Annotated in this window: 54 protein-coding genes and 2 tRNA genes (1 of these 56 running past the window's edge); 21 read left to right on the top strand and 35 right to left on the bottom strand. The window is 72.5% G+C overall.

Going from position 1 to position 55,382, the window contains the following annotated elements; genetic code table 11:
• Positions 1-913: the 5' portion of an aa3-type cytochrome oxidase subunit I gene (ctaD, locus tag WDV06_RS01175; protein WP_395507777.1), read on the bottom strand. The gene continues 752 nt to the left of window position 1, outside the view; only the first 913 of its 1,665 coding nucleotides appear in the window; it begins with the start codon at positions 911-913; its stop codon lies off the left edge, out of view.
• Between the two features lie 186 nt (positions 914-1,099).
• A complete protein-coding gene (locus WDV06_RS01170) occupies positions 1,100-1,693 on the bottom strand; it encodes a TetR/AcrR family transcriptional regulator (protein WP_395507668.1) in 594 nt (197 codons plus the stop codon).
• 128 nt (positions 1,694-1,821) lie between these two features.
• Here WDV06_RS01170 and WDV06_RS01165 point away from each other — a divergent pair, with 128 nt between their 5' ends.
• The 3 genes from WDV06_RS01165 to WDV06_RS01155 all read left to right on the top strand — a co-directional run bounded on the left by WDV06_RS01165 (position 1,822) and on the right by WDV06_RS01155 (position 4,877).
• A complete protein-coding gene (locus WDV06_RS01165; RefSeq protein ID WP_395507667.1) occupies positions 1,822-3,402 on the top strand; it encodes an MDR family MFS transporter in 1,581 nt (526 codons plus the stop codon).
• Positions 3,403-3,588: 186 nt separating this feature from the next.
• On the top strand, positions 3,589-4,416 hold the full coding sequence (locus tag WDV06_RS01160; protein WP_395507666.1) for a polysaccharide deacetylase family protein: 828 nt from the start codon (positions 3,589-3,591) through the stop codon (positions 4,414-4,416).
• Between the two features lie 140 nt (positions 4,417-4,556).
• Positions 4,557-4,877, top strand: a complete 321-nt coding sequence (locus WDV06_RS01155) for a nuclear transport factor 2 family protein (RefSeq protein WP_395507665.1) — start codon at positions 4,557-4,559, stop codon at positions 4,875-4,877.
• 13 nt (positions 4,878-4,890) lie between these two features.
• On the opposite strand, the gene WDV06_RS01150 is transcribed toward WDV06_RS01155, so the two are convergent.
• Positions 4,891-6,033, bottom strand: a complete 1,143-nt coding sequence (locus WDV06_RS01150; RefSeq protein ID WP_395507664.1) for a serine hydrolase domain-containing protein — start codon at positions 6,031-6,033, stop codon at positions 4,891-4,893.
• A gap of 162 nt (positions 6,034-6,195) precedes the next feature.
• Between WDV06_RS01150 and WDV06_RS01145 the strand changes: the two genes are divergently transcribed.
• The gene (locus WDV06_RS01145) at positions 6,196-6,810 is read left to right on the top strand and encodes a hypothetical protein (RefSeq protein ID WP_395507663.1); all 615 of its coding nucleotides are present in this window, start codon (positions 6,196-6,198) and stop codon (positions 6,808-6,810) included.
• Positions 6,811-7,010: 200 nt separating this feature from the next.
• Here the strand turns inward: WDV06_RS01145 and WDV06_RS01140 are convergent, their stop codons facing one another.
• From WDV06_RS01140 to WDV06_RS01130, 3 genes are all read right to left on the bottom strand, one after another.
• Complete coding sequence (locus WDV06_RS01140; protein ID WP_463668203.1) at positions 7,011-8,300, bottom strand: extracellular solute-binding protein; 1,290 nt, start codon at positions 8,298-8,300, stop codon at positions 7,011-7,013.
• Positions 8,301-8,573: 273 nt separating this feature from the next.
• Positions 8,574-9,191, bottom strand: coding sequence for an SMI1/KNR4 family protein (locus WDV06_RS01135; protein ID WP_395507662.1), 618 nt, complete (start codon positions 9,189-9,191; stop codon positions 8,574-8,576).
• Positions 9,192-9,258: 67 nt separating this feature from the next.
• Entirely contained in the window at positions 9,259-9,615 is a 357-nt protein-coding gene (locus WDV06_RS01130; RefSeq protein ID WP_395507661.1) for a DUF192 domain-containing protein, read from the bottom strand.
• A gap of 78 nt (positions 9,616-9,693) precedes the next feature.
• Between WDV06_RS01130 and WDV06_RS01125 the strand changes: the two genes are divergently transcribed.
• On the top strand, positions 9,694-10,401 hold the full coding sequence (locus tag WDV06_RS01125) for a prepilin peptidase (RefSeq protein ID WP_395507660.1): 708 nt from the start codon (positions 9,694-9,696) through the stop codon (positions 10,399-10,401).
• Positions 10,402-10,532: 131 nt separating this feature from the next.
• Here WDV06_RS01125 and mgrA read toward each other — a convergent pair whose 3' ends face one another.
• The gene (mgrA, locus tag WDV06_RS01120; RefSeq protein ID WP_395507659.1) at positions 10,533-11,570 is read right to left on the bottom strand and encodes an L-glyceraldehyde 3-phosphate reductase; all 1,038 of its coding nucleotides are present in this window, start codon (positions 11,568-11,570) and stop codon (positions 10,533-10,535) included.
• A 129-nt stretch (positions 11,571-11,699) separates the two neighbouring features.
• Here mgrA and WDV06_RS01115 point away from each other — a divergent pair, with 129 nt between their 5' ends.
• The 5 genes from WDV06_RS01115 (at position 11,700) to WDV06_RS01095 (ending at position 17,374) form a co-directional block, all read left to right on the top strand.
• Positions 11,700-12,461: an isoprenyl transferase gene (locus WDV06_RS01115; RefSeq protein ID WP_395507775.1), complete on the top strand. Its 762-nt coding sequence runs from the start codon at positions 11,700-11,702 to the stop codon at positions 12,459-12,461.
• A 328-nt stretch (positions 12,462-12,789) separates the two neighbouring features.
• Complete coding sequence (locus WDV06_RS01110; RefSeq protein WP_395507658.1) at positions 12,790-14,106, top strand: PhoH family protein; 1,317 nt, start codon at positions 12,790-12,792, stop codon at positions 14,104-14,106.
• A 438-nt stretch (positions 14,107-14,544) separates the two neighbouring features.
• Positions 14,545-15,267 carry an aggregation-promoting factor C-terminal-like domain-containing protein gene (locus tag WDV06_RS01105; RefSeq protein ID WP_395507657.1) on the top strand — a complete coding sequence of 241 codons (723 nt, stop codon included), beginning with the start codon at positions 14,545-14,547 and terminating at the stop codon, positions 15,265-15,267.
• Positions 15,268-15,386: 119 nt separating this feature from the next.
• Positions 15,387-16,697, top strand: coding sequence for an AI-2E family transporter (locus tag WDV06_RS01100; RefSeq protein WP_395507656.1), 1,311 nt, complete (start codon positions 15,387-15,389; stop codon positions 16,695-16,697).
• On the top strand, positions 16,694-17,374 hold the full coding sequence (locus WDV06_RS01095; protein WP_395507655.1) for a hypothetical protein: 681 nt from the start codon (positions 16,694-16,696) through the stop codon (positions 17,372-17,374). Before WDV06_RS01100 ends, WDV06_RS01095 begins: the two co-directional genes overlap by 4 nt.
• Before the next feature lie 80 nt (positions 17,375-17,454).
• Here the strand turns inward: WDV06_RS01095 and WDV06_RS01090 are convergent, their stop codons facing one another.
• Both WDV06_RS01090 and WDV06_RS01085 read right to left on the bottom strand, forming a co-directional pair.
• On the bottom strand, positions 17,455-17,994 hold the full coding sequence (locus tag WDV06_RS01090; RefSeq protein WP_125601103.1) for an alkyl hydroperoxide reductase: 540 nt from the start codon (positions 17,992-17,994) through the stop codon (positions 17,455-17,457).
• Between the two features lie 3 nt (positions 17,995-17,997).
• A complete protein-coding gene (locus tag WDV06_RS01085; protein WP_395507654.1) occupies positions 17,998-18,552 on the bottom strand; it encodes a peroxiredoxin in 555 nt (184 codons plus the stop codon).
• A 135-nt stretch (positions 18,553-18,687) separates the two neighbouring features.
• Between WDV06_RS01085 and WDV06_RS01080 the strand changes: the two genes are divergently transcribed.
• Positions 18,688-19,635: a hydrogen peroxide-inducible genes activator gene (locus WDV06_RS01080; protein ID WP_395507653.1), complete on the top strand. Its 948-nt coding sequence runs from the start codon at positions 18,688-18,690 to the stop codon at positions 19,633-19,635.
• Positions 19,636-19,663: 28 nt separating this feature from the next.
• On the opposite strand, the gene WDV06_RS01075 is transcribed toward WDV06_RS01080, so the two are convergent.
• The 5 genes from WDV06_RS01075 to WDV06_RS01055 all read right to left on the bottom strand — a co-directional run bounded on the left by WDV06_RS01075 (position 19,664) and on the right by WDV06_RS01055 (position 24,515).
• Positions 19,664-21,997: an ABC transporter permease gene (locus WDV06_RS01075; protein WP_395507652.1), complete on the bottom strand. Its 2,334-nt coding sequence runs from the start codon at positions 21,995-21,997 to the stop codon at positions 19,664-19,666.
• A complete protein-coding gene (locus WDV06_RS01070; RefSeq protein WP_395507651.1) occupies positions 21,994-22,680 on the bottom strand; it encodes an ABC transporter ATP-binding protein in 687 nt (228 codons plus the stop codon). Before WDV06_RS01070 ends, WDV06_RS01075 begins: the two co-directional genes overlap by 4 nt.
• Entirely contained in the window at positions 22,677-23,201 is a 525-nt protein-coding gene (locus tag WDV06_RS01065) for a PadR family transcriptional regulator (RefSeq protein ID WP_395507650.1), read from the bottom strand. The genes WDV06_RS01070 and WDV06_RS01065 overlap by 4 nt, the downstream gene beginning before the upstream one ends.
• Before the next feature lie 145 nt (positions 23,202-23,346).
• Positions 23,347-23,604, bottom strand: coding sequence for a type II toxin-antitoxin system antitoxin (locus WDV06_RS01060; RefSeq protein ID WP_395507649.1), 258 nt, complete (start codon positions 23,602-23,604; stop codon positions 23,347-23,349).
• Positions 23,601-24,515 (bottom strand): SPFH domain-containing protein, encoded by a 915-nt coding sequence (locus WDV06_RS01055; protein WP_395507648.1) that lies wholly within the window; start codon positions 24,513-24,515, stop codon positions 23,601-23,603. Before WDV06_RS01055 ends, WDV06_RS01060 begins: the two co-directional genes overlap by 4 nt.
• A 243-nt stretch (positions 24,516-24,758) precedes the next feature.
• Here WDV06_RS01055 and WDV06_RS01050 point away from each other — a divergent pair, with 243 nt between their 5' ends.
• On the top strand, positions 24,759-27,053 hold the full coding sequence (locus tag WDV06_RS01050) for a transglycosylase domain-containing protein (RefSeq protein ID WP_395507647.1): 2,295 nt from the start codon (positions 24,759-24,761) through the stop codon (positions 27,051-27,053).
• Between the two features lie 76 nt (positions 27,054-27,129).
• Here WDV06_RS01050 and WDV06_RS01045 read toward each other — a convergent pair whose 3' ends face one another.
• The 3 genes from WDV06_RS01045 to WDV06_RS01035 form a co-directional block, all read right to left on the bottom strand.
• Complete coding sequence (locus WDV06_RS01045; protein ID WP_395507646.1) at positions 27,130-29,304, bottom strand: SpoIIE family protein phosphatase; 2,175 nt, start codon at positions 29,302-29,304, stop codon at positions 27,130-27,132.
• A 251-nt stretch (positions 29,305-29,555) separates the two neighbouring features.
• Positions 29,556-30,239: a cytidylyl-2-hydroxypropylphosphonate hydrolase gene (gene fomD, locus WDV06_RS01040; protein ID WP_395507645.1), complete on the bottom strand. Its 684-nt coding sequence runs from the start codon at positions 30,237-30,239 to the stop codon at positions 29,556-29,558.
• 122 nt (positions 30,240-30,361) lie between these two features.
• Positions 30,362-31,765 (bottom strand): class II fumarate hydratase, encoded by a 1,404-nt coding sequence (locus WDV06_RS01035; protein ID WP_395507644.1) that lies wholly within the window; start codon positions 31,763-31,765, stop codon positions 30,362-30,364.
• A 108-nt stretch (positions 31,766-31,873) separates the two neighbouring features.
• Between WDV06_RS01035 and WDV06_RS01030 the strand changes: the two genes are divergently transcribed.
• Entirely contained in the window at positions 31,874-33,403 is a 1,530-nt protein-coding gene (locus WDV06_RS01030) for a ricin-type beta-trefoil lectin domain protein (protein WP_395507643.1), read from the top strand.
• 103 nt (positions 33,404-33,506) lie between these two features.
• Here WDV06_RS01030 and WDV06_RS01025 read toward each other — a convergent pair whose 3' ends face one another.
• The 3 genes from WDV06_RS01025 to WDV06_RS01015 all read right to left on the bottom strand — a co-directional run bounded on the left by WDV06_RS01025 (position 33,507) and on the right by WDV06_RS01015 (position 36,817).
• The gene (locus tag WDV06_RS01025) at positions 33,507-34,310 is read right to left on the bottom strand and encodes a glycerophosphodiester phosphodiesterase (RefSeq protein WP_395507642.1); all 804 of its coding nucleotides are present in this window, start codon (positions 34,308-34,310) and stop codon (positions 33,507-33,509) included.
• Positions 34,311-34,404: 94 nt separating this feature from the next.
• Positions 34,405-35,013: a hypothetical protein gene (locus WDV06_RS01020; protein ID WP_395507641.1), complete on the bottom strand. Its 609-nt coding sequence runs from the start codon at positions 35,011-35,013 to the stop codon at positions 34,405-34,407.
• A 139-nt stretch (positions 35,014-35,152) separates the two neighbouring features.
• The gene (locus WDV06_RS01015) at positions 35,153-36,817 is read right to left on the bottom strand and encodes a fumarate hydratase (RefSeq protein WP_395507640.1); all 1,665 of its coding nucleotides are present in this window, start codon (positions 36,815-36,817) and stop codon (positions 35,153-35,155) included.
• 148 nt (positions 36,818-36,965) lie between these two features.
• On the opposite strand from WDV06_RS01015, the gene WDV06_RS01010 reads away from it, so the two are divergent.
• Both WDV06_RS01010 and WDV06_RS01005 read left to right on the top strand, forming a co-directional pair.
• The gene (locus WDV06_RS01010; protein WP_395507639.1) at positions 36,966-37,661 is read left to right on the top strand and encodes a DUF1707 SHOCT-like domain-containing protein; all 696 of its coding nucleotides are present in this window, start codon (positions 36,966-36,968) and stop codon (positions 37,659-37,661) included.
• A gap of 130 nt (positions 37,662-37,791) precedes the next feature.
• Positions 37,792-38,190: a WhiB family transcriptional regulator gene (locus WDV06_RS01005; protein WP_388944796.1), complete on the top strand. Its 399-nt coding sequence runs from the start codon at positions 37,792-37,794 to the stop codon at positions 38,188-38,190.
• Between the two features lie 94 nt (positions 38,191-38,284).
• Here the strand turns inward: WDV06_RS01005 and glpX are convergent, their stop codons facing one another.
• Positions 38,285-39,316 carry a class II fructose-bisphosphatase gene (gene glpX / locus WDV06_RS01000; protein ID WP_395507638.1) on the bottom strand — a complete coding sequence of 344 codons (1,032 nt, stop codon included), beginning with the start codon at positions 39,314-39,316 and terminating at the stop codon, positions 38,285-38,287.
• A 225-nt stretch (positions 39,317-39,541) separates the two neighbouring features.
• On the opposite strand from glpX, the gene WDV06_RS00995 reads away from it, so the two are divergent.
• Entirely contained in the window at positions 39,542-40,060 is a 519-nt protein-coding gene (locus WDV06_RS00995) for a DUF4245 domain-containing protein (RefSeq protein ID WP_395507774.1), read from the top strand.
• Positions 40,061-40,132: 72 nt separating this feature from the next.
• Here the strand turns inward: WDV06_RS00995 and WDV06_RS00990 are convergent, their stop codons facing one another.
• The 4 genes from WDV06_RS00990 to WDV06_RS00975 form a co-directional block, all read right to left on the bottom strand.
• A complete protein-coding gene (locus tag WDV06_RS00990) occupies positions 40,133-40,720 on the bottom strand; it encodes a malonic semialdehyde reductase (protein ID WP_395507637.1) in 588 nt (195 codons plus the stop codon).
• Positions 40,721-40,813: 93 nt separating this feature from the next.
• Positions 40,814-41,053: an exodeoxyribonuclease VII small subunit gene (locus tag WDV06_RS00985; RefSeq protein ID WP_395507636.1), complete on the bottom strand. Its 240-nt coding sequence runs from the start codon at positions 41,051-41,053 to the stop codon at positions 40,814-40,816.
• Between the two features lie 25 nt (positions 41,054-41,078).
• Positions 41,079-42,338 carry an exodeoxyribonuclease VII large subunit gene (gene xseA, locus WDV06_RS00980; RefSeq protein WP_395507635.1) on the bottom strand — a complete coding sequence of 420 codons (1,260 nt, stop codon included), beginning with the start codon at positions 42,336-42,338 and terminating at the stop codon, positions 41,079-41,081.
• 35 nt (positions 42,339-42,373) lie between these two features.
• A complete protein-coding gene (locus tag WDV06_RS00975; RefSeq protein ID WP_395507634.1) occupies positions 42,374-43,786 on the bottom strand; it encodes an APC family permease in 1,413 nt (470 codons plus the stop codon).
• Positions 43,787-43,875: 89 nt separating this feature from the next.
• On the opposite strand from WDV06_RS00975, the gene WDV06_RS00970 reads away from it, so the two are divergent.
• The 3 genes from WDV06_RS00970 (at position 43,876) to WDV06_RS00960 (ending at position 46,906) form a co-directional block, all read left to right on the top strand.
• Positions 43,876-44,883 (top strand): 4-hydroxy-3-methylbut-2-enyl diphosphate reductase, encoded by a 1,008-nt coding sequence (locus WDV06_RS00970; RefSeq protein WP_395507633.1) that lies wholly within the window; start codon positions 43,876-43,878, stop codon positions 44,881-44,883.
• 32 nt (positions 44,884-44,915) lie between these two features.
• Positions 44,916-45,665, top strand: a complete 750-nt coding sequence (ppgK, locus tag WDV06_RS00965; RefSeq protein WP_395507632.1) for a polyphosphate--glucose phosphotransferase — start codon at positions 44,916-44,918, stop codon at positions 45,663-45,665.
• A gap of 221 nt (positions 45,666-45,886) precedes the next feature.
• On the top strand, positions 45,887-46,906 hold the full coding sequence (locus tag WDV06_RS00960) for an adenosine deaminase (RefSeq protein ID WP_395507631.1): 1,020 nt from the start codon (positions 45,887-45,889) through the stop codon (positions 46,904-46,906).
• Here WDV06_RS00960 and WDV06_RS00955 read toward each other — a convergent pair.
• The 10 genes from WDV06_RS00955 to WDV06_RS00910 form a co-directional block, all read right to left on the bottom strand.
• Complete coding sequence (locus tag WDV06_RS00955) at positions 46,896-47,267, bottom strand: hypothetical protein (protein ID WP_395507630.1); 372 nt, start codon at positions 47,265-47,267, stop codon at positions 46,896-46,898. The two genes, WDV06_RS00960 and WDV06_RS00955, sit on opposite strands and share 11 nt — an antisense overlap.
• Before the next feature lie 46 nt (positions 47,268-47,313).
• Positions 47,314-48,369: a UDP-N-acetylmuramate dehydrogenase gene (locus WDV06_RS00950; RefSeq protein WP_395507629.1), complete on the bottom strand. Its 1,056-nt coding sequence runs from the start codon at positions 48,367-48,369 to the stop codon at positions 47,314-47,316.
• A gap of 45 nt (positions 48,370-48,414) precedes the next feature.
• Positions 48,415-48,834 (bottom strand): DUF3291 domain-containing protein, encoded by a 420-nt coding sequence (locus tag WDV06_RS00945; protein ID WP_395507628.1) that lies wholly within the window; start codon positions 48,832-48,834, stop codon positions 48,415-48,417.
• Between the two features lie 172 nt (positions 48,835-49,006).
• Positions 49,007-50,440, bottom strand: coding sequence for an MFS transporter (locus tag WDV06_RS00940; protein ID WP_395507627.1), 1,434 nt, complete (start codon positions 50,438-50,440; stop codon positions 49,007-49,009).
• 98 nt (positions 50,441-50,538) lie between these two features.
• On the bottom strand, positions 50,539-51,132 hold the full coding sequence (locus WDV06_RS00935; protein ID WP_395507626.1) for a TetR/AcrR family transcriptional regulator: 594 nt from the start codon (positions 51,130-51,132) through the stop codon (positions 50,539-50,541).
• Positions 51,133-51,237: 105 nt separating this feature from the next.
• The gene (locus WDV06_RS00930) at positions 51,238-51,666 is read right to left on the bottom strand and encodes a MaoC family dehydratase (protein ID WP_395507625.1); all 429 of its coding nucleotides are present in this window, start codon (positions 51,664-51,666) and stop codon (positions 51,238-51,240) included.
• Between the two features lies 1 nt (position 51,667).
• A complete protein-coding gene (locus WDV06_RS00925) occupies positions 51,668-52,120 on the bottom strand; it encodes a MaoC family dehydratase N-terminal domain-containing protein (protein WP_042818570.1) in 453 nt (150 codons plus the stop codon).
• 120 nt (positions 52,121-52,240) lie between these two features.
• On the bottom strand, positions 52,241-52,405 hold the full coding sequence (rpmG, locus tag WDV06_RS00920) for a 50S ribosomal protein L33 (protein ID WP_007265873.1): 165 nt from the start codon (positions 52,403-52,405) through the stop codon (positions 52,241-52,243).
• Positions 52,406-52,493: 88 nt separating this feature from the next.
• A tRNA-Met gene (locus tag WDV06_RS00915) sits at positions 52,494-52,569 on the bottom strand.
• A 48-nt stretch (positions 52,570-52,617) separates the two neighbouring features.
• Positions 52,618-52,690: transfer RNA gene (locus WDV06_RS00910), tRNA-Thr, on the bottom strand.
• 349 nt (positions 52,691-53,039) lie between these two features.
• Here WDV06_RS00910 and WDV06_RS00905 point away from each other — a divergent pair.
• Both WDV06_RS00905 and WDV06_RS00900 read left to right on the top strand, forming a co-directional pair.
• Positions 53,040-54,527: an amidohydrolase family protein gene (locus WDV06_RS00905; RefSeq protein ID WP_395507624.1), complete on the top strand. Its 1,488-nt coding sequence runs from the start codon at positions 53,040-53,042 to the stop codon at positions 54,525-54,527.
• Between the two features lie 54 nt (positions 54,528-54,581).
• The gene (locus WDV06_RS00900) at positions 54,582-55,238 is read left to right on the top strand and encodes an SDR family oxidoreductase (protein WP_395507623.1); all 657 of its coding nucleotides are present in this window, start codon (positions 54,582-54,584) and stop codon (positions 55,236-55,238) included.
• The last annotated feature ends 144 nt before the right edge of the window (positions 55,239-55,382 follow it).

Genomic DNA, 55,382 nt, shown 5'->3' with positions numbered 1-55,382 from the left:
CGGTGATGGCGATGGTCGCCCCCACCAGGGACACGTAGCCGAACATGGGCTTGCGGCTGAAGACGGGCACGATCTCGCTGACCACGCCGAAGAACGGCAGGGCCACGATGTAGACCTCCGGATGCCCGAAGAACCAGAACAGGTGCTGCCACAGCAGCGCGCCCCCGTTCGCCGCGTCGAAGACGTGCGCGCCGAACTTGCGGTCCGCCTCCAGGGCCAGCAGCGCGGCCGTGAACACGGGGAACGCCAGCAGCGCCAGGAGGGACGTGAACAGCACGTTCCAGGTGAAGATCGGCATCCGGAACAGGGTCATGCCCGGGGCGCGCAGGCAGATGATCGTGGTGATGAAGTTGACCGCGCCGAGGATGGTGCTCAGGCCCGCCACGGCCAGCCCCATCGCCCACAGGTCGGGTCCGGTACCGGGGGAGTAGACGGCCCCGTTGAGCGGGGCGTACGCGAACCAGCCGAAGGCCGCCGCCCCGTCGGAGGTGAGGAACCCGGAGACCACCATCAGGCCGCCGAAGAGGTAGACCCAGTAGGTGAAGGCGTTCATCCGGGGGAAGGCGACGTCCGGCGCCCCGATCTGGAGCGGCATCACGGCGTTGGCGAAGCCGGTGAAGGTCGGCGTCGCGAACAGCAGCATCATGATCGTGGCGTGGACGGTGAACAGCTCGTTGTACTGCTGGTTCGAGACGATCTGGAGCCCCGGCCGGGCCAGCTCCGCCCGCATCACCAGCGCCAGTACCCCGGCGAAGAGGAAGAAGCAGAAGGCCGTCACCAGGTAGAGGTTGCCGATCACCTTGTGGTCGGTGGTCGACAGCCAGCGCAGTACCGCCGAGCCCTGCCGGACCCGCCGCACGGTCCGCGCCTCCGCCCGCGCCCCGGGCGGGGGTGAGGGGTCCAACGCCGTCATCGGGTCCTCCAGGGAGCCTCGCAGCTTCACGGCGCCGCGGCCTCGGAGCCCCGCCGCCGACCGTGCACTCCCTTCGACTACCGGCCCCCCGCCCCGCCGTCCGCCCGACGCGCCGGTGCCCGCCCGGCCCCGGCGCCGGGATCCCCCACCCGGGGGAGCCGTGGTCCGCCCGGTGGGCGGGGGCGGCTACGTGCCGCCGTGGGCGCGGGTGATGAGGTCCGTCGCGACCTCCAGCGCGGCCAGCCGGGTGGCCTCCGGGTCCTGCTCGTCCACGTGCTGGAGGAACATCATCCCGGCGTGCAGCGTGAACAGGGCGCTCGCGCAGCGCACCTGGTCGGCCAGGGGGGCGTCCTCCGTGCGCAGCAGTTCGATCAGGGTGAAGATCCGCCGCTTGACGATCTCCCCGATGCTCAGCTCCCGCATCGTCGCCTGGTTCTCGTGCATGAAGCGGTACAGCTGTCTGCCCGAGATCATGGCCTCGCTGTAGCGGCGCAGCACCTCGCGCTTGGTCTCCAGCGTCCGGGGCTGTTCCTTCGCCCACTCGATCAGCTCGTCGATGGGCCGGGTGCGGTCCTCGAAGACGCTGATGATGATGTCTTCCTTGGTCTTGAAGTGGTAGTAGAGCGCCGCCTTCGTGACGTCGAGCCGCTCCGCGATCTCGCGCAGCGAGGTCTTCTCGTACCCCTGCTCGGCGAAGAGCTCCAGCGCGACGTCCTGGATGCGCTGGCGCGTGTTCCCGCGCTTGACCTGCGGTCCGGTGCCGCTGGAGCTGCTGGACATGTGTCTCCCCACGAACTTACTTGACGCCCGGCTAGTTACGGGTCTACCTTCCCCAGTGTAGTGAACTAGCCGGGCGGCAAGTAAGTGCCCGCGCGGGATGGAAGAGACCGGTGTCACGGGGAGTGGACATGAGCGACGCAGTGCAGCAGGCCGGGAGCGCGGAGGAGGTGAAGCCGCGCAGCGTCCGCGTCGTCCTGATGGCGTTGATGATCGCCATGTTGCTCGCCATGCTCGACAACATGATCATCGGGACCGCGATGCCGACCATCGTCGGCGAGCTCGGCGGCCTCGAACACCTCTCCTGGGTGGTCACCGCCTACACCCTGGCCACCGCCGCCTCCACCCCCATCTGGGGCAAGGTCGGCGACATGTACGGGCGCAAGGGGTCCTTCCTCACCTCCATCGTCATCTTCCTCATCGGCTCCGCGCTCAGCGGCATGGCCCAGGACATGGGTCAGCTCATCGGCTTCCGCGCCATCCAGGGCCTGGGCGCCGGCGGTCTGATGGTCGGCGTCATGGCGATCATCGGCGACCTCATCCCGCCCCGCGAGCGCGGCAAGTACCAGGGCATGATGGCCGGTGTGATGGCCCTCGCCATGATCGGCGGCCCGCTCGTCGGCGGCACCATCACCGACCACATGGGCTGGCGCTGGTCCTTCTACATCAACCTCCCGCTCGGCGCCGTCGCCCTCGCGATGGTCAGCGCCGTGCTGCACCTGCCCAAGAAGAAGGCGCAGGGCAAGATCGACTACCTGGGTGCCGCCCTGCTGACCGTGGCCATCACCTCGACCGTCCTCGTGACGACCTGGGGCGGGACCGAGTACGCCTGGGGCTCCGGCCAGATCATCGGCCTGATCGTGGCGGGTGTGCTCGCCGTCGCCGCCTTCCTCTACGTCGAGACCAAGGCCGCCGAGCCGGTCATGCCGCTGCACATCTTCCGCAGCCGCAACTTCACCCTGATGTCGGTCATCGGCTTCCTCGTCGGCTTCGCCATGTTCGGCGGCGTGCTCTACCTCCCGCTCTTCCAGCAGGCGGTGCAGGGCGCCTCCGCCACCAACTCCGGGCTGCTGCTCCTGCCGATGCTGCTCTCGATGATGGTCGTCTCGCTCATCGCGGGCCGCATCACCACCAGCACCGGCAAGTACAAGGTCTTCCCGATCGTCGGCGGCGCGCTCATGGTCGTCGGACTGTTCCTGCTGGCGACCATGGACACCGGCACCACGCGTCTGGTCTCCGGTGTCTACATGGCCGTCCTCGGCGCCGGCCTCGGCTTCCTGATGCAGATCACCATGCTGGTCGCCCAGAACAGCGTGGAGATGAGGGACATGGGCGTCGCCTCCTCCTCCGCCACCCTCTTCCGCACCCTCGGCGGCTCCTTCGGTGTGGCCCTGATGGGTTCGCTGTTCACCTCCCGCGTCACGGACACCATGTCGGAGCGGCTCGGGCCGCAGGCCGCCCGGGCCGCCGGTTCCGCGCAGCTCGACGCGGCCAGCCTGGCCAAGCTGCCCGAGGCCGTCCGCGACGCCTACCAGCACGCGGTCTCCGCCGGTACGCACTCGGCGTTCCTGCTCGGCGCGGCCATCGCCGTCCTCGGCTTCGCGCTCGCCTGGTTCGTCAAGGAGGTCCCGCTGCGGGGCGCGGGCCCGGCCCAGGCCGGCGGCGCGGGCGCCCCTGCCGCGTCCTCCCCGGCGGACTCGTTCGCCCACTGACGCGCACGGCCCAGGAGGCGGGCGGGGTCCGGGACTTCCCGGGCCCCGCCCGCTTCTTCGTGTTCCTCCTGCGGCGTGGGGGACCCCCGTGCCCACCGTGGCCATAAAGGACTAAAGTCCTCATTACCTGGAATTTATGGGGCAATTGCGGGGAACCTTCTCAGGTTCGAAGGCGTCCTGATCCACATGACGCGCACGCAGAAGCACAGCCTCCGCGCCCGGACAGCCGTCGCGGCCTCGGCCGTCGCCGTCGCCGCCACCGTGTGGGGGGCCACCGCCCTGCTCCCCGCCGGGGAAGACCACCGCACCCCCCGCCATGAGAACGCGTCACCTCGGGGCGACGCGCCGGCGGACGGCAAGCGGGGCGGGCCGGGCCCGACGCCCTCCCCCTCCTCGGGTGTGCCCGACACCATCGCCCACGCCTCGGAGGCCGGCGGGAACGCCGTCAACATCACCATCGACGACGGCCCCGACCCCCGCTGGACCCCCCAGGTGCTCGACGTCCTGGCCAAGTACGACGCCAAGGCCGTCTTCTGCATGATCGGCCCGCAGGCCAAGGCCCACCCCGACCTGGTCAAGGCGGTCGTCGCGGCCGGACACCGCCTCTGCGACCACACCATGGACCACGACACGACCATGGCCGCCAAGCCCCTCGACTACCAGCGGGCGCAGATCCTCGACGCGAAGAAGCTGATCGAGGAGGCCGCCGGCGGCAGCGCGGAGGTCGCGTACTACCGCGCCCCGGGCGGGGCCTTCACCCCCGACAGTCGCCGCGTCGCCGCGGCCGCCGGGATGCGCCCGCTCGGCTGGAACGTCGACACGAAGGACTTCGGCCGGCCCGGCACCGCCGCCATCGTCGCCGCCGTCAAGCGCGAGATCGGCAACGGCCCCACGATCCTCTTCCACGACGGGGGCGGCGACCGCGGCCAGACCGTCGCCGCCCTCGACCAGGTGCTGGCCTGGCTCGCGCAGCAGGGGCGGCCGACCGGCTTCCCGGTCCGCACCGCCCCCTGACACGCCGCCGCGCGCCGAACGGGTGACGGTCTGCCGCCAGGCCCGGCCCACGGTGTTCCCTGGTCGCGCACGCAGCCCCGTACGCACACAGCCCCCCCCCGCGGGCAGCCGCGTACGCACGCATCCGTCAGGAGGCCACCGTGATCCCCGTGAACCAGCTCGGCGACCCCGCCGTCCGCGCCTTCGTCACCGCCGTCAACGCGGGCGACCGGGAGGCCTTCGGCGCGGCGCTGACGCCCGGCGCGACCATGTCCGACGACGGCACCGACCGCGACGTGGACGACTGGGCCGAGCGGGAGATCTTCTCCTCCCACGGCCACATGGACGTCGAGGCCGAGTCCGACGGGGGCCGCTCCCTGGTCGCCGACTACCGCAACGACACCTGGGGCGCGATGCGCACCGCCTGGCGGTTCACCGTCGACGACGGACGCGTCAGCCGCTTCGAGACCGGCCAGGCCTGACCGCCCCCGGCCCCTACAGCCCCCGCGCCACCCGGAGCACCGCCGCCGTCAGCGGTCCGTTCTCCGGCGCCAGCCCGCCCGGGAAGCCGAACCGGCGGCGCGTGTACCCGTACGCGATCCCCGTCACCGGGTCGGCGAAGCCGTTGGCCCCCGCCGCGCCGCAGTGCCCGAAGGCCTCCGGGCCCACCGCGTGCTGCTTCTCGAAGCCCAGACCGAAGTGGTCCGCCTCCGGCACGACCGCGTCCCGGCCCGGCGTGTGCAGCCGTGCGACCTCGGCCGCGGTCTCCGGGGTCAGCAGCGCCGGCAGCCCCTCCAGCCCGCTGATCGCGGCCGCGTACAGGGCCGCGACACCGCGCGCCGTGCCGACGCCGCCCGCCGAGGCCGGGCCGAGGGCCTTCACCTCGGGGTGGTTGGCGTACGTGACCGGGTCCATCCCGTGGTGCATGTTGAAGGCCACCCGCATCAGCTCGGGCATCGGCCCGCCCGAGGCCAGCAGTTCCAGCTGCGCGGGCGTCGGCAGCATCTCCAGCACCGGCTTCCAGCGGTCCTCCAGCGCGGCCGGCAGCCCCATGTACAGGTCCAGCCCGTACGGCGCCCGCACCCGCTCCTCGTAGACCTCCTGGATCGAACGCCCCGTCACCCGGCGCACCACCTCACCGGTCAGCGCGCCGATCACGAAGGCGTGGTAGCCGTACGCCGTCCCCGGCTCCCAGTGCGGCTTCTGCCGGGCCAGCGCGGCCGCCACGCGGGCGTCGTCCGCCATCAGCTCGTACGAGAACTCGTCCACCGCGATCAGGCCGGAGCCGTGCGCGACCAGCTGGCGCAGCGTCAGCCGCTCCTTGCCGTCACCCGAGAACTCGGGCCAGTACTCCACCACCGGGGCGTCCAGGTCCAGAACGCCCTCCTGCGCCAGCAGCGCGACCACCAGGTGGGCGGCGCCCTTGGTGATCGAGAAGACCCCGCTCAGGGTGTCCCCGTCGGTCTCCTCGCCGCCCCACAGGTCGACCACGGTCCGGCCGTGGTGACGTACCGCCAGCTGGGCCTCCGGGGAGTGCGGCTCCGCCGCCACGAAGGCCTCGAACGCCTCCCGGACCGGCTCCCAGCCCGCCTCCACCGCACCGTTCACCGTCACGCCCATGACATCCCCCGTAACCATCCGTAGATCATTTCCGTCGTTCGCGCACAGACAACCAGACCCGGTCGGCTCATATGCCCGCCGTGGCCGGAATCTGTCACCTGTGCCCGCGCGCCGCTCCCGTACGGGTGAACGCGCTTGCGTCCACGTTCCGGCCCCGCCGCGGGTGCCGTTGGACCGGGCATGAAGCGCACCCGCACCGCCGCCGTCACCGTCGCCGCCGCCGTCGCGGCCCTCACCCCGGCCCTCGGCCAGGCGGCCGCCACCGCCGCCGACGGCAAGGGGAACCTGCCCCAGGACCCGGTCGGGAGCGGGAAGGCGTGGAGCAAGGACCAGAAGCACAAGGTGGAGGGGCAGGTCCGCTTCCACCCCGGCGTGCAGTACAAGACCGTCACCCGGCCCGGCTCGGCCGCCGCCCCCGAGTGGGAGCGCAAGACCGGGGACCCGAACACGCTGGCCTGGATGCCCTCGTACGAGTTCTCCTGGACGGTCTCCGACGTCCTGGTGAACAAGGGCCTGACCACGAAGAACGGCAAGCACGCCCTCACGCTGCACGCCGTGCTGCGCGACGCGCGGAACACCGCGGTCGGGGAGGTGCACAAGGAGCTGACCGGACAGGCGGCGACGGGGAGCCAGAAGGTCGCGGGGAACAAGCGGATCGCGTGCGACACCGGGGACTACACGGTGGAGTGGACGCTGGAACGCCCCGGCTACGCCACCGTCGGCGGCACCCTGCGCTGGAACTCCGGCTGCGAGCAGTACCGGACGGCCTTCGCGGCGGAACACACCGGGAACTAGCCGCGGGCTGGAGGCGCGGGAGGGGCGGGAGGGGGCGGGGGGAACGGAGGAAGGCCTGCCGCCCTGCGCACCTTGTGGGCGCTCGTCGGGCGACGGGGCCACGGCTCTTGGATCAAGTGCCGACGGCCATTCTGCCGTAGGGGAAGGGGTGCGACGGGAGGCGAAGGTCCCGTCTCAGCCGTCTTTCAGCCGTTCGTCGTTCAGTCCTTCTTCCTGCCCGCCTCGGCCGCCTTCGCGGCGATGCCCTCCAGCACCGTCTTGGCGTCACCGTTGGCGTCGACGGCGTGACCGATGCCGCGCTTGATGGTGTCGCTGACGGTCACCCAGGACGGGTCGTTGACGGGGTAGAGCTGAGCCCCGCGCAGGGCGGTCAGGAACTGCTCGTCGTTGCGCTCAAGGCCGCCGCCCGAGGGGGTGCGGGAGGCCGAGACCGTCGAGGGCAGCAGGTGGTAGCGGCCGGCGAAGTCCGACAGGTTCTTGTCCTGGTAGACGTAGTCCAGGAACTTGCCGATCTCCTCGCCCTTCCCGTTCTGCTTGAACGCCATCATCCAGTCGGCCACGCCCACCGTCGGCGGGGACTCGCCCGAGCCGAGGGTGTCCGAGATCGGCATGGGGACGGCGTTGACGGTCATCCCCTTGGCCCGGGCCTCGTGCAGCAGCGAGGGGTAGCCGTTGACCATGCCGACCTCGCCGCGCAGGAACGCCGCGAAGGCGTCGGCGCGGTTGAGCTGGGAGGGCGGGGTCGGGCCGGTGAGGCCGGGCGCGACCAGCTTCTCCTTGAGCCAGCGGAAGGTCGCGATGTTCTGGTCGGAGGCCAGGCTGTAGTTGCCGCTGCTGTCGGCGTACCCGCCGCCGTTGCTCAGCTCCCAGATCATCGCCTCGGCGTGCGCCTCCTCGGGACCCAGCGGCAGGGCGATCGGGTACTTCACCCCCTTGTCCTTGAGCGCCTTGGCGTCGGCCGTGAGGTCGGACCAGGTCTTCGGCGCGGAGGAGATCCCCGCCTGCCGGAACAGGGTGTCGTTGTAGAAGAGCAGACGGCTCGACGCCACGAAGGGGAGGCCGTAGAGGGTGTTGCCGACCGAGCCGGCCTCGGCGAGCGGCTGGAGGAAGTTCGCCTCGGCGCTGATCGAGAGGAGCTCTTCCGCGGAATACAGCTTTCCCTGCGCCGCGAAGTCCGAGTAGGACCCCATGAGGGCCATGTCCGGCGCATTGCCGGCCTTGACCATACGGGAGACCTCGCGGTCGATGTCGGCCCAGGGGAGCAGTTGCACCTGCACCTTGATGCCGGGATTGGCGGCGGTGAAATCCTTCGTCACCTTGTCCCAGAAAGCCTTCGAGCTGGTGGCCGCAGAGTCGCCGTATTCGGCGGCCACCAGGCGCAGCGTGGTGTCGCCGCCGGCGCCGCTGCCGGAAGCTCCGCAGCCCGACAGCGGTACGAGCAGGCCGAATACGGTCGCCGCGGCGGCCGAACCGAACATTCTTCGTTGCACGGGTGGATACCCCTGATTTTCTTTTGAGTCCCGTTATTACTTGTGAGTTTCTCCGGGCTGGGGTGTCCCGCCGTGGCCCGTCCTGGCCGGAATTCTCTCCCGAGGGCGGCGGAGTTGTTTCCATGGGGGCGGGCTTTGTGTCCAATGCTCCAAAGCCGCTTTTCCGCGTTTGTGTTTTCGGATATGGCCGGCCGAAAGGGGACGCGCGTAGACATACCGAAAAGCCCGTTTCCTTCCGGAAAACGGGCTGTGGGGGGCGGGGCGGGTGCCGGGCTAGTCGGCGAACTCGCCGGCGTACGGGTCGGGCTCGCCCGTCTCGGGGTTGCGGCCCTCCTGCCAGCGGCGCTGGGCCTTGCGCCAGTGCACGAAGCTGAGGTGTCCGCCGTCCCAGAAGGTGATGCTGACGGGGGTCACGTCGAACTCGTCGGAGCACATCCGCAGCAGGAACTCGGCCATGCCGTACGGGTACACGGCGAAGGCGTCGGCGGTATGCCGGCCGACGACGAGCACGGGCCACAGGTCCGGATCGGGGCCGGAGGTCAGCCAGCACAGGATGTCGGCGCCGGCGGTGGCCCCCCAGGCGATGATCGACTCCGGGTCCACGTCGAACGCGGCCCGCCCGCCCCCGGCCTCCCAGACCGCCCGGGCGTTGGCGGTCTCCTCCGCCATCCCGGCCGGGTCCCACTGGAGTCCGGGCTTCGGCAGGGGCAGCAGGATCTCGGCCTCGCCGTTGATGGACCCGGCGCCGAAGCGGCCCATGAACGCGACGAAGTCGGAGGGGAAACGGGTGCCCCAGACGGCCTCGGCCGCCTGCCAGTCGATGTCCTCGTCGGCGCCGTGCGTCGCCGGCATGATCTGCTCCAGCGCCTTGACCCGCGCGTTCTCCGTCATGCCCGCCCGCCGCTCCCCTGGCACCCCACGTCAACCGCCCCAACCTACCGCCCGGCGGCGCCGTGACCTAGGGGCGGTCGAGACCCTCCACCGCGACCGTGGCGCCGACCCGCAGCCCCCAGCCGGCCATGGCCCCCGCCTCCGCCTCCAGGACGTGGCGGGCGCGGGGGCGGGGGAGACCGAGACGGCCCGGAGCCATGGTGGTGAGGGCGATGACGCGCAGGCGGCGGTCGAGGTAGGCGACGTCGATGGGGAACCGCATGCGGAAGGTGTGCACGCCGGCGGCGGGGGTGAGGAGCATCGCCCCCTCGATCCCGTCCCGGCCGAGGAGGCCGCGGGTGCGGGCGCGGTAGGAGGCGGCGATCTCCAGGGGGAGGGCGGTGCGGGGCGTACGGAGGGTTGCGGTGCCGTCCTGATAGGCCATGCGGCCCACCCTAGGGCGTGCCGTCGGAATCCTCCGCCGGCCGGGCGCGGGGCCCGCTGCGGGGGCTACCGTCGGCGGATGGGCGCAGTCGTGATCGTTCTCGCCGTCGCGTACGGCGCAGCCGTCGGGGCCGGGTTGCCGCGGGCCGCCTACCGGCTCTCCGTCGAGCCCGGAGAGCCCTGGCGCGCGCACCACCCCGACGGACGGCCCGTCGCCGGGTGGTTCGGGGCGGCCGGGGAAGGGGGCGGGAGCGGGCGGTGGCCGCCCGCGGCGGTCTGCGCGGCCGTCTGCGGGGCGCTGGCGGGCGCCGCCGGGGCCCGGCCCGAGGCGGCGGTGTTCGTCGCCGTGACGCCCCTGGTGGTGCTGCTCGGCATCGTCGACCTCGCCGTGCACCGGCTGCCCGACGTCCTGACCCTGCCCCTGGCGGCGGCCACCGCCGCCCTGCTCGGCGTGGCCGCCCTCCTGCCCCGGGCCGCCGGCAGCTGGCGCGGGGCGCTGCTCGGCGGGGCCGCGCTCGGGGCGGCGTACCTCCTGCTGTTCCTGATCAACCCCGCCGGCCTGGGCCTCGGCGACGTCAAGCTCGCGCTTCCCCTCGGGGTCGCTCTTGGGTGGTACGGGTGGGGGGTATGGGTGGCCGGGGCCTTCCTCGGGCTGCTCTACGGGGCCCTCTACGGCCTCGGACTGCTCCTGACCGGCCGCGCTACGCGGAAGACGGGCTTCGCCCTGGGGCCCTTCATGGCCGCCGGGGCCCTCACCGGAGTGCTCCTGGGCGGATTCGGAGCGTAATCATTTCGCGCCGATGCACGCAGGACGCTTTACGAAGGGTTATGGTGGAACCCCCCCCTCGGGCCGGTCCGTATCCCCCCCACGGACCGGCCCGTTTTTCTTTTCCACCGCCCGGCGGGCAAAAGCGCAGGTCAGTCGCGCTGGGCCCAGATGTTGGTGCCAGGGGTGGAGACGGCGAAGGAGTCGATCTCCTTCAGCTCCTGCTCCGACAGCGGAGCCCCGGCCAGCGCCGCCACGTTCTCCTCCAGCTGCTTCACGCTCGACGCGCCGATCAGGGCCGACGTCATGCGCTCGTCCCGCAGCACCCAGTTCAGCGCCAGCTGGGCCAGCGACTGCCCGCGGCGGGCCGCGATGTCGTTGAGCCCGCTCAGCCGCCGCACCACGTCCTGCGAGAGCAGCGCCGGGTTCAGCGACTTGCCCGCGGCGGCCCGGGAGTCCTCCGGGATGCCCTGCAGGTACTTGCCGGTCAGCAGGCCCTGCGCGAGCGGAGCGAAGGCGATGCAGCCCATGCCGGCCGCCTCCAGGGTGTCCAGCAGCCCGTCCTCCTCCGTCCAGCGGTTGATCATGGAGTACGAGGGCTGGTGGATGAGCGGGCGCACGCCCATGTCCCGCAGGATCCGCACGGCCTCCGCGGTCTGCTCGGCCGTGTACGAGGAGACGCCGACGTACAGCGCCTTGCCCTGCTGGACCGCGGACGCGAGCGCGCCCATGGTCTCCTCCAGCGGGGTGTGCGGGTCGAAGCGGTGCGAGTAGAAGATGTCGACGTAGTCGACGCCCATCCGCTTCAGCGAGGCGTCCAGCGACCCGAGCAGGTACTTGCGGCTGCCCCACTCGCCGTACGGGCCGGGGTGCATCAGGTAGCCGGCCTTCGTGGAGAGGACCAGCTCCTCGCGGTAGCGGGCGAAGTCCTGGGCGAAGATCTTGCCGAAGTTCAGCTCGGCGGAGCCGGGCGGTGGGCCGTAGTTGTTGGCCAGGTCGAAGTGGGTCACGCCGAGGTCGAACGCGCGGCGCAGGATCGACCGCTGGGACTCCAGGGACTTGTCGTCACCGAAGTTGTGCCAGAGGCCGAGGGAGATGGCGGGGAGCTTGAGGCCGCTGTGGCCCGTGCGCCGGTAGGGCATGGACTCGTAGCGGGAGTGCTCCGCCCGATAGGGATTGGTATCAGTCACGATGTCCTCCCTATCACGGACTTGTGACCTACCGAGTTGGGTACCCGATCCCGCCGCGCAGTAATGTGGCGGGGACTCGGGGGAGACCGCAATTCGCACGGGGGCATGGCACGGAGGGGCTGGAAGATCGTGAAGCTGCGCGACCTGGTGTACAAGCTGTATGCGCGCCGGGTGGAAGGTCGCCTCGACCATGACGCGTCGCCCAAGCACATCGGCGTCATCCTGGACGGGAACAGGCGCTGGGCCAAGGCGTCCGGAGGGACCACGGAGCAGGGCCACCAGGCCGGCGCCGACAAGATCTCCGAGCTGCTGGGCTGGTGCACCGAGACGGACGTCGAGGTCGTCACGCTGTGGATGCTCTCCACCGACAACCTGGACCGGCCCGAGTCCGAGCTCCGCCCGCTGCTCAACATCATCGAGAACACCGTCAGGGGCCTGGCCGAGGACGGCCGCTGGCGCGTCCACCACGTCGGCAACCTGGACATCCTGCCGTCCCGCACGCAGACCGTGCTGAAGGAGGCCGAGGAGGCCACGCACGACATCGCCGGGATAACGGTCAACGTCGCCGTGGGCTACGGCGGCCGCCAGGAGATCGCGGACGCGGTCCGCTCGCTGCTCCTGGAGCACGCCGAGAAGGGCACCTCCTTCGAGGAGCTCGCCGAGGTCCTGGACATCGACCACATCGCGGAGCACCTCTACACGCGCGGCCAGCCCGACCCCGACCTGGTGATCCGCACCAGCGGCGAGCAGCGGCTGTCCGGTTTCATGCTGTGGCAGAGCGCGCACTCCGAGTACTACTTCTGCGAGGTGTTCTGGCCGGCCTTCCGCAAGGTCGACTTCCTGCGCGCGCTGCGGGACTACGCGGCCCGGCACCGCCGCTACGGGACCTGAGGCCCGGCGGCCGAAACCCCCTGGGCACCCCTCCGGTCCCGCCCGTCCCCTTCGTCGAGCCTTCACCCGGGCTTCACCGAGCGTCCGTCATATGCCATGGCATGGGCGCCCTCGTTCAAGGGCATAAGCCTTGCAGGTCGATGCCCGATCCACGGGTGTCGAGTCTCAGCGGACGGCACAGGGCCGTCCGCCCGGGAGGCCCTTTGCACCAGGACGAGCGTGCGGTTCGCACGGACGGATTGGAGGGCCGGAAAGCGGCCCTGGCACAGGTGCCGTTGACCGGTCCGGTCTTCATGGCCCGACCTCTTCCGAGGGGGTACGTCCTTCCGTGGTGACCAGCACAAAGCGCCGCCTGTCCGACAGGCGGACCTACGTCCTCGACACCAGCGTCCTGCTGGCAGACCCCAACGCGATCACCCGCTTCGACGAGCACGAGGTCGTGCTCCCGATCGTGGTGATCACCGAGCTGGAGGCGAAGAGGCACCATCCCGAGCTCGGCTACTTCGCCCGTCAGGCCCTGCGCCTGCTCGACGACTTCCGGGTCCGCCACGGCCGCCTCGACGCCCCCATCCCCCTGGGCGATCTGGGCGGGACCCTGCGCGTCGAGCTCAACCACTCCGACCCCGGTGTCCTGCCGGCGGGATTCCGGCAGGGGGACAACGACTCGCGCATCCTGGCGGTCGCCCGCAACCTCCAGGCCGAGGGCTACGACGTCACGGTGGTCTCCAAGGACCTGCCGCTGCGCATCAAGGCCTCGTCCGTGGGCCTGCTGGCCGAGGAGTACCGGGCGGAACTCGCCATCACCGACGCCGGCTGGACCGGCATGAGCGAGCTCGCCCTCTCCGGCGAGCAGGTGGACCTCCTCTACTCCGAGGAGCGGCTCTACGTGCCGGAGGCGGCCGAACTGCCCGTGCACACGGGCCTGATCCTCCAGTCGGAGCGCGGCAAGGCCCTGGGCCGGGTCACCGCCGACGGCAACGTCAGGCTCGTACGGGGCGACCGCGACGCCTTCGGGCTGCACGGCCGCAGCGCCGAACAGCGCATCGCCCTGGACCTGCTGCTCGACCCGGAGGTCGGGATCATCTCGATGGGCGGCCGGGCCGGCACCGGAAAGTCGGCGCTGGCGCTGTGCGCGGGTCTGGAGGCGGTCCTGGAGCGCCGGCAGCACCAGAAGGTGATGGTCTTCCGGCCGCTGTACGCGGTGGGCGGGCAGGACCTCGGCTACCTGCCCGGCGACGCCAACGAGAAGATGAGCCCCTGGGCGCAGGCGGTCTTCGACACCCTCTCGGCGGTCGCCGGCCGCGAGGTCATCGAGGAGGTGCTGAACCGCGGGATGCTGGAGGTCCTGCCGCTCACGCACATCCGCGGCCGTTCCCTCCACGACGCGTTCGTCATCGTGGACGAGGCGCAGTCCCTGGAGCGCAACGTCCTGCTGACCGTTCTGTCCCGTATCGGGGCCAATTCGCGGGTTGTTCTGACCCATGACGTGGCCCAGCGGGACAATCTCCGCGTCGGCCGGTACGACGGGGTGGTCGCCGTCGTTGAGAAGCTGAAGGGGCATCCGCTCTTCGCCCACGTCACGCTGACCCGCTCCGAGCGCTCTCCGATCGCCGCGCTCGTCACGGAGATGCTCGAATCGCTCTGATCGCCCACGGGGTGCGAGGAAGGACCGCACGGGTCAAATCACCCATAGTGGGACGGTGAGTTGGCGCCGTCCGGCAAAGGCCCAGGAGCCTAGCCGGACGGCGTCCTTCCGCACAGCTCTTTGCCGAAAACAGCGGCCCCTTGCCTGATGTGACCTTTAACACGCAACGCAGAATTGCCTTGCGGCGTCGAGGTCCGGCAGAGTCTGTTTTCCGTCAGGCCCCGCATACGGCACATCTGTATCTCCGGTTGGGGATACGCGCAGCACCACAACTCCACAGCCGTTGACCGTATGCCGCCCGGTTTCATGGGGCAGCCCCCGCAAGGGAGTTGCCCTTCGGGCCCGTGTCTCCAGTGACCAGAACACCACGGAGTCCAGTGTCGAAGGGGCACTCTCGCGCCCGCGCGGTCACTGCGGACGCTGCTGGAAGGACACCGTGTGAGCCGGATCTCGGTCCGGGGGTTCGCAGTGGCTTCGGCCACCGCGGTCACCACCGTCGGCGCAGTCGTGGGCGTCGCCACTGGCGATGCCGCCACCTCGAACGACCTTGAGACGACCGCGTCCGGAGCGACTCTTCTCACTGACATCCCGGTCGGCGAACAGGCGCAGGTCCAGAGCGGGTCCCTGGCCCAGCAGGCCGACGCCATCGCCCACGCCGCCGACGCCGACGCCAAGCGCTCGGCGGAGGAGGCCGCTCGCATCCAGGCCGCCGAGGACGCCAAGTCCAAGAAGGCCGAGGCCGAGAAGGCGGAGCAGGAAAAGAAGGACGCGGACGCCAAGAAGCTCAAGGACGAGCGCGACGCCGCCGAGGGCATCGCCAGCCGTTCGGCCACGCGCGACGCCGGCGACTTCCCGGTCCAGGGCTCCTACACGGTCGCCCAGGTCAAGGACATCGCCCGGCAGCTGGTCCCCTCAGGCCAGTTCCAGTGCTTCTCCAACATCATCAACGAGGAGTCGACCTGGAACTACCAGGCCGTGAACTCCTCTTCGGGCGCCTACGGCCTGGTCCAGGCGCTCCCCGGCTCGAAGATGGCCTCGGCCGGCTCCGACTGGCGCACCAACCCGGCCACCCAGATCAAGTGGGGCCTGGGCTACATGAACGAGCGCTACGGCAGCCCCTGCAGCGCCTGGAGCTTCCACCAGGCCAACGGCTGGTACTAGAGGCCCGGCGGACCTCGCCCGCGCACAACCCCGGGGAACCCCGCACCGTCCTACGGTGTGGGGTTCCTCGCGTGTACGGTCGGGCGAGGTGTGACCGCAGGGCGGGGGAAGGGAACGACATGGCGAAGAGGACGGGCTGGCTCGGCCGGCTCGGCAGAGGGCTGAGCCGGATGGAGGCGCGCCTGGACGAGCGGCGGGCGGAAGTCGAGGCGGAGGCCGAGGCCGACGAGCCGCTGACGGCCGCCACCCCGCCCCAGGGCCCCGCCGCGTACGAGGAGCCCCCGCCGCCCGTGCGGCCCGACCCGGCGGCCGTCATCCCCTGGGGGGTGCGCGTCGCAGCCGAGGCCAGCTGGCGGCTGCTGCTGCTCGCCGGGATGGTCTGGGTGCTGATGAAGGTGATCAGCGAGGTCCGCCTGGTCGTCCTCGCCTTCGCCGCCGCCCTGCTCGTCACCGCCCTGCTCCAGCCGTTCGTGGTCCGCCTGCGCCGGATCGGGCTGCCGCGGGGCCTCGCCACCGCCGTCACCGCGGTCCTCGGCTTCGTCGTCATCGGGCTGGTGGGCTGGTTCGTGGTCTGGCAGGTCATGGAGAACCTCGACGACCTCTCCAACCGGCTGCGCGAGGGCATCAACGAGCTCAAGAGCTGGGCACTGGACAGTCCGTTCCACGTGACCGAGAAGCAGATCAACGACATCGCCAAGAACCTCAGCGAGACCATCGGCACCAACACCGAGGAGATCACCTCCGCCGGCCTCCAGGGCGTGACGGTGCTCGTCGAGGTGCTCACGGGGATGCTCCTCTCGATGTTCTCGACGCTGTTCCTGCTCTACGACGGCCAGAAGATCTGGAACTGGGTGCTCGGGCTGGTGCCCTCTGCCGCCCGCCCCGGCGTCGCCGGAGCCGGTCCGCGCGCCTGGCGCACCCTCACCGCGTACGTGCGCGGCACGGTCCTCGTCGCCCTCATCGACGCCGTCTTCATCGGCCTCGGCCTCTACTTCCTCAAGGTGCCGATGGCGGTGCCGCTCGCCGTGTTCATCTTCCTGTTCGCCTTCATCCCGCTCGTCGGTGCGGTGGTCTCCGGCGCCCTCGCGGTGGTCGTGGCCCTGGTGACCCAGGGGCCCTTCACCGCCCTGATGGTGCTGCTCGTGGTCCTGGCCGTCCAGCAGATCGAGGGGCACGTGCTCCAGCCCTTCATCCTGGGCCGGGCCGTACGGGTCCACCCGCTCGCGGTGGTGCTGTCGGTCGCGGCCGGCGGGATGATCGCGGGGATCGGGGGCGCGGTCGTGGCCGTCCCGCTGGTCGCCGTCACCAACACCGTGGTCGTCTACCTGCGCGCCTACTCCCGCGAGCGCCGCCTGACCCCCGCCTCGACCGGTCCCGGACCGCACGGCGCCACCGCCGTGCAGGCCGTCGAGCCGGAGGCCCGTGGATGATCAGTGAGCCCGAGCTCGAAGGGGAGTGGGCCGCGGACGTGCCGGCCGGGCCCCCCGACACCGCCGGACCGGCCGGGCGGAGCCGGTCCTCACAGGCGGCGCCCTGGCGGTGGGCGCTGGGCGGGGCGGTCCTGGCCTCCGCGGTGTTCGCCGCGGCCCTGGTTGTGCAGGAACGTTTCGGCGAAACCGGGCCCCCGATCCGCTACCGGCACAGCGAGCAACTGTGCACCGAGACCCCGCTGAAGGCGGTCGGCACGGTCCTCGGGGGCCTGGGCGGGGGCGCTCCGAGCCACGGCGAGGGGCCCGCGGTCGACTGGTCGAGCTGCTTCGCCGGCGGCAACCGGGAGGACCAGGCGTTCATGTCGGACGCCCGGGTCCTGGTCGAGCTGCACAAGAAGACCGACCCGGGGCCGGAGTTCGGCGCGGTCCCCGAACAGGAGGAGTACGCGCTGCCGGTGGCCGCCGAGCGGGTGCCCGGGCTGGGTGAGCGGGCGCTGTTCTCCGGGGTGGCGCAGGCGCCCCGGCTCCAGGTGCTCGACGGCGGGACGGTGGTCACGCTCACCGTCCGCTGGTGGACCAGGGGCGCCGCGGACGCCGGCGACCGGGTCGACCCGGACGCGGTCAAGGCGGCGATGGTCGAGGACATGCGCGCCCTGCTGACCCGGCTGCGGACGTAGCGGCGGAACGCGCCGTGCCCCCGCGGCCGGAGGGGCCGAGGGGGCACGGAGGGGCGTACGAGGTCCACTCGTACGGGCGACTACTCGGCGGCCAGGGCCGCTTCGGCGTCGAGGGTGACGGCGACGGCCTGGATCACCGAGGCGATCTTGAAGGCCTCCTGGACCGTCTCGCGGTCCACGCCCGCCTTGCGCAGGACCTGCTCGTGCGAGTCCAGGCACTGGCCGCAGCCGTTGATGGCGGAGACCGCGAGCGACCACAGCTCGAAGTCCACCTTCTCCACGCCCGGGTTGCCGATGACGTTCATCCGCAGGCCCGCGCGCAGCGTGCCGTACTCCGGGTCGGAGAGCAGGTGCCGGGTCCGGTAGAAGACGTTGTTCATCGCCATGACCGCGGCGGCCGACTTGGCGGCGTTGTACGCCTCCGGGGACAGCGCGGCCTTCGCCTCGGGCTCCAGCTCACGCAGGACGCGCGGGGAGCGGGCGGCGATCGCGCAGGACAGGACGGTGCCCCACAGCTGCTGCTGGGTGAGGGTGTCCTGGTTGCCGATGACCGAACCGAGGTTCAGCTTCAGGTCCTTGGCGAAGTCCGGTATGGCGGACTTGAGGGTGTCGAGGGACATCCGTCACTCACCGGCCAGCAGGGCGCCAGCGTTCAGGGTGTCGTCGCCCTTGTTCCAGTTGCAGGGGCACAGCTCGTCCGTCTGGAGGGCGTCGAGGACCCGCAGGACCTCCTTGGGGTTACGGCCCACGGAACCGGCGGTCACCATCGAGAACTGGATCTCGTTGTTCGGGTCCACGATGAAGACGGCGCGCTGGGCGAAGCCGTCCTCGCCCTGGATGCCGCAGGCCTGCATCAGCTCGTGCTTGGAGTCGGCCAGCATCGGGAAGGGCAGGTCACGCAGGTCGGCGTGGTCCTTGCGCCAGGCGTGGTGGACGTACTCGGAGTCGCCGGAGACACCGAGGATCTGCGCGTCGCGGTCGAGGAACTCGTCGTTCAGCTTGCCGAACGCGGCGATCTCGGTGGGGCACACGAAGGTGAAGTCGGCGGGCCAGAAGAAGACGACGCGCCACTTGCCCTCGTAACTCTTCTGGTCGATCTGCGCGAACTCCTTGCCGGCTTCGAGCGAGACGCAGGCGGTCAGGTCGTAGCTGGGGAACTTGTCACCGACAGTGAGCACGAACTCTCCTTGCGGAATGGAAAGTGACCCTTTTGGGGGCTTTCCGAGAGGGTTGGACGGATCTCACATGCTGACACAGCTGCATTGATTACGGAAATAGCTAGTCTTGTGGTGGGTGATCGGAGGTACCTATCAGTGGCTGTGAGTAGTAGGGGACAGAAACAGCCGACGCTGGCGCAGCTGCGCGCCTTCGCGGCGGTCGCGGAACACCTGCACTTCCGGGACGCCGCCGCCGCGATCGGCATGAGCCAGCCCGCGCTCTCGGGGGCGGTCTCCGCGCTGGAGGAGGCCCTCGGCGTGCAGTTGCTGGAGCGCACCACCCGCAAGGTGCTGCTCTCCCCGGCGGGCGAGCGGATCGCCGAACGAGCGCGGGGGGTCCTCGACGCGGTGGGCGGACTGCTGGAGGAGGCCGAGGCGGTCCGGGCGCCCTTCACCGGGGTGCTGCGCCTCGGGGTGATCCCCACCGTGGCCCCGTACCTGCTGCCCACCGTCCTCGGACTCTTCCACCGGCGCTTCCCCCGCATGGACCTCCAGGTCCACGAGGAGCAGACGGCCTCCCTGCTGGAGGGCCTGGCCGCCGGACGCCTCGACCTGCTGCTGCTCGCGGTGCCGCTGGGCGTCCCCGGGGTGTGCGAACTGCCGCTCTTCGACGAGGACTTCGTCCTGCTGGCCCCCCGCGACCATCCGCTGGCCGGGCGCCGGGACATCCCCCGCGAGGAACTGCGCGGTCTGCAACTGCTGTTGCTCGACGAGGGCCACTGCCTGCGCGACCAGGCCCTGGACATCTGCCGCGAGGCCGGGCGCACCGCCGGGGCGGACGTCACCACCACCGCCGCGGGACTCTCCACACTGGTGCAGCTGGTCGCCGGAGGACTCGGGGTGACCCTGCTGCCGCGCACCGCGCTGCGGCTGGAGACGGCCCGCAACGAGGCCCTGGCCACCGGGTACTTCGCCGAGCCGGCCCCCTCGCGGCGGATCGCCCTGGCCATGCGGACCGGGACCGCCCGGCAGGAGGAGTTCCGGGCCATCGCGGGCGCCCTGCGCGAAGCGGTGCGCCCGCTCCCGGTGTGGCCCACCGACTGACGTGGCCACACCGCGGCGGGACGCGGGGCTACTCCGTACGCAGGCCGTCCGGGCGCATCATGCGCAGCAGGGGCGGCAGGGTCAGCAGGGTGACCGCGGCGACCAGCCCCGCGCCGGCGCCGGTCAGCGCGAGCACCGCCGTCCAGTCGACCCGTACCGGTACCCGGGCCATGGCCATCAGCACCGCGCCCAGCCCGATCCCCGACCCGGCCGCCAGGACCAGCCCGAGGGCGACCGGCAGGGCCGTCTGCCAGAGCACCGACAGGCTCAGCGTGGAGCGCCGGGTACCGAAGGCGACCAGCGCGGACAGCAGCCGCCTGCGCTCGCGCAGCTGCTCCAGCTGCGTGACCAGCAGGCTGGTGCCGATCAGGACCAGCACCGCCGCCGCGCCGAGGAACAGCCCGGCCCGGATCCCGGCGAAGGCGGGGTCCTGCCGGGTGGCCCGCAGCGAGGACACCGTGGCCAAGGGGTCCCCCGCGAAGGCGGCGGTGCGCACCCGCTCCAGCGCGTCCGGCGCCGACTCGTCGGTCTGGACGTAGATCCGGGCGCTCTGCGCGCGCCCTGTGTCCTTCGGGGCGACGGAGGGGGTGACCAGCACCCCGCTGGGGATGAGGCCCGTGGGGTCCTCGCGGGCGGGGACGGTGCGGGCGGCGGCGGGGACGGTCCACTCGACCGTCTTCCCGCCGAGGGCGGCGGAGGACTCCGGGGACAGCCGGACGTCGCCGGCGAAGACGTGCTCACCCGGCGCCAGGGCGGTGCCCGGCGGGCCGCCGCCGAGGAGGAAGGAATCGCCCTCGCGGCAGGAGCCGAGCTCCGCGACCTCGGCCAGCGCCTCGCAGGTGCCGATGGTCACGTCGGTCGAATCCAGGGTCGGGAACTGCCGCGCGGCGCTGACGCGGGCCAGCGCGACGGCCCGGGTGACGCCCGGGGCCCCGCCGATCCGGCGGGCGACGTCCTCCAGGCGGCCCGGGGTACCGTCGTGCAGCATGACCTGGGCCGAGGCCCGGGCCGGGTCCTGCCCGGTCTCGCGGGTCACCTCGCCCTCGACGCCCGAGAAGAGCATCTGCAGGGCGATGGCCCCGGCGACCGCCACCGCGATGCCGTTGACCAGGCGGGCGGAGGGGCCGCTGGAGACCTGGAGGCGGCGCACGGCCAGCTGCCAGGAGACGGGCCCGCCGCTCATCCGGCCGACGGAGCGCTCCAGCAGCCAGGGGAGCAGGGCGGTGATCCCGACGAGCAGCAGCACCACCCCGCCGCCGACCTGCCACTGGTTGAACCGGCCGCCGTCGATGCCGCGGCCCGCCAGTGGCGCGAGCAGCCCGGCTCCGCCGAGCGGCAGCAGCAGCCGCCACCAGACGCGGCGCCGGCGCGGAGCCTCCGTCCGCAGGACGCCCAGCGGTTCGATGACCACCCGGCGCAGCGCCAACAGGGTCACGGCCACGGCCGCGACGGGCACGGCGAGGGCGACCAGCAGCACCAGCCCCGGAGCGGGGGTGAGGTCGGCCGGGAAGACACTGCGCTGCCCGACGGAGAGCGAGCCGGCCAGCGCCCGGCCGGCCGCGAAGAAGACGGAGCCCAGCACCAGCCCGGCCACGGCTCCGGCCAGCGCCTCGCCGGCCGCGGTCCGGCGGACCGTCCGGGCGTCGGCGCCGACCAGGCGCAGCGCCGCGAGCCGCTGGTCGCGCCGCTCCCCGCCGGAGCGGACGGCGGCGGCGATGAACACGGTGACCGGCAGCAGCAGGGCGACGAAGGCCAGCAGGACCGTCAGCATCAGCACCGGGCTGAGCTCCGGGCGGTCGGGTTCGCCGAACCCGGTGATCCGCTTGACGCGGAACTCGCCCGGCCCGGGCTCCGGGAGGCTGTCGACGCCCTGGTAGAAGACGAGTTCGGCCGGACCGGTGAGGCCTTCGGCGCCGATCACCGCGCCGATCCGGTCGCCGAGGCGGTCGCGCAGCAGCGCGCCGTCGTCCGACCGAAGCAGCGCCGCGAGCGCGGGGGAGACGGCCGGCTCGCCGGGGGCCGGGAAGGCCTTCAGGCCCGGCGGCAGCGGAGCCGCGGGGCCCTCCGGCCGCAGCAGCCGGCCCTCGATGTCCCGGCCGTGGTACGTCATGTCGGCCGAGGCGACCAGCAGGGTGTCGCGGCCGGGCCGGGCGGCCGTGGTGGCGCCCAGGACGGAGCGGGCGTCGTCGCGCTCCGCGCGGGCGGCGAGCGCGCCCGGGATGGCCGTGCTGATCAGCAGCAGGGCGACACCGAGGCCGACGCCGACCCCGGTGAAGAGGGTGCGGGTGCGCCCCTCGCGGCCGCCGAGGGCGAACCGGACGCCCAGGGCCAGGTCGCGGAGCCAGGTCCGGAGCACGCTCATATCGCCGGCTCCATGTCGCGGGTGCGGCCGTCGCGGACGACGACCTCGCGGTCGGAGTAGGCGGCCACCCGGGTCTCGTGCGTGACCAGGACGACGGCGGCGCTCGCGGCCCGGGCGGCCTCGGTCAGCAGCTGCATCACCAGTTCGCCGTTGAGGGAGTCCAGGGCGCCGGTGGGCTCGTCGGCGAAGACCACCCGCGGGCGGGTGACCAGGGCGCGGGCCACGGCCACGCGCTGGCCCTGTCCGCCGCTGACCTCGCCGGGACGCTTGGCGCCGATGTCCTCGACCTGGAGCCGCTCCATCCAGCCCAGGGCGGTCGCCTCGGCCTCCTTGCGCCGGACCCCGGCGAGCCGCAGCGGCAGCGCGACGTTCTCCACGCAGCTCAGCTCGGGGACGAGCTGCCCGAACTGGAAGACGAAGCCGAACTGGCCGCGGCGCAGGGCGCTGCGCTCGGCGTCGCCCATGGCGGTGAGGTCGCGGCCGTCGTAGGTGACGGTGCCGGAGTCGGGCGGGACGATCCCGGCGAGGCAGTGCAGGAGAGTGGACTTGCCGGAGCCGGAGGGGCCCATGACGGCGACGACCTCGCCGGGGTGGATGGAGAACCCGGCGTCGTCGAGGGCCTTGGTGGTGCCGTACGCCTTGCACAGGCCGGTGGCCGCGAGGAGGGAGCCGGCGGGGGTCATCGGCGCACCTCCCGGGCGAGCTGGTCCAGGCGGGCGGAGGTGAGTTCGAGCCATCGCAGGTCGGCCTCCAGGTGGAACAGGGCATGGTCGCAGACCAGCTGGTCGGCGAGGTCGCCCTTGCGCTTGCGCTGGGTCAGGATGCGCATCAGGCGCAGGTGCTCGGCGCGCTGGGTGTCCAGCAGCGCGCTCGCACTGCGGCCGGTGAGCAGGGCGAGGACCACCTTCGTGTAGAGGGTGGAGTGGAGGTAGGGCTCGGGCTTCTCGGGTTCGGAGAGCCAGTGCGCGACATCGGTGATCCCGGCGTCGGTGATGGCGTACCGCTTGCGGTCGGGGCCGCCGCCGCTCTCGATCCCGTCGACCTCGACGAGGCCGTTCTTCAGGAGGCGGGACATGGTCGAGTAGACCTGCCCGTAGGCGAGGGGCCGGTCGTGGCCGAAGTTCTCGTCGAAGGCGCGCTTGAGGTCGTAGCCGTGGCGCGGGCCGGCCTCCAGGAGGCCGAGCAGGGTGTGGCCGATGGACATGGCGGCGACTATACACGGGGTGTATACGCGCAGTGTATAGATCGAGGGGATTGGGTTTTGCCAGGTGGGAGGGGTGGCGGACGGAAAGCGCCCGGGCGCGGTGGTCGCGCCCGGGCGGAGGGCCGGGGGTGTCGAACGGTGGCGGTCAGCCGTCCCGAGGGGTGCGGGGGCGGCCGCGGGGCGGGATCGGGGCGGCGCCGCCCGGGAGCCGGCCCGCCTCGGACAGGGCCCGGCGCAGCAGGAACTCGATCTGCGCGTTCGCGCTGCGCAGCTCCTCGCCGGCCCAGCGCGCGAGGGCGTCGTACACCTGCGGGTCGAGCCGCAGCAGCACCTGCTTGCGCGGGTCCCGCCCGGCCCGGGCGGGCCTGGGCTCCTTCGGCTCCTGGTCGCCCCCGGAGGTCACTGGTAGAGGGTGCCCGTGTTGATGACCGGGGTGGCCGCGCGGTCGCCGCACAGGACCACCATCAGGTTGGAGACCATGGAGGCCTTCCGCTCCGGGTCCAGGTCCACGATCTCCTCCTCGGCCAGCCGGGTCAGCGCGAGCTCCACCATGCCCACCGCGCCCTCGACGATCTGCTTGCGCGCCGCCACGACCGCGCCGGCCTGCTGGCGCTGGAGCATCGCGGAGGCGATCTCAGGAGCGTACGCGAGGTGCGTGAAGCGGGACTCGATGATCTCGACGCCCGCCGCCTCGACCCGGGTGGCCAGCTCGGCCGCCAGCTTCTCGGTGATCTCCTCGGCGTTGCCGCGCAGCGACAGGCCGCCCTCCTCGTGGGAGTCGTAGGGGTACTCGATCGCGATGTGCCGGACGGCGGCCTCGGTCTGCGTCTCGACGAACTCGGTGAAGTCGTCGACCTCGAAGACCGCCCGCGCGGTGTCGGCCACCCGCCACACCACGACCGATGCCAGCTCGATGGGGTTGCCGTAGGCGTCGTTGACCTTCAGGACGGCCGTCTCGTGGTTGCGGACGCGGGTGGAGATCTTCTCGCGCGAGGTGAACGGGTTGACCCAGCGCAGCCCGTCCGTGCGGATCGTCCCGCGGTAGCGGCCGAAGAGCTGGACCACCCGGGCCTCGCCCGGGGCCACCGTGTTCAGCCCGCTCATGGCCATCACCGAGCCCAGCACCACCAGGATCCCGGGCAGGATCAGAGCCGTCTTCGTGGCCGACGCGGCCGCCGCCGCCCCGAGTGCGATCAGCCCGGCCCCGGCTGCCAGTCCCACCAGCCCCGACAGCAGCGCGAGGCCGCCGCCGACGCTGTGCGCCGCGAACTCCCGTACGCCGGCCGGTCGTTCGTCCGTCAACGACGCTGTCATGGAATACCCCCGTTTGGTCCGTCGCGTCCGGTCACGGCCGACTGGAACGCCTAGCAAAGTGATATCACTTTTTGCGGTGACCGCAACCCATCCGGCATCGTGAGCGTCGGTTCCATTGGAGTGGGTGCTGATTCTCACGTCCGAATTGACCGGTATTGATCAGGGTTAGCCAACCTTTGTCACAGCCTGCGGTGTTAGTTTTCTGAGCTGACGTCGGGGGGGTAATCGAGCGGAGCGGGAGCGATGGGCCGAGCAGATGCGCGACGGGCGCAGCAGCAGCGCGGTGGGCGGAAGGCGCCGACCGGGCGCGACGCCGGGCGCGCGGGCAAGCCGACCGGGAAGAAGCGCAGCGGCATACGTCGTTTCTTCACCTGGAAGACGATCCTCGGGACCTTCCTCGGCGGGATCCTGCTCCTCATAGCCGGAGCCGTCGCGCTCTACTTCTCCGTGGACGAGCCGACCGACCCGAACAAGACGGCGGTCCTGCAGAGCAACACGTTCAAGTGGGCCGACGGATCGGTCATGACCCGCACCGGCGACATGAACCGCGAGATCGTCTCGATCGACAAGATCCCGGAGGACGTCCGCACGGCCTTCATCGCGATCGAGAACAAGACCTTCTACAAGGACCGGGGCGTCGACTTCGTGGGCATCGCCCGCGGTGCCTTCAACACCCTGCGCGGCAAGGGCACGGCCGGCGGTTCGACGATCACCCAGCAGTACGTCAAGAACTACTACCTGACCCAGGACCAGTCGGCGACCCGCAAGCTCCGCGAAATGGTGATCTCCCTCAAGGTCGACCAGCGCATGGAGAAGGACGACATCCTCGTCGGCTACCTGAACACCAACTTCTACGGCCGAGGCGCCTACGGCATCCAGGCCGCGGCCCAGGCCTACTACGGAGTCGACTCCGACAAGCTGACCCTGGAGCAGGGCGCCTACCTGGCCGCCGTCATCCAGGCCCCCAGCCAGTACGACCTCGCCACCGCCGGCCCCAACGGCCGCCGCCTGGTCACCATCCGCTTCAACGCCGTCCTCGACAACATGGTCGAGATGGGCAAGCTGGACAAGGCCAAGCGCGACACCCTCCACCTCCCGGAGCCCATCAAGCCCAAGCCGCGTCCCGGCATGGACGGCCAGAAGGGCTACCTGATCCAGGCCGCCAAGGCGGAGCTGAGCCGCCAGGGCATCAAGGAAGCCGACATCGAGGCCGGCGGCTGGACGATCACCCTCAACATCGACAAGAAGAAGCAGGCGGCGCTGGAGAAGGCCGTCCAGGACGAGCTGGAGTCCAAGCTCGACCGCAAGGACACCAAGGAACGCCCGGTCGACCAGAACGTCCAGGCCGGTGCCACCTCCGTCGACGCCAAGACCGGCAACATCGTCGCCATGTACGGCGGCGTCGGCCTGACCGAGAAGTCGGCGTCCAACGCCCTGCGCACCGACTACCAGCCGGGCTCCACCTTCAAGCCGGTCGTGCTGGCCACCGCCCTGGAGACCGGGGCGAAGACCCAGGACGGCCGCCCGATCACCCCGAACACGCTCTACGACGGCACGAGCAAGCGCCCCGTGGTCGGCAGCGACACCCCCTTCGCCCCGCAGAACCAGGACGACGTCAACTACGGCGACCCGATGCTCACGGTCCAGGAGGCCACCAACTCCTCCGTGAACTCCGTCTACGCCCAGATGTTCGTGGACGCCAAGCCGGAGGTCGTGAAGAAGACCGCGCTCTCCCTCGGCATGAAGGACCGCGAGGGCTGGCCCGCCGACAAGCCCGCCATGTCCCTGGGCACGATGAGCGCCAACACCGTGGAGATGGCCGGGGTCTACGCCACCTTCGGCAACCACGGCAAGAAGATCACCCCGACCATCGTCAAGAGCGCCGAGCACGTGGACGCCGACTACAAGCCGGTCAACCCCATCGGCGCCCAGGTCATCAAGCGCGAGACCGCCGACACCGTCACCAAGGTGCTGACCGGCGTGGTCCAGGACGGCTCCGGCAAGGCCGTCCGCTCCGACGCCTACCAGGCCGCCGGCAAGACCGGCACCACCGAGTCCAACGTGGCCGCCTGGTTCACCGGCTACACCCCGGAGCTGGTCACCGTCGTCGCGATGTTCGGCGAGGACCCGAACACGCACAAGCAGGTCACCCTGACCGGTACGGCCGGCAAGGGCCGCGCGGGCGGTTCCAGCTTCCCCGCGCAGATCTGGCAGGCGTACACCACGGCCGCGCTCAAGGGCGTGAGCACCGGCGAGTTCGACCTGTCGGACGCCAAGATGGGCACCCCGGTCGGCCCGACCCGCACCGCGGTCCCCTCCAGCGGCCCCTCGGGCTCCGCCAACCCGACGCCGTCGAGCTCCGGCACCCGCCCGACGGGCAGCCCGGACCCGTCGGGCAGCGGCAGCGGCAAGCCGGACCCGTCGCCGACCAAGAACCCGACGCCGCCGACGAAGAACCCGACCCCGCCGACGCAGGACCCGACGCCGACGAAGAAGCCGACGCCGCCGCCCCCGCTGAACCCGGACCCCCTGCAGTAACCCCGTACGACACCGCCGCCCCGCAGCGTTCGCGCTGCGGGGCGGCGGTGTGTTCCCCGGCCGGGGCCGGACTGGCTCATCGCCGGTCGTGCACCGGCGGCAGGGGCAGCTCGAACCAGACCACCTTGCCGCTGCTCAGCCGGGTCGCGCCCCAGCGCCGCGCCAGACGGTTGACCAGGAACAGGCCGCGCCCGCCCTCGTCGGTCTCCCGGGCCCGGCGCTGGCGCGGCAGTTGCGGGGAGTCGTCGCCGACCTCGCAGCGCAGCACGTCCGTCCGCAGCAGGCGCAGGGTCACGGGCCGCTCGGCGTACCGGACGGCGTTGGTGACCACCTCGCTGACCAGCAGTTCCAGCGAATCGCTCAGCTCCTCCAGGCCCCAGCGGGCCAGGGCGCGGCGGGCGAACCGGCGGGCCCGGCCCGGAGCGGTCTCCTCCGGGTCCAGGAACCAGTACGCCACGTCACTGGGCGCGATCCCCTCGAAGCGGGCCGCGAGCAGCGCGATGTCGTCGTCCCGGTCGCCCGGGCCGAGCATGTCCAGCACGTCGTCGCAGAGGGCCTCCAGCGGCGGCGAGTGGTCCAGCCCGGTCAGCTGGGCGGTGGTGGCCAGCCGTTCGCGCAGCTGGTCGATGCCCGTCCACACGTCCCGCAGCCGGGACTCCACCAGACCGTCGGTGTACAGCAGCAGCGTGGCCCCGGCCGGGGCGTCCAGCTCCACGGCCTCGAAGTCCACCCCGCCGACCCCGATCGGGGCGCCCGGCGGGACGCGCAGCACCTCGGCGCGGCCGCCCAGGTGCAGCAGGACCGGTGGCGGGTGACCGGCGTTGGCGATGGTGATCCGGTGCGAGACGGGGTCGTAGACCGCGTACAGGCACGTGGCCATCCGGTCGGAGCCGAGCCGCTGGGCCTGCTCGTCCAGGTGGTGCAGCACCTCGGCCGGGGGCAGGTCGAGCTGGGCCAGGGTCTGCGCGGTCGTGCGCAGCTGCCCCATGATCGCGGCGGAGGTCATGGAGTGGCCCATGACGTCGCCGACGACCAGCGCCACCCGGCTGCCGGGCAGCGGTATGGCGTCGTACCAGTCGCCGCCGACCCGGGCCGTCTCGGCGGCGGGCAGGTAGCGCGAGGCCAGCCGCACCCCGGTGGGCTGGGGCAGGCCGTCGGGCAGCATGGTGCGCTGGAGCTCGTCGGCGATGTAGGCCTCGCGCCCGTAGAGCACGGCCTTGTCGATGCCGAGCGCGGTGTGCGTGGCCAGTTGCGCGGCGACCAGCAGGTCGTTGGTCTCGAAGGCGTCCCGGTCCGGGGTACGCAGGAACACGGCCGCGCCGATCACCCGCCGGCGGCCCCGCAGCGGCGCCAGGATGGCCCGCTGCCCGCGCGGCACCGGATGCTCGGAACCCAGCAGCTCGGGCAGCGCGTCGCGGGCGCCGGGGGCCGACCCGAACACGGGCCGGACGCCGCGCAGCACCTCGGCGAGGGCCCCGCCGGGCCGGATCTCGCACAGCTCCGCCGCGGGCAGGTCGCCCTGCGGGCCGACCAGCGGCAGCTGGCTGAAGTCGAGTTCGCCGGCGCCCCCCGCGGCTCCGGCGGCCTCGCCGCCGTCGGCCAGGCCCAGGTCGTCGATCGGCCGGAGCCGGTCGGTGCGGCGCAGCCTTAAAACGACCGGGCCGACGGGCCGCTCGTCCCCGACGGGCAGCGGGTCGCGCAGGTAGACCAGGATGGCGTCGGAGAAGGTGGGGACGGTCGCCCGGCACAGGCCGAGCACGATCTCGTCGAGGTCGATGCCGCGGGCGATCCGGCGCGTGGCCGCGCCGACGAACCGCAGCCGGTCGCCCTCGCGCCGGGCCACGCCGGTCCCGTCGGAACCGGGGCCGCCGCCGCTGCCCGGAGCGCCGGGACCGGCGGAGGGCGCGCCGTCGCCGCCGGGGGCCGCCGCGGCGCCGGTGCCCTCGCCGGGCGGGGCGCTGGGAGCGCCGTCCGCGGCCGGGCTCCGGCCCGCGTTGCGGGCGGCTCCGCCGTCACGGGCCCGTGCGCCGTCGGCGCCGGCCTCCGCGACGTCGTGCCCCGCGCCCCGGGCGCCCTCCGCCGGCCGGCCGCCGCTCTCGCCCGCGGTGCCGCGCGGGCGCGGGAAGTCGGCATGCGTGCGTACGGCCTCGGCGGCCGCGATGGGGGCCTTGCCGTGGCCGAGCTCGTCCGTACCTCCGCCGGGGGCGACGGTGGGCTGCGGGCCCTCCTGGGAGGTGGGGTACTCCGTCACGCGTGGAATTCCGTCCGTTTGCGCTCGATGTGCGCTGCACTCAACTCGGTCAGTCGCGGTATACCCGCTCAGCGGCGGGGGCACCACCACCCCCGGGTTCCGCGTCCCGCTCGTTACCTTTCTCTCCGCGTCGACCTCCGGTCAAGTCCCGGTCCCCGCAGGTCATTTACGGGTGCGGGACCGGGAAGGCCCCCACGTGCGACCGGCGGAGGACGATCCTACGTTTGACCCCCGGGGGCGCATCAAGGGTCTCATGAGGTCATGTGCGCCGGGGTGCGGTCCCACTCCTCGGGCAGAACCGGAACTTCCCAGGCCGGATCCGGTCTCCAGTCCTCCCAGCCGTCGCGGAACGGCGGCCCCCAGGCCTTGACGACCTCCAGCGCGGAGCGGCCCGCCTCCTCGACGCGCCGGGCCTGCTCGGCGTCGATCAGGCCGATCCGCCGGGCCTGCGCGAACTCGTCCTCGTCCCGCCACTTCCAGCTGCGGTCGGGGTAGACCGAGATGTCGAGGAAGTGGTCCACCGAGTCGACCCCGCCCGACCAGCGGGTCCGCGGCGCCTCCAGGTTGACGTACCAGTTCTTGAACAGCCAGCCGTGGTCCCAGAACAGCCAGACCGACCACGGGTCGGCGGGCCGGGCCAGCTTGAGCACCCCGGCGCCGAACCAGCGGGCCCGTTCGGTGGTGCGCGGCGCGGTGTAGCGGGTGGCGAGGGGTTCCTCGTGCACCGGAGTGCCGTCGGCGAGCACCGGCTTGACGCATTCGGTGCCGGGGGCCATCCACACCGCGAGCAGTTCGTCGGTGTCCTGGACGACGGTGACCGGGCGGGCGATGTGGACCCGGCCCCCGGGCCCGGGGGCGTGGTCGCGGTAGCGCCAGAGGATCTGCTCCCCGGGCGCCCAGTGCGCGCCGGTGCCGGACCTGGAAGTACCTGTCATGCGCAGATCTTAGGGCGGCGGCCCTCCCGGATGCTGCGGTGCAGGTCACCGAGGGGGACGGGGGCCATAAACGACCGGATTCGGCCCCTGTCCGGGAGGGCCCGGGCGGGCCCGGGGAGATTTCAGGGGCGGGTCATCCGCAGGACGTCCAGCGCCTCGTCCAGCTGCTGGAGCGTCAGCGCGCCCCGGTCGACGTAGCCGGACTCCAGCACCACCTCGCGGATGGTCTTGCGTTCGGCGAGCGAGCGCTTGGCGACCTTGGCGGCCTCCTCGTAGCCGATGTAGCGGTTGAGCGGGGTCACCACCGAGGGGGAGGACTCGGCGTACTCCCTGGCCCGCTCGGCGTTGGCGGTGATCCCCTCCACGGTGCGGTCGGCCAGCAGGCGGCTTCCGTTCGCCAGGAGGCGGACCGATTCGAGGAGGTTGCGGGCCATCACCGGGAGCATCACGTTGAGCTCGAAGTTGCCGGCCGCGCCCGCCACGGTGACCGCGGTGTCGTTGCCCGTCACCTGTGCCGCGATCATCAGCAGGGCCTCCGGGACGACCGGATTGACCTTTCCGGGCATGATCGAGGACCCCGGCTGGAGATCCGGCAGATTGATTTCGGCCAATCCGGTGCGCGGTCCCGAGGCCATCCAGCGCAGATCGTTGCAGATCTTGGTGAGCGAGACGGCGATCGTCCGGAGCATCCCCGACGTCTCCACCAGCGCGTCCCGCGCCCCCTGGGCCTCGAAGTGGTCGCGCGCCTCGGTCAGCGGCAGCCCGGTGGCCCGCGCCACCTCGGCGATCACGGCCGCCGAGAACCCGGGCGGGGTGTTGATCCCGGTGCCCACGGCCGTACCGCCGAGCGGCAGCTCGGCCAGCCGGGGCAGGGCGGCGCGCAGGCGCTCGATGCCGTAGCGGATCTGGGCGGCGTACCCGCCGAACTCCTGGCCCAGGGTGACGGGGGTGGCGTCCATCAGGTGCGTGCGCCCGGACTTGACCACCTCGGCGAACTCGGCGGCCTTGCGCTCCAGGGCCAGTTCCAGATGGCGCAGGGCGGGGACCAGGTCGTGGGTGACGGCGGCGGTGGCGGCGATGTGGATGGACGAGGGGAAGACGTCGTTGGAGCTCTGCGAGGCGTTGACGTGGTCGTTGGGGTGGACCTCGCGCCCGAGCCGCTCGGTGGCCAGGGTGGCGATCACCTCGTTGGTGTTCATGTTGGACGAGGTGCCCGAGCCGGTCTGGAAGACGTCGACGGGGAAGTGCTCGTCCCAGCGGCCCTCGGCGACCTCGGCCGCGGCCGACCGGATGGCGTCGGCGGTCTCCTCGTCCAGCACCCCCAGCTCCGCGTTGACCAGGGCGGCGGCCGCCTTGATCCGGGCCAGGGCCTCGATGTGGGCCCGCTCGATGCGCTGCCCGGAGAGCGGGAAGTTCTCCACGGCCCGCTGGGTCTGGGCCCGCCATTTGGCGTTCGCGGGCACCTGTACCTCGCCCATGGAGTCGTGCTCGGTGCGGAACGCCGTGGACTTCTGATCGTCGGTCATTTTCACATCCTCCTCAGGAAGTTGAGCAATTGTCTTGTTCGGACTGTTCCCATCTCCCCTACCGGCCAGTAAATACCGGGGGTAACACCGCTATCGGGGAGGCAGTACATGGCTCGTTCGCGTACGAATTCCAGGCTCAGATGTACATTCGCCGCGGTCGCGGCGGCCCTGGCCGCCCTCGGGGGCGTCACCGCAGTCACTCCCGTGGCCGAAGCGGCCCCCGCCACATCCGGCGCGATCACGCCCCTCTCGCCGGAACTCGAAGCCATCCGCGCCGCGGAGGCCACCAGGATCTACGGCGACCCGGCGATCCGCCCGCTCGCCGAACGCAGGACCGGGCTCATCTCCCTCGGCGACAGCGAGATCTCCGGCGAGGGCGTCGGAAACTACGACCCCGCCACCAACACCCCCACCAACCAGTGCCACCGCTCGCCGGACTCCGCGATCCACCGCACCGGCATCCCGGCCGACCTGACCTTCAACGTCGCCTGCTCCGGCGGCTACACCGGCAACATCCGCATCGGCGGCAGCAAGCAGTACGCCGACGAGCTGGTGCAGAGCGACAACCTGGCCATCAAGGCCCGCAACACGAGGATCAAGATGGTGCTGCTGGTCGCCGGCGCCAACGACGACCTCCAGTTCGGACCGGTCATGACCGACTGCGTCACCCGCTGGGTCCTCAGCCAGGGCACCTGCGAACCCAAGTACGGTCCCGGCTGGCAGTCCCGCGTCGACGGACTGGTGCCCAAGGTCGAGGCCACCATCGGCGACCTCAAGACCGTCATGCGCGACGCCGGCTACGCCGACTCCGACTACAAGCTCGTCGTGATGGGCTACCCCAGCCCCATCGGCCCCGACTTCAACGACAACCCCAACTTCCCCGGCAAGCTCCCCGGAGGCTGCGCCGGCTACGACTCCGACGCCGCCTGGGGCCGCAACCAGGCCGTCCCCGCCTTCGAGAAGGGCATGCGCACCGCCGCCCTCGCCGCCGGCGCCACCTACCTGGACAACTCACGGCTCTTCCACGGCCACGAGGTCTGCATGGAGGACACCTGGGCCCGCGGCCTCTACCTCGACCTCGGGGACCACTTCCCCTGGGACGAGAACACCGCCCGCCAGTCCTTCCACCCCAACTACCGCGGCCACGGCGCCTTCGCCGCCTGCCTCACCCGGTTCTACGCCTCCGGCCTGCGCGAGGCCTCCTGCGCCGACCCCGCGAGCACCGGCACCCCCGTCCTCCAGGCGGGCGCCTGGGACGACCTCTACAAGCCCCTGAGGAACGAGGCCACGGGCAACTGCCTCGACGCCTCCGGCGGCTCCAGCGCCAACGGCACCAAGGTGGTCGGCTGGGACTGCCACGGCGGCCGCAACCAGGGCTGGTGGTACGACGCAGCGAACAGGTCCGTCCACGTCGAACTCACCCAGGACCGCTGCGTCGACGTCCCCGGAGCGGACTACGGGGCCGGAGCCGGCCTCATCCTCTGGAACTGCCACGGCGGCGCCAACCAGCAGTTCGTCCGCGACGGCGCCGCCCTGCACCCCGCCTCCGCCCCCGGCATGTGCCTGACCGTCGCCGCCGCCCACGACCAGCTGCGCCTGCAGCCCTGCAACGGCTCCGCCGCCCAGCGCTTCGCCTGAGCCCGCGCCCCGGGCGCGTTCGGGCGCGCCCGGTCTTCGGGGCGAAGGGGCGCCCCGCGCACTGCGCGGGCGCCCCCACCGCTCCGGAGCGGTCACCCGGCGGCTACCGGGCGCCGGCCGCCCCCGTGCCCGCCCCCTGGGCCCCGAGCTGCTCGCGCACCGCACGGGGCCGGTTGGTGATGATCGTCTCCACCCCGAGCCGTACGCACAGCTCCACGTCCTCGGGCTCGTCCACGGTCCACACCCGCACCCGCAGCCCCTTGGCCCTCAGCCGCCCCACCAGCCCGGGATCCCGGCGCACCAGGTCGATCCCCGGCCCGGCGTGGCCCGCGAACGGCGGGCGCGGGGCGCGCAGCCGCCGCTCCATCAGGTACACGGCGGGCAGCCCGGGCGCCAGGCGGTGCAGCCGGGTCAGCGCGTTGCGCGAGAAGCTCATCACCTCGACGCGGCCGTCCGACCCGTCCGCGAGCCCGTACTCCTTCAGGACCCGCACCAGCTCCGCCTCCAGCCGGCCGCCGGACCGGGTCGGGTGCTTGGTCTCCACGGCCAGCCCCACCGGCCGGTCCGCCGCCAGGGCCTCCTTCAGCAGGTCCTCGAAGAGCAGCACCCGCGCCCCCCGGTGCTCCGCGCCCTTCCAGCCGCCGAAATCGAACGCGGCCAGCTCCTCGTACGTCAGCTCGGAGACCACCCCGCGCCCGTCGGAGGTCCGCTCCACCGTCCGGTCGTGCACGCACACCAGCCGGCCGTCGGCACTCAGCCGCACGTCGCACTCCAGGGCGTCGGCCCCGTCGGCGATGGCCTGCCGGTAGGCCCCGATGGTGTGCTCGGGATGCTCGTGCGAGGCCCCCCGGTGCGCGACGACGCGGACGGCGCGGGCGGTGCGGGGGGACGAGGTCGTCGGTGCCATGCGGGAATCCTTGCGAACCGGGGTGAACGGCCGGGTGCGGGCCTGTGGCCCCGACGTTAACCCGGCCGACGCCCGCCCACCCCCCGACGGCCGCTCACGGCTTGGCGGGGCGCGGGGCCAGCGGGGCCGGGGTGACCTTGAAGCCGCCCTTGACCACCTCCGTGAAGGGCGCCGGGGCCATGCAGGTGCCCACGCGGGGCTCCGCCACCGTGCCGTCCGGCTTCACGTCCACGTTGGCGATGCCCCAGGAGAAGCCGACCCGGTCGGGAGCGCCGTGCTCGCCGTCCTGGACGCTGATGCCGATCCGCCTGCCCTCCCAGCCGACGTTCGACGAGGTCACCACCGCCGTGACCACCGCCGTTTTCCCGCCGGTGACCACGCAGTCCACCCGCGCCTCGGCCACGGCGGTGAAGTGCTGCTCCGGCATGGCGTGGTACACGGTCACCCTGCCGCGCGCGTCGACGGGCATGCCCTGCTCCCCGCCCGGCGCCTGGAACGGCCGGCTCCACGGGACCTGTTCCGCGTCGACCGTGAAGCGGATGTCGTGCTCCGCGGGCACGTACGGGTAGGAGACCGTCCCGCCCCCGCGCACCGAGGCGACCCTCGGAGCGGCGGGCGCGGCCGGGGCGGGGGCGGCGCCGACCAGGGTGGCGACCAGGGCGCCCGAGCCGGCCAGGGCGAGGGCGCGCGTACGGTTCTTCATGGTGGACTCCCTTGAGGGACGGGCTGTTCCCGCGACGGGAACAGCCTCGCCGGGCCCCCGCCGCCGGGGCGTCCGCCGCTGGGCCGGCATGCGCGAGGGCCCCTCCCCCGGACGGGGGAGGGGCCCTCGGCGCCAGGGGCTACAGGCCCGGACCGCGCACCGGGATGTGCGTGAACGTCGGCTCCGGGGCCGGGTTCTGGAAGAAGTCGTTGCCCTTGTCGTCCACCACGATGAAGGCCGGGAAGTCCTCGACCTCGATCTTCCAGACCGCCTCCATGCCGAGCTCCTCGTACTCCAGGACCTCGACCTTCTTGATGCAGTCCTGCGCCAGGCGCGCCGCGGGGCCGCCGATGGAGCCGAGGTAGAAGCCGCCGTGCGCGCCGCACGCGTCGGTCACCTGCTGCGAGCGGTTGCCCTTGGCCAGCATCACCTTGGAGCCGCCCGCCGCCTGGAACTGCTCGACGTAGGAGTCCATGCGGCCGGCCGTGGTCGGGCCGAAGGAACCGGAGGCGTAGCCCTCGGGGGTCTTGGCCGGGCCGGCGTAGTACACCGGGTGGTCCTTGAGGTACTGCGGCATGCCCTCGCCCGCGTCCAGCCGCTCCTTGATCTTGGCGTGCGCGATGTCGCGGGCCACGACCAGGGGTCCGGTCAGGCTGAGGCGGGTCTTGACCGGGTGCTTGGTCAGCGTCGCCAGGATCTCGTCCATCGGCTGGTTCAGGTCGATGCGGACCACGTCGGCCGTCTCGTCGAGGTGCGCGTCCGTGGTCTCCGGCAGGAAGCGCGCCGGGTCGGTCTCCAGCTGCTCCAGGAAGACGCCCTCGGCGGTGATCTTCGCGACGGCCTGGCGGTCGGCGGAGCAGGACACCGCGATGGCGACCGGGAGGGAGGCGCCGTGGCGGGGCAGGCGCACCACGCGGACGTCGTGGCAGAAGTACTTGCCGCCGAACTGCGCCCCGATGCCGATCTTCTGGGTCAGCTCGAAGACCTGCTGCTCCAGGGCCTCGTCGCGGAAGCCGTGGCCCAGCGCGGAGCCCTCGCGCGGGAGCTCGTCCAGGTAGTGGGCGGAGGCGTACTTGGCGGTCTTGAGCGCGTGCTCGGCGGAGGTGCCGCCGACGACGATCGCGAGGTGGTACGGCGGGCAGGCCGCCGTGCCGAGCGAACGGATCTTCTCCTCCAGGAACTTCATCATGGAGGCCTCGTTGAGGACCGCCTTGGTCTCCTGGTAGAGGAAGGACTTGTTGGCCGAGCCGCCGCCCTTGGCCATGAAGAGGAACTTGTACGCGCCGCCGTCGGTCGCGTAGAGCTCGATCTGCGCGGGCAGGTTCGAGCCGGTGTTCTTCTCCTCCCACATGGTCAGGGGGGCCATCTGCGAGTAGCGCAGGTTCAGCTTGGTGTAGGCGTCGTAGATGCCGCGCGAGAGGGCTTCCTCGTCGCCGCCCTCGGTCAGCACGTTCTGGCCGCGCTTGCCCATGACGATCGCCGTGCCCGTGTCCTGGCACATGGGCAGGACGCCGGCCGCCGCGATGTTCGCGTTCTTCAGGAGGTCGAGGGCGACGAACTTGTCGTTCGCGCTCGCCTCCGGGTCGTCGATGATGCGGCGCAGCTGCGCGAGGTGCGCGGGGCGCAGGAAGTGCTGGATGTCGTGGATGGCCTCCTCGGCGAGCTTGCGCAGCGCCTCCGGCTCGACCTTGAGGAACGTACGCCCGTCGGCCTCGAACGTCGAGACGCCCTCGGAGGTCACCAGCCGGTAGGGGGTGGTGTCCTCGCCCAAGGGCAGCAGGTCGGTGTACGCGAACTCCGGCATGGTGGCCAATCCTCACTCGGCAGACAGCGCTGACGCCCGATTTGGCAGCGCGACTGTCCAGCGTAGAACCTCCCGGCGCGGCGGTGTCTGTGAGGTAGGGCTCACCGGACAGTATCGCGATCTATCGTGTCTCGCTATGCTGGCCGACGTGGACATGGAAAAGCATCCCGCGGACGCCGCCGCCGACCCCGCTCCGGCCCCGGTTCCCGCCGCGCCCGCGGCCCCGGCCGCCGGTGGCCTGCGCGCCTCCGACGCCGACCGGGACCGGATCGCGCAGATCCTCTCCGACGCCCTCGCGGAGGGACGGCTGACCGCCGAAGAGCACTCCGAGCGTCTGGACACCCTCTACGCGGTCAAGACGGTGGGGGAGCTGGAGGTGCTCGTACGGGACCTCCCGGCCGGCGCCGCCGCCCACGCCCCGGGGCGCGCCGCGGCCCCCGCCCCCGCGGGCGTCGGCCCGGTGGAGTCCGTGGTGGCCGTGTGCAGCAGCTCCGCCCGCAAGGGCCGCTGGCGCCCGGGCCCGCACACCCGCGCGGTCTCCGTCCTCGGCGACATCACCATCGACCTCACCGAGGCCGTCTTCGAACAGCAGGTCACCGAGTTCAACGTGGTCTCGGTGCTCGGCAACGTCGAGATCCTGGTCCCGGAGAACGTCACCCTGCGCGGCTACGGCAGCGGGGTCCTCGGCAACTTCGAGGTGCGCGGCGAGGCGGCGACCGCCGACCCCCGGGCGCCGGTCGTGATCGTCCGCGGCTTCTCCCTGCTCGGCAACATCGAGGCCCGCCCCCGGCTCGGCGCCCGCCTGGTCGACCTCGCCGACAAGCTGCGCAAGCGGCTCGGCTGAGCCGCGCGCCGGTGGGCGGGTTTCGGACGAACCGCGTCCGGCCCGCCGCGCCCGGTGCATAGGGGCACGCGCAGCGGGTAGGGACAGGTGCATCGTCTCTCGCTCGCGTATACGTCGTCAGGAGTAGACCGTGCCGCATCCGCCGCATCAGTCCCTGCAGGCAGCCGCCGTCCAGAGCCTTCAGACGCGTCCGGCCGCCGTGCCGAAGCCGCGGGTGGCGGCGAGGGAAGAGGAGGACGGGCCCTGGCACACGGAGGCGGTGTGCCGCAGGGACGAGGCGGGGCTGTTCTTCGCGCCGTCCAAGGAACCGACCGCGGCCCGGCTGGCACGCGAGGAGGCCGCCAAGCGGGTCTGCGCCCGCTGCCCCGTGATGGTCGCCTGCCGGGAGCACGCCCTGCTCCAGCCCGAGCCGTACGGGGTGTGGGGCGGGCTGACCGCCGCCGAGCGGCGGGTGGTGCTCGGCCGCCGCCGGCGCCGCGCCGCAGAACTGCTGCCGGGCGCGCCCGGGCCCGTCGCCGCCGCGGGCTGACCCGCGGGCCGCGCAGGCCCCAGGAGACGACTGAGGGGCGGTCCCCCCGCACGGGGACCGCCCCTCGGGCGTGCCGTCACCGGCCCGGCCGCTCCTACTGGGCGCGGTCGAAGTCGATGTCGCTGTAGGCGCGCAGCTTCGACAGGCGGTGCGTGGAGTCGATCTGCCGGATCGTGCCCGACTTCGAGCGCATGACCAGCGAGGAGGTGGTCGCGGTCTCCGAGCGGTAGTGGACGCCGCGCAGCAGCTCGCCGTCCGTGATGCCGGTGGCGACGAAGAAGACGTTCTCGCCGGACACCAGGTCGTTGGTGGTCAGGACGCGGTCGAGGTCGTGGCCCGCGTCGATGGCCTTCTGCCGCTCGGCCTCGTCCTTGGGCCAGAGCTTGCCCTGGATGGTGCCGCCGAGGCACTTTATGGCGCAGGCCGAGATGATGCCCTCGGGGGTGCCGCCGATGCCCATGAGCAGGTCGACGCCGGTGCCCTCGCGGACCGCCATGACGGAGCCGGCGACGTCGCCGTCGGAGATGAACTTGATCCGGGCGCCGGTCTCGCGGATCTCCTTGACGATGCCCTCGTGGCGCGGGCGGTCGAGGATGACGACCGTGACGTCCTCGGGGGCGATGCTCTTGGCCTTGGCGACCCGGCGGATGTTGACCGAGACGGGGGCGTTGATGTCGACGAAGTCGGCGGCCTGGGGGCCGGTGACCAGCTTGTCCATGTAGAACACGGCGGACGGGTCGAACATGGTGCCGCGGTCGGCGGCGGCCAGGACGGCGATGGCGTTCGGCATGCCCTTGGCGTTCAGGGTCGTGCCGTCGATCGGGTCCACGGCGATGTCGACCTCGGCGCCGGTGCCGTCACCGACGCGCTCGCCGTTGTAGAGCATGGGGGCTTCGTCCTTCTCCCCCTCGCCGATGACGACGACGCCGTTCATCGAGACGGTGGAGATCAGGGTCCGCATCGCGTTGACCGCGGCACCGTCGGCGCCGATCTTGTCGCCACGGCCGACCCACCGGCCCGCGGCGAGTGCCGCAGCCTCGGTGACCCGTACGAGTTCGAGGGCGAGGTTGCGGTCAGGCGAGTCGGGGGCGACTTCGAGCTGGGGCGGCAGGTTGTGCTCGGTCATCGGAGCGCACCTTTCTGTACGACGACGGCCGGGAGTGTGAGGGTGCTGAAACTCTATCGGTTCGTCGACATATTGAGCAGGGCGGGTCACTTATGAGCGCATTATCGGTCAGCCGGTGCTGCTGAGCGGACACCGTCCGCCCCTCGCGCGCCGTCCGCCCGGCCGCCACGCCGACCCCGGCGGTGATCGCCGCGGGCCATGCGGGACGATGGTGGGGTGGCAGGTATGAAAGGCAAGCAGACGGTCTGGGACATGGTCCGGTCGCTGGCGGTGATCGGCGTCGTGGTCGCGGGTATCTACATCTTCATCCCGCACGACGACAAAGCCGACCCGACGCGCACGGTCGACTACCGGGTGGAGACCCTGACGGCCCGGCGCGCGGCCCCGTACCCGGTGGCGGCCCCCGTGGGCCTTCCGGAGCAGTGGCGGGCGACCTCGGTGACCTTCGAGCGCAAGAACGCCAATGCCTGGCACCTGGGCTTCCTGGACCCGGAGCAGCAGTACGTGGCGGTCGAGCAGTCCACGGACGCCTCGAAGAAGAACCTCGACAAGCTCACCCAGAAGGCCGCGCCCACCGGGCAGACCCAGCAGGTCGGCGACCGGGCGTGGGAGCGCTGGGACGGCGAGAAGTACGACGCGCTGGTCCGCCAGGACCAGGGCTACGTCACGGTGGTCACCGGGACGGGCTCCTTCGAGCAGCTGGGCGCGATGGCGGCGGCGCTGGAGTTCAAGCAGGGCCGGTGACGCGCGAAGGCCGCCCGCCCGGGGAAACCGGTGCGGGCGGCCTTCGGCGTGTCGGTGCCGCGGTGCCGGGGCTCAGACGGTGGTGATGACCTCGTCGTAGGACAGGCGCGGGGAGCGGGGGTGGAAGGCGTCCTCGCCCGGCTTGCCGATGTTGACGACCATCAGGGCGGAGTGGTCGCCGTCGAGGAACTCCTTGTTGATGCCATCGAAGTCGGCGCCGGTCATCGGCCCGGCGGCCAGGCCGGCGGCGCGCACGCCCACGATGAAGTAGGCGGCCTGCAGCGCGGCGTTCATGCCGGCGAAGCGCTCGCGGTTCGGACGCTCGGTGAAGAAGTCCTTGACCTGCGGGTAGTGCGGCAGGAGGGTGTCGAACTCCTCGTGGAACTCGTTGTCCGCGGAGAGGATCGCGACCAGCGGGGCGGCGGCCGTCTTGGCCTTGTTGCCGTCCGACATCAGGTTGACCAGGCGCTCGCGGGCCTCAGCGGAGCGGACCAGCGTGACGCGCAGCGGGGTGGCGTTGAAAGCGGTGGGGCCGTACTTCACCAGGTCGTAGATGGCCTGGACCTGCTCGTCGGTCACCGGCTCGTCGGAGAACGAGTTGGCGGTGCGGGCCTCGCGGAACAGCAGGTCCTGAGCAGCGGCGTCGAGCACGAGAGACATCGGTAAGCCTTCTTCTGTACGGAGTGGAGCGGTACCCCGACCTTAGGCAAAAGTAGATGAAATTTCAACTACTTTCCTCGGTGGATGGCCGGGTCACTCCTCGCGGCCGTCCCCGCCCGCCTCCTCCGCCGCCTCCCGGGCGGCCAGCGCCGAGTCCAGCCGGGCGCGGGCGCCCTCCAGCCAGTGCCGGCAGACCTGCGCCAGCTCCTCGCCGCGCTCCCAGAGCGCGAGCGACTCCTCCAGCGAGGTGCCGCCGGCCTCCAGCCTGCGGACGACCTCGACGAGCTCGTCGCGGGCCTGCTCGTAGCCCAGCGCGGTATCGGTCTCAGACATTCCCGTGTCCCATCGTAGATGTGTGTTACAGCGATTTCGTTGCCGGAACGTGTCCGTCTCCGGCCGTCCGCGAGCCGGCCTCCACCACCGACACCGCGAACTCGCCCTCGGCCACCCGCGCCCGCAGCTCCTCGCCCGGCGCGGCCTCGCCCGGCGCCCGCACCACGTGCCCGTCCGCCCGCTGGAGCACCGCGTACCCGCGCTCCAGCGTGGCCGCCGGCGACAGCGCCACCACCCGGGCCCGGGTGTGCTCCAGCTCCGACTCCGCCCGGTCCAGCAGGTGCCCCAGCGTCCGCCGGCTGCGCGCCAGCAGGGCCTCCACCTCGTCCTCCCGGGTCTCCACCATCCGCTGCGGATGGACGAACACCGGCCGCGCGAGCGCGTGCGCCAGCCCCCGCTCCTCCCGCTCCAGCAGTCCCCGAAGCGCCCGCAGCCCCCTCCCCTGGAGCTGGCGCACCCGCTCCAGCTCCTCGCCGACGTCCGGGACCACCTTCTTCGCCGCGTCCGTCGGAGTGGAGGCCCGCAGGTCCGCCACCAGGTCCAGCAGCGGGGTGTCCGGCTCGTGCCCGATCGCCGAGACCACCGGCGTACGGGCCGCCGCGACCGTCCGCACCACCTCCTCGTCGGAGAACGGCAGCAGGTCCTCCACGCTGCCGCCGCCCCGCGCCACGATGATCACGTCGACCTCGTCCAGCGCGTCCAGCTCCTTGACCGCCCGCACCACCTGCGGCACCGCGTGCACCCCCTGCACGGCCACGTTGCGCACCTCGAAGCGCACCGCCGGCCAGCGGCGCCGGGCGTTCTCCAGCACGTCCCGCTCGGCCGCCGAGGCACGCCCCACCACCAGACCGATCAGCTGCGGCAGGAACGGCAGCGGCTTCTTGCGCTCCAGCGCGAACAGCCCCTCGGACGCCAGGGACCGCTTCAGCCGCTCCAGCCGCGCCAGCAGCTCCCCGATGCCGACGGGCCGTATCTCCGTCACCCGCAGGGACAGCTGCCCGCGCGGGGCGTACCACTCCGGCTTCGCCAGGACGACGACCCGCGCGCCCTCCGACACCACGTCCGCGACGTCGTCGAAGACCTGGCGGAAACACGTCACGCTGACGGAGATGTCGTGCGACGGGTCCCGCAGCGTCAGGAAGACCACCCCCGCCCCCGGCCGCCGGGACAGCTGAGTGATCTGCCCCTCCACCCACACCTGGCCCAGCCGGTCGATCCAGCCCCCGATGAGCCGGGACACCTGACCGACCGGCAGCGGCGCCTCCGCCGACGTATTGAGACCCATGCAGGCAGGCTAACCGGCGAGGCTGACAGCCCCTTTCATTCCGGCCCGGGTCGCCTCAGACCCCGGCCGGGGTCCCGGAGCCCGTCCGGGGTCCCGGAGCCCGTCCGCCCCCGCTGGAAGAACAGCACCCCCAGCCCCACCGCCAGCCACACCGCCCCCACCAGCTGCGCCGCCGGGGAGGCCTCCGCGATCACCGCGACCGTCACCGCCGCCCCCAGCACCGGCACCACCAGGTGCCTGCCCCAGCTCGGCGGACCCTCCATGCGCCGCACCACGAACCATCCCACCACCGACGCGTGCAACAGGGTGAACGCCACCAGCGCCCCCACGTCCACCACCGAGACCAGGTGGTCCAGTCCGGCGTCGCGCCGGGCCGCCCACACCGCCGCGACCAGCGTCACCGCGGCCGCCACCAGCAGCGCCACCCTCGGCGTGCCCCCCGAGGTCCGGGCCAGCACCCCCGGCAGCCGCCGCTCGCGGGCCATCGCGAACAGCAGCCGCCCCGCCGCCGCCTGCCCGGCCAGTGCCGCGAACGCAGCCCCCACCGCCTTGCTCACCGCCACCAGGTCGTGCAGCCAGCCGCCCACCGACGCCTCGACCACCGTGTAGAACGCCGGCCCCTGCGCCCCCGGGTCCGCCGCCAGCTCCGCCGACGGGAACGGGGCCAGCAGCGCCGCCAGGTACGTCTGCGCCACGAACAGCACCCCCGTCAGCGCGAGACAGAACAGCACCGCCCGCGCCACCCGCGCACCGCCCCCCGTCACCTCCTCCGCGAACGAGGCGATCGCGTCGAAGCCCAGGTACGACAGCACCGCCACCGACACCGCCCCCGCCACCGCCGCCGTCGAGAACCCCGCAGAGCCGTCCCCCGTCAGCGGCGACAGCCAGCCGCGCCGCGCCCCGTCCCGCACCAGCACCGCCACCGCCGACACCAGGAACACCAGCAGCACCACGATCTCCGCCGCCAGCACCGCGAACCCCACCCGCGCCGCCACCCGCACCCCCCACAGGTTCAGCACCGTCGTGACCCCCACCGCCAGCGCCGTCCACACCCACCGCGAGACCTCCGGCACCAGCGCGTTCATCGCGATCCCGGAGAACAGGTACGCCACCGCCGGGATGAGCAGGTAGTCCAGCAGCGCCATCCACCCCGCGACCATCCCCGGCCCCTCGCCCAGCCCCTTGCGGGCGTAGGCGAACACCGACCCCGCCAGCGGGGCCACCCGCACCATCTGCGCGTACGAGAACGCCGTGAACCCCATCGCGACCGTCGCGCAGAGGTACACCAGGGCCACCGCCCCGTGCGACCTCGCGTCCAGCGTGCCGAAGACCCCCACCGGCGCCATGGGGGCGATGAAGAGCAGCCCGTAGACCACCAGGTCGCGGAACCCCAGGCTCCGTCGCAGCGCCGCGGGCGCGGCCGTACCGGGATCCACCGTGGCTGCCATCGTTCCTCCGGGGGGGGGCGGTGGGGACGGACGTTCGCCCCAGTCTCTGCCGGACGGGGGACCTCCGGCCTCCTGGAGCCCCCCGTACGATGGAGCGTATGACTGCCCCCGCACCCGCCTCCCGCCGCGTCCTGCTCGCCGCCCCGCGCGGTTACTGCGCCGGCGTGGACCGCGCCGTGATCGCCGTCGAGAAGGCCCTCGAACAGTACGGCGCCCCGGTCTACGTCCGCCACGAGATCGTGCACAACAAGTACGTCGTCCAGACGCTGCAGAAGAAGGGCGCCATCTTCGTCGAGAAGACGGAGGAGGTCCCGCCGGGCAACATCGTCATGTTCTCCGCCCACGGCGTGGCGCCCGTGGTGCACGAGGAGGCGGCGCGCGGCAGGCTCGCGACCATCGACGCGACCTGCCCGCTGGTCACCAAGGTCCACAAGGAAGCGATCCGCTACGCCAACGAGGACTTCGACATCCTCCTCATCGGCCACGAGGGCCATGAGGAGGTCATCGGCACCTCCGGCGAGGCCCCCGACCACATCACCATCGTCGACGGCCCCGACGACGTGGCCAAGGTCGAGGTGCGCGACGAGTCCAAGGTCGTCTGGCTCTCCCAGACCACCCTCTCCGTCGACGAGACGATGGAGACGGTCGACGCGCTGAAGACGAAGTTCCCGCTCCTCGTCTCCCCGCCCAGCGACGACATCTGCTACGCCACCTCCAACCGCCAGGCCGCCGTCAAGGCGATGGGCGCCGACGCCGACCTCGTCGTGGTCGTCGGCTCGAAGAACTCCTCGAACTCCATCCGCCTCGTCGAGGTCGCCCTGGACGCCGGCGCCCGCGCCGCCCACCTCGTCGACTTCGCGAGCGAGATCGACGAGGCCTGGCTGGAGGGCGTCACCACCGTCGGCCTGACCTCGGGCGCCTCGGTGCCGGAGGTGCTCGTCGAAGAGGTCCTGGAGTGGCTGGCCCAGCGCGGCTTCGCCGACGTGGAGATCGTCAAGACGGCCGAGGAGTCGATCACCTTCTCGCTGCCGAAGGAACTGCGCCGCGACCTGCGCACCGAGGCGGCCGAACTGGTGGCGGAAGGCGCGGACGAGTAGCCCGTACGGCGGCGGGTTCGTACGGTGAGTCCATGCAGATCTTCGGTGTGGACATCGGCGGTACGGGGATCAAGGGCGCTCCCGTGGACCTGGACCGCGGCGAACCGGCGCAGGAGCGCCACAAGGTACTGACACCACATCCGGCCACCCCCGAGGGGGTGGCCGGAGGCGTTGCCGAGGTCATCCGCCACTTCTCCTGGGAGGGGCCCATCGGCGTCACCTTCCCCGGAGTGGTCACCCACGGCGTGACCCGGACGGCGGCCAACGTCGACAAGGCCTGGATCGGCCTCGACGCGGCCGCCCTGCTCTCCGAGAGCCTCGGCGGCCGCCCCGTCACCGTCCTCAACGACGCCGACGCGGCCGGCGTCGCGGAGATGACGTACGGGGCCGGGCGCGGGGTGCCCGGCACGGTCCTCCTGCTCACCCTGGGCACCGGCATCGGCAGCGCCCTCTTCCGCGACGGCCGGCTCGTGCCCAACACCGAGCTGGGCCACCTGGAGCTCAAGGGCCACGACGCGGAGACCCGGGCCTCGGTGAAGGCCAAGGAGGACGGGGACCTCAGCTGGGAGCGGTGGGCGCGCCGGCTGGACAAGTACCTGGCGCACGTCGAGATGCTCTTCTCCCCGGACCTCCTCATCCTCGGCGGCGGCGTCAGCCGCAAGCCGGAGAAGTTCGTGCCCCTGCTGACGAACGTCCGGGCGCAGATCGTCCCGGCGAAGCTCCAGAACAACGCCGGCATCGTCGGCGCGGCGATGGCCGCGCGCGACGGCCTCACCCGGTAGCCCCTCAGTAGGCGGCGCTGCTCCGGCCCCGGCCCCTGCCCCCGCCGCCGCCGGTCCGGCGGGCCGCGGCGGCCCGGGGGGGCCCCCCCGCCCCGGCCCCCCCCCCCGGCGGGGGTGTCGGGGCGGGGGGGGCCCCGGGCGGCCGTCGGATTCACGTTCGGGCAATGTCCCGTTCAGGTAATCCCCTGCCAATCGGGTGACCGATGCGGCAGGATCACCAGATGGAGCACGCACGCGATCTCACGCTTCTGCCGAAGGCCCACCTGCACCTGCACTTCACCGGCTCGATGCGCCCGTCGACCCTGCTGGAGCTGGCCGACAAGTACGGCGTCCGGCTGCCGGACGCCCTGACCGCCGGGGAGCCGCCCAAGCTCCGGGCCACCGACGAACGCGGCTGGTTCCGCTTCCAGCGGCTCTACGACGCCGCCCGCTCCTGTCTGCGCGAGCCCGAGGACATCCGGCGCCTGGTCCGCGAGGCCGCCGAGGAGGACGTGCGGGACGGCAGCGGCTGGCTGGAGATCCAGGTGGACCCCACCTCCTACGCCCCGCTGCTGGGCGGCATGATCCCGGCCGTCGAGATCATCCTCGACGCCGTCGACGCGGCCTCCCGGGAGACCGGCCTGGGCATGCGGGTGCTGATCGCCGCGAACCGCATGAAGCACCCCCTGGACGCCCGCACCCTCGCACGGCTGGCCGTCCGCTACGCCGACCGGGGGATCGTCGGCTTCGGCCTCTCCAACGACGAGCGGCGCGGCATGGCCCGCGACTTCGACCGGGCCTTCGCCATCGCCCGTGACGGGGGCCTGCTGGCGGCCCCGCACGGCGGGGAGCTCACGGGCCCGTCCTCCGTCCGCGACTGCCTCGACGACCTGCACGCGTCCCGCATCGGGCACGGCGTGCGGGCGGCCGAGGACCCGCGGCTGCTGAAGCGGCTCGCGGACCGGCAGATCACCTGTGAGGTCTGCCCCGCGTCCAACGTCGCACTCGGCGTCTACGAGCGGCCCGAGGACGTCCCGCTGCGCACCCTCTTCGAAGCCGGGGTGCCGATGGCGCTGGGCGCGGACGACCCGCTGCTCTTCGGATCGCGGCTGGCGGCCCAGTACGAGATCGCCCGCCGCCACCACGCGTTCACGGACGCGGAGCTGGCCGAGCTGGCGCGCCAGTCGGTGCGGGGTTCGGCGGCGCCGGAGGAGGTCAAGGCGAAGCTGCTGGACGGGATCGAGCACTGGCTCAACGGGTGAGCCGCAGGTCCCCTTCGTGGCAGTCGGCCCGTACCCGGCGACCGTCGGGGAAGCCGATCTCCAGGTGGGTGCGGCCCTGCTCGGGCAGGGCGAACTCGGCGACCGATTCGACGGTCTGGCCGAGGTGGCGCAGGAACGGGTGGTCGCCGAGGTCCTCGCCGACCTCGATCCGGCCCCACTCCCCCAGGTCGTAGGGCTCGTGGGGCGGGGTGGACTCGACGATGAGGCACTGGTCGGACCCGGTGGTGATCCGGGTGGACTCGCCGGCGCTGTCGATCAGCCAGACGTCGAGCGGGGCCTCGGAGCGTTCGCCCTCGCAGATGTGCCAGGAGGCGACGACGCGGCTGATCTGGCGTCCCACGAGGCGCGTGGGGTCCGTACCGGCCCCGTGCAGGGGGCAGTTCATCTCAGAGGCGGACGCCGACCGTCACCGGCTCGTTGACGAGGGTGACGCCGAAGGCCGCGTGGACCCCGGCGACGACCTCGCGGGCCAGGGCCAGCAGGTCCTCGGTGGTGGCCCCGCCGCGGTTGGTGAGGGCGAGGGTGTGCTTGGTGGAGATGCGGGCGGGTCCGGTGCCGTAGCCCTTGGTGAAGCCGGCCTTGTCGATCAGCCAGGCCGCGCTGGTCTTCGTACGGCCCTCGCCGGCCGGGTAGGCGGGCGGGGCGGTGTCGGCGCCGAGGCGGTCCTGGACGCGGCCGAGGAAGGCGGCGTAGGCCTCGTCGGTGAGGATCGGGTTGTGGAAGAAGGAGCCGGCGGACCAGGTGTCGTGGTCGGCGGGGTCGAGGACCATGCCCTTGCCGGCGCGCAGGCGCAGGACGGTCTCGCGGGCGGTGGCGGCGGGGACGCGGTCGCCGGCCTCGACGCCGAGGGCGCGGGCCGTCTCGGGGTACTTGATCGGGGCGGAGAGGCCGCCCGCGTCTTCCAGGGCGAAGCGCACGCGCAGGACGACGTAGCGGTCGGGCTGGTCCTTGAAGAGGCTGTTGCGGTAGCGGAAGGCGCATTCGGCGGCGGTCAGGGTGACCGTCTCGCCGGTGGTGCGGTCGTAGGCGACGACCTCGGTGATGGTGTCGCAGACCTCCTGGCCGTACGCCCCGACGTTCTGGATCGGGGTGGCGCCCGCGGAGCCGGGGATGCCGGCGAGGCATTCGATGCCCGCGAGGCCGGCTTCGACGGTGCGGGCGACGGCGTCGCTCCAGTTCTCGCCGGCGGCGAGTTCCAGGGTGGTGCCGTCGAGGGTGAAGCCGGTGGTGGCGATGCGCAGGGCGGTGCCGTCGAAGCCCTCGTCGCCGATGACGAGGTTGCTGCCGCCGCCGATGACCAGGAGCGGGGTGCCGCTCGCGTCCGCGGCGCGGACGGTTTCGACGACTTCGGCGTCGGTGTGTGCGGTGACCAACCGGGCCGCGGGGCCGCCGAGGCGGAAGGTGGTCAGCGGGGCGAGGGGGGCGTCGTGGAGTTCCTGCACGTGGACAAGAGTACGGTCCGTCCCCCTCGCTTCCCGGCGGGGCACTCAGTGGCCCCGCTTCCGCTCGTCCTGCCGTCCGCTCTCCTCTGCCAGGCGCCGCTCGGCCTCGGCCCAGCCGAGGGGGAGCTCGCCGGCGGGGACGGTCCAGAAGGTGAAGGCGGATTCCCTCATGTACGCGCTGGCGGCGCGGGAGCCGGAGCGGTGGGGCTCGCTGCGGGCGAAGCGGTAGAGGGCGTCGCGGTCCTCCCAGGCGGAGAGGGTGAGGAAGGTCCGGCTGAAGACGCGGGCGCGGAGGGCGGCGCCGTGGGCGCCGGGGGCCTTGCGGATCTGGGCGATGATGCCGGGCGCCTTGAGGAAAAACCTGAGGGCGCCGGCGAGGGTGTCGGTCTCGAAGCGGGAGGCCATGACGTAGACCTCGGCGTCGGGGGCGGGGGCGGTGGGCGTGGTCCAGGGGATGTCGGGCATGGCGGGGCTCCTTCGTCGCTGGCGGTTCGGTCGTGGTGCGGGGTGGTCTCGTGCGGGGTGCTCCTCGTGCTCGCCGCCCGGCGTGCGGGGTGCCGGTCGGCTGTGTCCGGGTCACGTATGCCGTGAGGGGCTCTGCCGCCTTGCGGGCCGGCCACACCGCCGAGGGGGTGGATCAGTGGGCGGCCGGGATCTTCGCCGCGAGCGCGGCCGCGGTGGCCGGCGCCTGCCCCGACGTCGCCCGGGCCGGAACCAGCAGGGCCAGGGCGGCGGCCAGGGCGACGGCGCCGGCGCCGATCCACAGGGCGGGGACGGTGCCGTCGGTGAAGGTCTGCGGGCTCCGGTAGCCGCCGCGGGCGGAGAAGACGGAGGCGAGGACGGCCACCCCGAGGGCGCCGCCGACCTCGCGGAGGGCGTTGTTGGTGCCGGAGGCCGTCCCCTGGTCGCCGGGGGCGACGGTGGACATGAGCACGTGGCTCGCCGGGGCGAAGTACAGGGCCATGCCGATCCCGCTCAGGACGAGGGCCGGGAGCTGGGCCGCGTAGGAGACCCCGGGGCTCAGGACGAGGGCGAAGCAGGCGAGGCCGAGCGCCTGGAGGGCCAGTCCGGCGACGACCACCGGGCGGCCGCCGATCCGGTCGGAGAGGATCCCGGCGAGCGGGGCGACGACGATCCCCATGCCGGTCCAGGGAAGCATGCGCAGGCCGGCCTCGGTGGGCGAGTAGCCGGCGACGCCCTGGAGGAACTGGCTGAGCAGGAAGATCGACCCGAACATGCCGAGGTACATCAGCAGGCCGGCGAAGTTGATCCCGAAGAAGCCGCGGTCGCGGAAGAGCCGCATGGGGAGCACGGGGTTGGCGTTGCGGAAGCCGTGGTGGACGAAGACGCCGACGAGGGCGCTGCCGGCGAGGAGGCCGGTGAGGACGGGAGCGCTGGTCCAGCCGTGGGCGTCGGCGTTGACCAGACCGTAGACGATGCCGAAGAGGCCGCCGCTGACGAGGAGGGTGCCGGGGACGTCGAGGCGGGCGTCCGGGGCGGTCGACTCGGCGAGGCGCAGGCGGGCGAGCGGGATGAGGGCGAGGCCGATGGGCACGTTCAGCCAGAAGATCCACTGCCAGGAGATGTGCTCGGTGAGGCTGCCGCCGATGAGCGGGCCGGAGGCGATGGCGAGGCCGGTGACGGCTCCGTAGATGCCGAGTGCCGTGCCGCGCCGGGCGGCGGGGACGGCGGCGGTGAGGAGGGTGAGGCTGAGCGGCATCATGACGGCGGCTCCGGCGCCCTGCACGGCGCGGGCGGCGATGAGCCGGCCTGTCCCGGGCGAGAGGGCGGCCGCGGCGGAGGCGGCGGTGAAGACGGCGAGGCCGGCGGTGAAGAGGCGGCGGCGGCCGAAGCGGTCGCCGAGCGCGGAGCCGAACATCAGCAGGACGGCGAAGGTCAGGGTGTAGGCGTTCACCGTCCACTCCAGGTCCTCCAGCTTTCCGCCGAGGTCGGCGCGGAGGGCGGGCAGGGCGGTGGTGACGACGAGGTTGTCGAGGGCGGCCATGAAGCCGGCGGCGCCGGTGAGGACGAGGGCCCAGACCGCGGACGGTCCGAGTTTCTGCTGGGACACGGTTCCCCCTGGAGTCGGCTTTGCCGGTCATTGCTTGTTAGTTATTGCTGACTAACTTTTGTGGACAGGAAGACGCGGGGCCGCGCGGGCCCCGTTCCTCACGCCGTGCGGTCCCCGGCCGGGCCGGACACCGCCCCGGCCGCCTCGTCGACGTCGGCCGGGAAGCCGTTCCAGATCCGGTGGCCCGGCGGGAACCCCATGGCGGACAGGGTGTTGATGAGCATCCCCTGCGCCATGAAGGCCGTGACCTCCCGGTCGTCCCCGCCGAGCGGGATCCGGACGGTGTCCCACAGCTCCAGCCAGCCGGCCCGTACGAGCTCGCCGAGCTCGTGGTCGCCGGCGGCTTCGGCCGCGGCCACGGTGACGTACATCTGCAGCTGCATCTGGAGCATCGCCGGCTCCTCGGCGATCAGCCGGACGTACGCCTCGCCCATGGCGGCGCGGGCCTCCTCGCCGTGCAGCCCGTCGGCGGCCTCGGCGAACACCCTGCGGGTGTTCTCCAGGCAGCGGCCGGCGGCGGCCAGGAAGATGCCCCTCTTGCCCGGGAAGAGGCGGAAGAGGTACGGCTGAGAGACCCCGACCCGTTTGGCGATCGCCTCGGTGGAGGTCCCGTGGTAGCCGCCGCGCGCGAACTCGTGGATCGCGGCGCGGATGACGCTCTCGCGCCGCTCGTCCGCACTCATCCTTGCCATGCATGGAAAGTTAGTACTCAATCACTAACTAAGTCAAGGGTGCCCGGACACGGGGGCGCGGGGGTCTCCCCCCGCGCCTCGGCCCGTCGGGCGGGCGGCGGCCGGTCAGGCCAGCCTGACCACCGCGCGGGACATGCCCAGGACCTTCTGCCCGGCGCTCATGGCCGTCAGGTCGACCCGTACACGGTTGTCGTCCAGCTTCTGCGCCACCTTGGCGGTGACCTCGATCAGGGCGCCCTGGTCGTCGTTCGGGACCACGACCGGCTTGGTGAAGCGGACGCCGTACTCGACGACCGCGCCCGGGTCGCCGACCCAGTCGGTCACGACGCGGATCGCCTCGGCCATCGTGAACATGCCGTGCGCGATGACGTCCGGCAGCCCGACCTCCTTGGCGAACTTCTCGTTCCAGTGGATCGGGTTGAAGTCGCCCGAGGCGCCGGCGTAGCGGACGAGCGTGGCGCGGGTCACGGGGAAGGACGCGGCAGGGAGCTCGGTGCCGACCTCGACCTCGTCGTAGTGGATCTGCGCGGTCATCTCAGGCCTCCTCGGGGGCGCGGGACACGAGCTTGGTCCACGCGGTGACGACGTGTTCACCGGACTCGTCGTGGACCTCGCCGCGGATGTCGATGATGTCGTTGCCGGCGAGGGACTTCACGGCCTCGATGGTGGAGGTGACGGTGAGCCGGTCGCCCGCGCGCACGGGGCGGACGTAGGCGAACTTCTGGTCGCCGTGCACGACGCGGCTGTAGTCCAGGCCCAGCTGCGGGTCCTCGACCACCTGGCCCGCCGCCGCGAAGGTGATGGCGAACACGAAGGTCGGCGGGGCGATCACGTCCTGGTGGCCGAGCGCCTTGGCGGCCTCGGGGTCGGTATAGACCGGATTGGCGTCGCCCACCGCGACCGCGAATTCACGGATCTTCTCGCGGCCGACCTCGTACGGCTCGGTGGGCGGGTACGTCCGCCCCACGAAGGTCTGGTCGAGTGCCATGGCTCACTACCTCCTGTTGAAGGGGCTCCGGATCAAGGAACCGGTGCGGAAACGACACGAGGCCGCCCCCTGGAAGGGGACGACCTCGTGAAGGTGCCTATGCGGAGACTTCGCCAGTGATTAGCGGGTCTCGCGGTGCGCGGTGTGCGAGTTGCAGCGCGGGCAGTGCTTCTTCATCTCCATGCGGTCCGGGTTGTTACGCCGGTTCTTCTTGGTGATGTAGTTCCGCTCCTTGCACTCCACGCAGGCCAGCGTGATCTTCGGGCGGACGTCGGTGGCAGCCACGTGAGTGCTCCTTGACGGACTATGGGACGGATGAACGCATAAAAGAGTAGCCGATCGGGAGACCGACCCCGCAATCGGCTACTGGGTGTGGTAGCGGCGACCGGACTTGAACCGGTGACACAGCGATTATGAGCCGCTTGCTCTACCGACTGAGCTACGCCGCTTTGATGAGATCCGTTCCCCGCCCAAGGGCGGGGAACCTCTCTCACCAGAGCCCCAATGCGGAATCGAACCGCAGACCTTCTCCTTACCATGGAGACGCTCTACCGACTGAGCTATTGGGGCGAGCGAGGAAGACATTACACGGTTGCGCGCCGATCGCCCAAATCCTTTGGGGGGACTGGGCTCGGACGGCGCCCGCACGCCTTTCCCGCACGGCGCCGGGCGCCTCGCGGGCCGCTTTCCTGCCCTTTTGTGGCCGGGGTCACAGCCACACCGTGCGTCGGGGCCCGCCCCGGGGCGCACGCGGGGCACGGGAGCGCGCGGCCACCCGGCGGGCACCACACCGGTACGACTATTGCGCTCTTCCGCGAACCGGGGAGCCCCGCGCCCTAGGCTCTGAGCACGCTGCGTGATCTTGGGCCGCGGGCTGCGGCCACGGCACAGGAACCGCCCGAGCCACCGCAGGAGCGCGATGTCCGACAGCCAGCCGCAGCAGCCCTCCCCCGCCCCCCGCAAGCCCCCGGGCGGCACTCCGGGCGGCGCCGCCGGGGCCCCGGGCGGAACCCCCTCCGGGGGGCCGGGCGCCGGTCCGCCCAAGGGCTCCGCGGGCGGCCCCTCCAGGGGCCCGGGCGGTCCCGGCCGGCCCTCCGCCGGCGGGCCGGGCCGCACTGCGGCCGAGGGCCCCGCGCGCACCACGGCCGACGTCCCGGGGCGCACCCCGGCCCGCTCCCCCGGCGGTGGCGCCGCCCCCGAGACGGGGCCTCCGACGGGACTCCTGCTGACCGGGGCCCGGCTCACCGACGGGCGCACCGTCGACGTCCGGCTCAGCGGCGGCCGCATCCAGGCCGTCGGAACCGCGGGCAGCCTCCCGGCGCCCGCCCTGGCCCGGGTCGACCTGCGCGGCTACCTGCTCCTGCCCGCCCCGGCCGAGCCGCACGCCCACGGCGACACCGCCCTGACCGCCGACGGCGAGGGGCCGGTGTCGTACACCCGTGACGAGGTGCAGCGCCGGGCCACCGAGGCGGCCCTGCTCCAGCTCGGCCACGGGGCCACGGCCGTCCGCTCGCACGTCCGGATCGGCGACGTGCACGGGCTGGGGCCGATGGAGGCCTCCCTCCAGGCCCGCCGCTCCCTGCGGGGGCTCACCGACCTGACCACGGTGGCGGTCCCCCGGCTGCTGACCGGTGTGGCCGGGGCCGACGGGCTGTCGATGCTGCGGGACGCCGTCAAGATGGGCGCCTCGGTGATCGGCGGCTGCCCCGATCTGGACCCCGACCCGACGGGCTTCGTCGAGGCGGTCCTGGAACTGGCCGCCGAGCACGGCTGCCCCGTGGACCTGCACACGGACGGTGACGACCCCGGCCGGCTCGCCCGGCTCGCGGCGATGGCCGGGGGGCTGCGGCCCGGGGTGACCATCGGCCCCTGCGGCGGTCTGTCCCGGCTGCCGCTGGACGTCGCCTCCCGCGCCGCCGACCAGCTGGCGGCGGCCGGCGTACGGGTCACCTGCCTGCCGCAGGGCGACTGCGCCGCCCTGGAGCGCCGCGGCCTGCGCACGGCCCCGGTCCGCCTGCTGCGTGCCGCCGGGGTCCGGGTCGCCGCCGGGAGCGGCGCGCTGCGGGACGCGGGGAACCCGGTCGGGCGGGGCGACCCCCTCGAAGCCGCGTACCTGCTGGCCTCCCAGGGCGGGCTGCGCGCCGCGGAGGCCTACGACGCGGTCAGTGCCGCCGCCCGCGAGGCGATGGCCCTGCCGGAGGTGCGGGTGGAGGCGGGCTTCCCGGCGGAGCTGCTCGCCGTCCGCGGGGAGCGGATCGCCGGGGTGCTCTCGCTGGCCTACAGCCGGATCGTGATCCACCGGGGCCGGGTGGTAGCCCGGACGAGTGCCGTGCGGGAGTACTGCGACTCGGCGGTGGCGGTGGCCCTGGACCTGCCCCGGCAGGGCCGTGTGGAACCCGGCCCCTGAGGGCCCGGGCCGCGTTCGCGGGCGGCGGCGCCCGGGTCGTCGTACGGTCGGGACATGCGCATCGTCATCGCGGGTGGACACGGTCGGATCGCGCTGCGGCTGGAGCGCCTGCTCGCCGCGCGCGGGTACGAGGTCGCCGGGATCGTCCGGGATCCCGAGCAGGGTGCCGATCTGCGCGAGGTCGACGCCGAACCGGTGCTGTGCGACCTGGAGACGGCCTCCGTGGAGCACGTGGCGGGGATCCTCCACGGCGCGGACGTGGCGGTCTTCGCCGCCGGGGCCGGTCCCGGCAGCGGCCGGGCGCGCAAGGAGACCGTGGACCGGGGTGCGGCGGTGCTGTTCGCGGACGCCGCCGAACGGGCCCGCGTACGCCGCTTCCTGATGGTCTCGTCGATGGGCGCGGACTCCCGGCACGAGGGGGGCGAGGTCTTCGACGCGTACCTGAGGGCCAAGGGCGAGGCCGACGACCACCTGCGGACCCGGCTCGGTCTGGAGTGGACGATCGTGCGGCCCGGCGTGCTGACCGACGACCCCGGTACGGGGCTGGTCCGGCTGGAGGCGCACACGGGGCCGGGCAGCGTGACGCGCGACGACGTGGCGGCGGTCCTCGCCGAGCTGGTCGAGACACCGGCGACGGCGGGTCTGACGCTGGAGCTCCTGTCGGGCTCGACGCCGGTCCCGGTCGCGGTGAAGGACGTCGCCGGCAACTGAGGCCGTCCCGGTCCGGCCCTGCGGGGCGGCGCGGGGGGGCGGGGCCGGGGGGGGGGGCCCCGCCCGGGGGGGGGGCGCCGGGGGCGCCGGGGGCCCCCGCCCCCCGCCCCCCCGCCCCCTGCCCCGTTGGCCGCCCGGCCCCCC

This window comes from Streptomyces racemochromogenes, assembly GCF_044129415.1.
Taxonomy (GTDB): Bacteria; Actinomycetota; Actinomycetes; order Streptomycetales; family Streptomycetaceae; genus Streptomyces; species Streptomyces racemochromogenes_A.
Note: the sequence above shows the minus strand (reverse complement) of the source record. Positions and strands in the feature narration are given on the sequence as shown.

Coding starts and splice junctions, on each gene's coding strand:
- WDV06_RS01170 (WP_395507668.1), bottom strand. CDS start 1,693: ATGTCCAGCAGCTCCAGCGGCACCGGACCGCAGGTCAAGCGCGGGAAC.
- WDV06_RS01165 (WP_395507667.1), top strand. CDS start 1,822: ATGAGCGACGCAGTGCAGCAGGCCGGGAGCGCGGAGGAGGTGAAGCCG.
- WDV06_RS01160 (WP_395507666.1), top strand. CDS start 3,589: ATGACGCGCACGCAGAAGCACAGCCTCCGCGCCCGGACAGCCGTCGCG.
- WDV06_RS01150 (WP_395507664.1), bottom strand. CDS start 6,033: ATGGTTACGGGGGATGTCATGGGCGTGACGGTGAACGGTGCGGTGGAG.
- WDV06_RS01145 (WP_395507663.1), top strand. CDS start 6,196: ATGAAGCGCACCCGCACCGCCGCCGTCACCGTCGCCGCCGCCGTCGCG.
- WDV06_RS01135 (WP_395507662.1), bottom strand. CDS start 9,191: ATGACGGAGAACGCGCGGGTCAAGGCGCTGGAGCAGATCATGCCGGCG.
- WDV06_RS01130 (WP_395507661.1), bottom strand. CDS start 9,615: ATGGCCTATCAGGACGGCACCGCAACCCTCCGTACGCCCCGCACCGCC.
- WDV06_RS01125 (WP_395507660.1), top strand. CDS start 9,694: ATGGGCGCAGTCGTGATCGTTCTCGCCGTCGCGTACGGCGCAGCCGTC.
- WDV06_RS01100 (WP_395507656.1), top strand. CDS start 15,387: ATGGCGAAGAGGACGGGCTGGCTCGGCCGGCTCGGCAGAGGGCTGAGC.
- WDV06_RS01095 (WP_395507655.1), top strand. CDS start 16,694: ATGATCAGTGAGCCCGAGCTCGAAGGGGAGTGGGCCGCGGACGTGCCG.
- WDV06_RS01090 (WP_125601103.1), bottom strand. CDS start 17,994: ATGTCCCTCGACACCCTCAAGTCCGCCATACCGGACTTCGCCAAGGAC.
- WDV06_RS01075 (WP_395507652.1), bottom strand. CDS start 21,997: ATGAGCGTGCTCCGGACCTGGCTCCGCGACCTGGCCCTGGGCGTCCGG.
- WDV06_RS01070 (WP_395507651.1), bottom strand. CDS start 22,680: ATGACCCCCGCCGGCTCCCTCCTCGCGGCCACCGGCCTGTGCAAGGCG.
- WDV06_RS01065 (WP_395507650.1), bottom strand. CDS start 23,201: ATGTCCATCGGCCACACCCTGCTCGGCCTCCTGGAGGCCGGCCCGCGC.
- WDV06_RS01055 (WP_395507648.1), bottom strand. CDS start 24,515: ATGACAGCGTCGTTGACGGACGAACGACCGGCCGGCGTACGGGAGTTC.
- WDV06_RS01050 (WP_395507647.1), top strand. CDS start 24,759: ATGGGCCGAGCAGATGCGCGACGGGCGCAGCAGCAGCGCGGTGGGCGG.
- fomD (WP_395507645.1), bottom strand. CDS start 30,239: ATGACAGGTACTTCCAGGTCCGGCACCGGCGCGCACTGGGCGCCCGGG.
- WDV06_RS01035 (WP_395507644.1), bottom strand. CDS start 31,765: ATGACCGACGATCAGAAGTCCACGGCGTTCCGCACCGAGCACGACTCC.
- WDV06_RS01030 (WP_395507643.1), top strand. CDS start 31,874: ATGGCTCGTTCGCGTACGAATTCCAGGCTCAGATGTACATTCGCCGCG.
- WDV06_RS01025 (WP_395507642.1), bottom strand. CDS start 34,310: ATGGCACCGACGACCTCGTCCCCCCGCACCGCCCGCGCCGTCCGCGTC.
- WDV06_RS01020 (WP_395507641.1), bottom strand. CDS start 35,013: ATGAAGAACCGTACGCGCGCCCTCGCCCTGGCCGGCTCGGGCGCCCTG.
- WDV06_RS01015 (WP_395507640.1), bottom strand. CDS start 36,817: ATGCCGGAGTTCGCGTACACCGACCTGCTGCCCTTGGGCGAGGACACC.
- glpX (WP_395507638.1), bottom strand. CDS start 39,316: ATGACCGAGCACAACCTGCCGCCCCAGCTCGAAGTCGCCCCCGACTCG.
- WDV06_RS00995 (WP_395507774.1), top strand. CDS start 39,542: ATGAAAGGCAAGCAGACGGTCTGGGACATGGTCCGGTCGCTGGCGGTG.
- WDV06_RS00990 (WP_395507637.1), bottom strand. CDS start 40,720: ATGTCTCTCGTGCTCGACGCCGCTGCTCAGGACCTGCTGTTCCGCGAG.
- WDV06_RS00985 (WP_395507636.1), bottom strand. CDS start 41,053: ATGTCTGAGACCGATACCGCGCTGGGCTACGAGCAGGCCCGCGACGAG.
- xseA (WP_395507635.1), bottom strand. CDS start 42,338: ATGGGTCTCAATACGTCGGCGGAGGCGCCGCTGCCGGTCGGTCAGGTG.
- WDV06_RS00975 (WP_395507634.1), bottom strand. CDS start 43,786: ATGGCAGCCACGGTGGATCCCGGTACGGCCGCGCCCGCGGCGCTGCGA.
- WDV06_RS00970 (WP_395507633.1), top strand. CDS start 43,876: ATGGAGCGTATGACTGCCCCCGCACCCGCCTCCCGCCGCGTCCTGCTC.
- ppgK (WP_395507632.1), top strand. CDS start 44,916: ATGCAGATCTTCGGTGTGGACATCGGCGGTACGGGGATCAAGGGCGCT.
- WDV06_RS00960 (WP_395507631.1), top strand. CDS start 45,887: ATGGAGCACGCACGCGATCTCACGCTTCTGCCGAAGGCCCACCTGCAC.
- WDV06_RS00945 (WP_395507628.1), bottom strand. CDS start 48,834: ATGCCCGACATCCCCTGGACCACGCCCACCGCCCCCGCCCCCGACGCC.
- WDV06_RS00935 (WP_395507626.1), bottom strand. CDS start 51,132: ATGGCAAGGATGAGTGCGGACGAGCGGCGCGAGAGCGTCATCCGCGCC.
- WDV06_RS00930 (WP_395507625.1), bottom strand. CDS start 51,666: ATGACCGCGCAGATCCACTACGACGAGGTCGAGGTCGGCACCGAGCTC.
- WDV06_RS00925 (WP_042818570.1), bottom strand. CDS start 52,120: ATGGCACTCGACCAGACCTTCGTGGGGCGGACGTACCCGCCCACCGAG.
- WDV06_RS00905 (WP_395507624.1), top strand. CDS start 53,040: ATGTCCGACAGCCAGCCGCAGCAGCCCTCCCCCGCCCCCCGCAAGCCC.
- WDV06_RS00900 (WP_395507623.1), top strand. CDS start 54,582: ATGCGCATCGTCATCGCGGGTGGACACGGTCGGATCGCGCTGCGGCTG.